Below are 57,671 nucleotides of genomic sequence, written 5' to 3' on the forward strand. Positions count from 1 at the left end.
AAAAGTTAACCGAAACAAAATCTCATTCGCTTTGCTTCGTTGCTGCAGGCCTTGCCTGAAGCGAGATGCGTATTCTACGCAACTCAGTTTCGATGTCAACGTTTTATTTAATTTAATTTGAAGTTCTTTTCGAAGATTCAAACCTTATCTATAAAACATTAAGTTAACTACTTTACTCTAAAGTGATGTAGATAACTTATCAAAACAGCCCTTTCGTGGTTCGTTTTAACTGGACCCCTTGGAACTGGAGCGCATTCTAGACATTTCTCGCTGGGCGTCAACCTTTTTTTGTCATAACTTTGAAATAAACACTTTTTCGATTATTTATTGAACTATTCAGTTAATATATAGGCTAGCTTCGATAAGGCTATTGATACGATGTGCTATTATTGACTCATTATCGTTATATTGACCCGCGAGTAATATTCTATTTTCAATACCAGCACGCTCAGCCGCCTGCATATCTGAAATTTTATCACCAATAAAAACACTCTTTGCTAAATCCAGGTTATGTTCTTTTGCTGCAGATAGGATCATACCGGGTTCAGGCTTTCGACAGTCACACACTTTTAAATATGCTCCTAGCCCTTTTTCAGGATGATGCGGACAATGATAGACTGACGAAATGGTAATACCTTTCGCCTTAAATTCATCAACCATCCACATGGATAACTGCTCAAATTGCTCAACGGTATATTTACCTCGACCTATACCCGACTGATTAGTAATAACAAAGATTTCATAACCTTTATTTTGTGCATCTAGGCTAACTGCAAAAATATCTTTAACAAACTCAAACGCTTCTTTATTATAAACGTAACCATGGTCAACATTAATAATGCCATCACGATCTAAAAATAGTGCTTTATTCATAATCAGTTTCTTGTATGTAACTTTTGTAAATAGGTTATTTATTATATTAATTGAAAAAGGCGAACATATGTTCGCCTTTACTAACGCTTATTCCGAAAACATCATAAGCATTTAAAGCTTACATGCAAAGACCGCCATCAATTTCTACGACTCGACCTGTAAAAAATTCATTCTCAAAAATGTACTTAACGGTATGTGCTATTTCATCCGGCTCACCTAGACGACCAACAGGCTTCATACTTTCTAAACGATCGCGCATTTCTGGTTTCATTGCATCGGTCATCGCGGTGCGAATAACACCTGGAGCAATAGCACCAACTCGAATTCCATGACGTCCAAGTTCTCTTGCCCACGTAACAGTCATCGCGACAACGCCAGCTTTAGATGCGGCATAGTTGGTTTGCCCCATGTTACCGCCTCTTGCAATAGATGACATATTAATGATCACACCTTTTCGCTTACCTTCAATCATATGAACGGCGGCTTCGCGACCACATAAGAAGACACCTGTTAAATTAACATCTATCACTGATTGAAATTGATCTAATGACATCTTTTTAGCAACTACACCGTCTTTAGCTTTAACAAACATGCCGTCACGTAATATACCAGCGTTGTTAATTAAGCCATCAATACCTGAAAAATCACTATTAATTTGACTAAATATCGCTTCTACTTCACTTTCATTGGTTACATTCGCTAAATAATATTTTGCAGATGAACCGGCCGCTTCAATAAGCTTTACAGTTTCTTGCAATAGTTCTTCGTTCAAGTCTATCAAGGCTAATTTTGCGCCATTATTTGCTAAACTGATGGCCATTGAACGACCTAGGCCTTGCCCGCCACCTGTAATTACGATCGTTTTATTTGTTAAATTCATTTTTTTCCTCAGTGCTTATGCTTATATATTTTTAATGTGCTTATTTTATAGAAAGTGGTACAAAGAACCACTCTATTATTTTATGATCAATATCGTTAATGTTTTTATAACGCCACTGTGGGTTTCTGTCTTTATCAACAAGTAAAGCCCTAACACCTTCTGAAAATTCTTTTTGCTGACAACAGCGTAAAGACAAGTTTAATTCGCTTTTAAAACATTGTGCTAATGTATAATTTTCACTCTGTTTTAGTTGTTGATAAATAAGGGCACAACTTAATGGGCTGCCATTTTGTATTTTCTTTTGTGCTTGCTCAAGCCATTGACTGTCGAGTAGCTCTTTATTATCACCACTCAAATCAAAATCGATAATATTTTGGTATATTTCAAAAACATTATCAGCTTTTGTCAACTCAGCTATTATAACTCGATGTTTTACTATAAGTGATTCGGGTTGATTTTTCTCTGCAATGGCTAAAGGAGATAATATATTATTTAGCAGCTTATGGTTTTGACTATCCCTGTTCCAGTTAGTTTTAAGTAACTGCTCTACAATATCATCCATTGTATTACTATTAATAAGATAATCTGCAAGTCCTAAATATTGAGCATCTACACCATTAAACATTGCCCCCGTTAACCCTAAAAACAAACCGATATTATCTGGCATTTTATTTAGGAACCAACTTGCACCAACATCAGGATATAAACCAATAGTAACTTCTGGCATTGCCATTAAAGTTTTTTCAGTCGTTACTCGATGACTAGCCCCAGCCATTAAACCAACGCCTCCTCCCATAACATAACCATCGGCCCATGCTAAAATAGGTTTTTTATAGTCGTGTATAAGTTGGTCAAGCTGATATTCTTGTTGAAAAAAATCAACAGCCTCTGAAGAAACAATTTTTTCATCATTAATAGGAAAGCTTTGATTTTTAAAATGATGATAAAGACTTACTACATCTCCACCCGCACAAAAAGCTTTATCACCTGCACCTTTTAACAAAACCACAGCAACATTCTCATTACATTGCCAGTGATTCAATTGCTCAGTAAGTAAAAGTATCATCGGTAAACTTAATGCATTTAATGATTTTGTTGCATTGAGCTCTGCAATAGCAATGACTTTACCATTTACGGCTAACTTTTCTGAAAAAATAACGGGAGATTGCTGCATATATATCACTTTATATCGTTAACGATAGCCAAAATAAAAAAGTTATAAGCTTCCATCAATTTCTACAACCGTTCTACCGGTTACAGTTCCATCAACATAAGCGTCAAACGCATTAGGTAACTCGGAAAAAGGAATAGTTGTGGGTGCAATTAGCGCTAATTTTGATGGTTTAAGATCGGTCGCTAAACGCTTCCACCCCTGAGTGCGCACTGATATTGGCATTTCAACAGAGTTGATCCCAAGTAAACTTACACCGCGTAAGATGAATGGCATTACCGTGGTATCTAATTTATAACCACCCGCTAAACCAATGGAAGCAATATTCCCCCACACATTGGTAGTGCGTGTTAGCCAAGCTAACGTGTCACCACCAACACTATCAACTGCCCCGCCCCACTGTGCATTTTCAAGTGGTTTGCTGCCCATTTCAACATCATGGCGACTAATCAGCTTACTTGCGCCAAGCGCTTTTAAATAATCTTCTTGTTCTGTCTTACCGGTAAAAGCAATTACTTCATAACCAATATTTGACAACATGTTAATCGCAAAACTACCAACACCACCAGTAGCACCAGTGACGACAATCGGCCCACGTTCAGGAATTTGGCCATTATCTTCCATACGCTGAATGGCAAGTGCTGCCGTATATCCTGCAGTACCCAATGCCATCACATCACGTAAACTCATCCCTGTTGGTAATGCAACGACTGAATCAGCTTTTACTCGCGCATACTCGGTGTAACCGCCATCGTAAAGTTCAGATAATTGAGCCCCACATACCAGCACTTTATCGCCCGCTTTAAATCGTTCATCAATAGAGGTGATCACAACACCAGACAAATCAATACCACCAACTAAAGGGTATGTGCGTAAAATTCGTCCTTTACCGGTAGCTGCAAGGGCATCTTTATAATTAATATCTGAATAAGCAACTTTAATCACCACTTCGCCTGCGGTTAAGTCATCAATACTAATCTGTTCAAAGCCACTGGTGATTTTTTTCTTATCTCCATCTTGTGTCTGATGGATACGAAAGGCAGTAAATTTTTTGGGTAACTCAGCTGATATAGTCGACATAATTATTCCAATTCCAATTTTAAAAAAAAGTGTACAAAGAAATAAGATCAAAGCATAAGTCATGCACTAGCACTATTATACTTTAATCTAATAAGGCGCTTATTTACGATTAATTACATGTTGCGACGATACTGTCCACCCGCTTCAAATAATGAATTAACTATTTGCCCTAATGAACAAACCTTACAAGCATCCATCATTAATTCGAAAATATTCTCGTGGTTAATAGCGGCTGTTTGTAAACGCTTAAGTAAGACTTCTACTTCTGCTTCGTTAGCTTTATTTAAACTTGCTAACATATCAATTTGATAAGTTTTTTCTTCTTCTGTTGCGCGAATAACTTCTTCAGGAACAACGGTTGGCGACCCCGTTGAACTAAGGAATGTATTTACACCAATAATGGGGTATTCACCTGAATGCTTTAGGTGTTCATAATACATACTTTCTTCTTGTATTTTACCACGTTGATACATGGTTTCCATTGCGCCAAGTACACCACCGCGTTCGTTAATACGGTCAAACTCAGTTAATACCGCCTCTTCCACTAAGTCGGTTAACTCTTCAATAATAAAAGCCCCTTGAATAGGGTTTTCATTTTTAGAAAGGCCTAATTCACGATTGATAATTAATTGAATCGCCATCGCGCGTCGAACACTGTCTTCGGTTGGTGTAGTAATCGCTTCATCATAAGCGTTGGTATGCAAAGAGTTACAGTTATCGTTTATCGCGTAAAGCGCTTGTAACGTAGTACGAATATCATTGAAATCAATTTCTTGAGCATGCAATGAACGACCTGATGTTTGAATATGGTATTTCAACATTTGTGCACGGGCATTCGCGCCATATTTGTTTTTCATCGCTTTCGACCAAATACGACGAGCCACTCGGCCAATTACCGCATATTCTGGGTCGATACCGTTTGAGAAGAAAAACGATAAGTTAGGACCAAATTCATTAATGTCCATACCACGACTCAAATAATATTCTACAAAAGTAAAGCCGTTGGCTAGGGTTAACGCCAACTGAGTAATTGGGTTCGCGCCAGCTTCGGCGATATGGTAACCAGAAATAGACACTGAATAGAAATTACGCACACCTTTTTCAATAAAGTATTCTTGTACATCGCCCATTAAACGCAGCGCAAATTCAGTGGAGAATATACACGTATTCTGCGCTTGATCTTCTTTTAATATATCAGCTTGAACTGTACCGCGAACTAGCGTTAACGTTTTAGCCTTTATCGCTTGATAGACTTCAGGAGGTAAAACTTGATCGCCTGTTACACCAATTAACATCAAGCCTAAACCGTCGTTGCCTTCAGGCAATTCACCTTGGTAACTTGGACGTTCACAGCCTTTGTCTTTATAAATTTTAGCGATTGTGGCAGCAACTTCTTTTTCTAAACCATTTTCAGTAATGAAACGCTCACATTGTTGGTCAATAGCCGTATTCAAGAAGAAACCTAATAACATCGGCGCAGGACCATTAATGGTCATTGAAACTGAGGTCATTGTATGGGCTAAATCAAAACCAGAATACAATTTCTTTGCATCATCTAGACAACAAATAGACACACCCGCATTACCTATTTTCCCATAAATATCAGGACGAATAGCCGGATCGTTACCGTATAAAGTTACTGAGTCGAAGGCTGTTGACAAACGTTTCGCCGGCATACCTTTTGACACATAATGAAAACGACGGTTAGTTCGTTCCGGGCCACCTTCACCTGCGAACATACGTGTAGGGTCTTCACCTTCACGTTTGAATGGGAATAAACCGGCAGTGTACGGAAATTCACCCGGTACGTTCTCTTGTAAATTCCACTTTAGAATATCGCCCCAACCTTGGTATTTAGGCATGCTAATTTTTGGAATATCACTGCCCGACAATGATTTAGAATGGGTTTGTATTGATAACTCTTTATCACGAACTTTAAATTTAAATTCAGGGTCTTTATAACACTGAACTTTAGTCGCCCATTGCTCAAGCAATACTTTGTTTTTAGGATCTAAATCTAACTCAACATGTGAATATAACGCTTCAAGTTGCGTCACTAAATCAGCAGAAACCTCTGTATCTGTTTCTTTCGCCGTTTCAATTGCTTGATGAATACCGTAAAGTTTTTGTGCAACCGTTGTTTGCTTATCAACCCAGGCGTCATATCCACGGTTATTTTCAGCTATCTCAGATAAATAACGAATACGACTCCCTGGAATTACACTACTCTTATTCGCTAATGTGCCCTCTGTAGACAAAATATCGCCAACGACTAGACCCACTTTAGAGTTTAACGCTGTAATAACCGCATTGTATAATTCGGTCATGCCACGGTCGTTAAATTGTGAAGCAATAGTGCCGTATACCGGTACTTCATCATCACCCGCTTCAAACATGCCACGGTTACGTTTATATTGTTTTTTCACATCACGAAGCGCATCTAAAGCACCACGTTTGTCAAATTTATTAAGTGCAATAATATCGGCAAAATCGAGCATATCGATTTTTTCTAATTGTGTTGCTGCGCCGTATTCCGGCGTCATAACGTATAAAGAAACATCTGAATGTTCTTCAATTTCTGTATCTGACTGACCAATACCCGAGGTTTCTAGGATAATTAAATCAAAATCTGTCGCTTTTAAAATTTCTAAAGTGTCATTAACATAAACAGATAAAGCTAAGTTTGACTGACGCGTAGCTAGCGAACGCATATAAACACGATCGTTATTGACTGCGTTCATACGAATTCTGTCGCCAAGTAGCGCACCACCGGTCTTACGTTTAGAAGGGTCAACCGAGACAATGGCAATTTTACTCTCTGCTGTTGCCATTAAAAAGCGGCGAATTAATTCATCAACCAATGAAGATTTACCGGCACCACCCGTGCCCGTAATGCCTAAGACAGGTGTTTTACTTGCTGAGGCAATTTTACGAATTTTATCTAATGCCACTTTATTTTCTTGTGGCGCATTTTCTGCTGCTGAAATTAAACGAGCAATGGCTTGTTTATCATTTTTCTTTAAATTTGCCACATCATCTTTTTTAACATTAACGCCCGTTTTGAAATCACAGCGCTCTAGCATGTCATCAATCATGCCTAATAAACCAAGTGCACGACCGTCATCAGGAGAATAAATACGTGTAATACCATAATCTTGTAGCATTTTAATTTCATCTGGCAATATAACACCACCGCCACCACCTACTATACGAATGTGCTCACAGCCACGTTCTTTAAGCAGATCGTACATATATTTAAAGTATTCATTATGTCCCCCTTGATAAGAGGTCATTGCTATAGCGTTAGCATCTTCTTGAATTGCAGTATTAACAACTTCTTCTACACTGCGGTCATGACCTAAATGAATAACTTCTGCACCACTTGATTGTAAAATTCGGCGCATTATATTAATAGCAGCGTCGTGGCCATCAAACAGAGAAGCGGCAGTAACAATTCTAATTTTATTTTTTAACTGGTAACGTTCAGTTGTCATAGCAAACTCACTTATAGTAGGGGTAATGCTGGCAGCAAAGTAATAAATACCGCAGCCAGTAAAGTATCTTTAGTGTTGTATTGTGATATATATTTTTAATAATTCTATTTGAACATACTGTATAGCTAGTTGAAATTGATTTTATTGTTAATTTGATGGATTATATTGCTACAATATAATTTATTTAAAAACAGTAGGTTTGAGAAGAAACATGGCTGATAACTTAACAAAAAAACAACCTGCAGAAATACATGACATACGTTTAATTATCCCTATATTTTTACTAAACAAATTGAAGAAGCACCCTTTAACACAAGGTTTATACCCATTATCTCTGGGTAAATCATCGCAAGACCTAACCTTTAATATGAAACAGAGTCAACCGGCTCACCATTGTTTAATTTACTGTCAATCAGGTAGTGGAATTCTAGACTATAAAAATAAAAAAAGAGAGGTCAGTGCGGGCGATCTTGTTATTTTAACGCCAAATCAGGATTTTACTTATCAAGTCAATAACAATAAAGCACACGCCGTTTTTTGGATTAACTTTCAAGGGACGTTAGCACTCGATTTTGCTCAACGTTTATTAATGAAAATGGACGATGGTTTAGCGCATGTTAGTGTGCTGAGCAACATTCTCTCAGACTTTAACCATTTATTGGCACTCGGGAGAAGAGGCTACACAGCAACCAACGTGATACATGCCGTCCATATTTTACAACAAGCTCTGAGCTTTTTAGCACTTCAGCTTAGATTGAGTGCCTTCAACAATAGTTCAGCTTTTGATATTGACGCTGTCGAACGTTTGATGAGAGATAATCTGCATCAAGAATTAAGTTTAGATACACTTGCACATTACAGTAAATTATCTAAATTTCATTTTTCAAAAAAATTTAAAGAACTCACTGATACTTCGCCGATCCAGCATTTCATTAATATGAAGATTCAACGCGCTTGTTTTGATCTCGATAAGACTCAGCATACCATTAAGCAAATCGGAGAAGGGTTAGGTTATAACGACCCATACTATTTCTCACGACTGTTTAAAAAATCAGTAGGCATGTCACCGAAGCAGTATAGAGATTCAGGGCATAAATAATGATGTTACTTTTCGTTTTTTTCAAAGACAGTTACTTAATTACCGTTTATGAAATAGGTAAACCCACCTAAATATCACTCTTTATTACCTATTGAAAAATTCTAGCTGATACCTAATAACGATAAGATGTAAATTGGTCAAGGCCCCACCTTTAGCTACAAAAAAGCCGCAAGTGCTTAAACACTTACGGCTTTTTTATATAAATAAGTAGTAGTTAAAACATTTCAACCGCAATAGCTGTTGCTTCACCACCACCAATACAAAGGGATGCGAGACCTTTAGAAAGGCCTCTGTTTTTCAATGCATGAATTAAAGTCACCATGATGCGAGCACCACTAGCACCTAAAGGATGACCCAGTGCACAGGCGCCACCGTTAACATTTACTTTTTCAACGTCTAAAGCTAATTCTTTAATCGCTAGCATGGTGACCATGGCGAAAGCTTCATTAATTTCCCATAAATCAACATCTGCTGCTGTCCAATTCGCTTTTGCTAATACTTTATTCATCGCGCCAACAGGTGCAACGGTAAACTCTTCTGGTTTTTGTGCATGCGTTGCATGAGCGACAATTTTACATAAAGGGGTTAAACCGCGTTTCTCTGCTTCCGACTGCTTCATCATTACTAATGCAGCGGCACCGTCTGAAATTGAGCTAGAGTTTGCAGCAGTAATTGTACCGTCTCTTTTAAAAGCAGCACGAAGTGAAGGTATTTTATCAGGACGAGCATTGCCTGGTTGTTCATCGATAGCGAATACCGAATCACCACGACGAGATTTAATGGTTACCGGTGAAATTTCATTTTCAAAAGCGCCAGCGGCAATTGCTGCATTGGCACGGGCTAATGAACGAATTGCGTATTCATCCATATCTTCACGGGTAAAACCAGCGTCATCAGCAGTTTCTTGTGCGAAACAACCCATAGCAATACCGTCATAAGCATTTTCTAAACCGTCAGTCATCATATGGTCAAGTATTTGGCCATGCCCCATTTTAATGCCACTTCGCCCTTTGGGTAAAAGGTGTGGGGCGTTAGTCATACTTTCCATACCGCCAGCAACAGCAACATCGATAGAACCTGCCATTAATGAATCATGTGCTTGCATTGCCGCTTTCATACCTGAACCACACACTTTATTAATCGTGGTACAAACTGTTGATAACGCTAAATCAGCTGCTAATGCTGCTTGACGAGCAGGCGCTTGCTTTAAGCCTGCAGGAAGCACACAACCCATGATCACTTCATCAACTTGATCGTTAGCTATATTTGCAGCAGCAAGTGCACCACGAATAGCTGTTGCACCTAAGTCCGGTGAAGTAACAGCAGATAGTCCGCCCATAAAACCACCCATAGGGGTTCTAGACGCTGAAACAATAACAATAGGATCTGTAGTAGACATGAAGCTCTCCAACATAAAAATAAAAAAGGATAAATTAATGCCCATTACCATAACTTATATTTGACGTTTACGCCAACGTAAACTTTAATTGAACATGCAATCATTTAGTAAGAGCAAATCAATTAACTGAGTTAAGGCTTAGGGGTCATTTGAATCGCGATAATGTCTTGGATATTTTTAATTAACGTGTAAATTATTGACTGCATATTCCATGTATCATCGATGAAAAAAGCCCTTGCTTTACGTTGACGTAAACTTCCTGTAAGGTGACTACATAACATAAATGTAGAGTTTTTCATGGCCGAACCCAAAGCACAGACTTTTTCAATCAGTGATCTTTCTAAAGAGTTTGATATAACAACTCGAAGTATTCGTTTTTACGAAGATCAAGGCTTGCTTGCTCCTACCCGTAAAGGACAAACTCGAATTTATAACCAAAGAGATAAAGTTCGACTAAAGTTAATTCTACGCGGAAAACGCTTAGGGTTTTCATTAGCAGAAACAGGACGTATCTTTGAGTTATACGATTTAGATAATACCAGTGCCAGCCAGTTAAAATTAATGATGGACATTATTGAACAGAAAAAATCAGATTTATATCAGCAACTTGATGACATCAAAGTCGTATTGATGGAATTAACAAATTTAGAAGAAAGCTGTTTAACGACATTATCAGCTATCGACAATAAAAACTTAACTAATAACCTATAAGTAGCTCACTAAGCTAAGGAAATAACATGATTTCTACCTTCTCATCTTTAAACTTTAATCTAGGCGAAACTGTCGAGATGATCCGCGATTCGGTTAACGCTTTTTCTCGTGACGAAATTGCGCCACGCGCAGCACAAATAGATATTGATAATGAATTTCCTAATGATTTATGGCGCAAATTTGGCGAGTTAGGCTTACTTGGCATGACCGTTGACGAAGAATATGGCGGTTCTGGTTTAGGTTATTTAGAGCACATGGTCGCGATGCAAGAAATTTCACGTGCTTCTGCGTCGGTAGGTTTAAGTTACGGCGCAATGTCTAACCTTTGTTTAAACCAACTAAACAAAAACGGTTCACATGAGCAAAAAGCTAAATATTTACCCAAACTTTGTAGCGGTGAGCATATTGGCGCATTGGCGATGAGTGAGCCTAACGCAGGTTCTGATGTAGTAAGCATGAAGCTGCGCGCTGATAAAAAAGGCGACAAGTACATTTTAAACGGCAACAAAATGTGGATCACCAATGGTCCTGATGCCAATGTTTATGTTATCTATGCAAAAACTGATACCGCAGCGGGCTCAAAGGGCATTACCGCTTTCATCGTTGAGCGTGACTTCCCTGGTTTTTCTCGTCACCAAAAATTAGACAAGCTAGGTATGCGTGGTTCAAACACGTGTGAATTAGTTTTTCAAGATTGTGAAGTACCTGCAGAAAACATTTTAGGTGAAGAAGGCAAAGGCGTTCGTGTCTTAATGTCTGGTCTTGATTACGAGCGTATTGTTTTAACAGGTGGCCCACTAGGGATTATGGATGCGTGTATGGACTTAGTTGTTCCTTATATTCATGACCGCAAGCAATTTGGTCAATCTATTGGTGAGTTCCAATTAATTCAAGGCAAAGTTGCTGATATGTACACCCAAATGAATGCAGCTAAATCGTATGCTTATTTATGTGCACAAGCGGCAGATCGTGGTGAAACTACGCGTAAAGATGCTGCGGGTGTTATTTTAGTTGCCGCAGAATTAGCGACAAAAATGGCCTTAGATGCAATTCAATTACTCGGTGGTAATGGTTATATCAATGAATTTCCAGCAGGTCGTTTGTTACGTGATGCTAAATTATATGAAATTGGCGCAGGTACTTCTGAAATTCGTCGCATGCTCATTGGTCGAGAGTTATTCGCTGAGTCTAAATAACGTAATAACCTGCAAACAATCTTTCTATTGAAAGAGAAATAGATGAGAGCCGCACTACTCTCATCTAAGCTTGCAGCATTAAACCTGATGTTCTTACTGATAAACCTCTATAATAAAGGCAAATATCGTGGCTAAAATAATTTCAAAAATAAATGTACGCAGCCCTGAATTCATTGAAAACGCTGCACATATGCAAGTTCAAGTCGATGATCTAAAAGTAAAGCTTGAACAAATAAAACTGGGTGGCGGGCAGCGCAGTCGGGAACGTCATTTATCACGTGGTAAATTATTACCGCGCGACCGTGTTAATGCCCTACTTGATGCAGGCTCACCATTTTTAGAATTATCTCAACTCGCCGCTTATGAAGTTTATGACGCAGATGTCCCTGCTGCAGGTATTATCACCGGTGTTGGCCGAGTCGGTGGACAAGAGTGCGTTATCGTTGCAAACGATGCCACCGTAAAAGGTGGAACCTATTTCCCACTTACCGTTAAAAAACATCTCCGCGCGCAAACGATTGCACAAGAAAATAACTTACCTTGTATTTATTTGGTCGACTCTGGTGGCGCTAACCTTCCCAACCAAGATGAAGTATTTCCTGATAAAGAACACTTTGGTCGTATTTTCTTTAATCAAGCGAATATGTCTGCACAAGCTATTCCACAAATTGCTGTTGTTATGGGCTCATGTACTGCAGGTGGTGCTTATGTACCAGCAATGGCAGACGAGTCGATAATCGTTAAAGAACAAGGTACCATATTTTTAGCGGGTCCTCCGCTGGTAAAAGCCGCAACGGGTGAAGTTGTTAGCGCTGAAGACTTAGGTGGCGCTGATATACATTGTCGCACCTCTGGGGTCGCCGACCATTATGCACAAAATGACCACCATGCTTTAGAAATTGCCCGCAATGTTGTGGGTAATTTAAATCGTGTTAAACCCGTCACAATGAATATTCAGCCTATTGTTGAACCGGCTTACGACGCACAAGAAATATATGGCGTTGTACCCAAAGATGCTCGCCAGCCATTCGATATTCGTGAAATTATCGCACGTGTTGTCGATGGCAGTAATTTTGATGAATTTAAAGCCCTTTATGGTACAACCTTAGTGTGTGGCTTTGCTCGTATTTTTGGCTACCCCGTTGGTATAATCGCGAATAACGGTATTCTTTTTGGCGAATCTGCACAAAAAGGCGCTCACTTTATTGAGTTATGTGCACAACGAAAAATCCCTTTAGTTTTCTTACAAAACATAACCGGATTTATGGTTGGAAAGCAATATGAAGCCGGTGGTATTGCTAAACATGGCGCAAAAATGGTGACTGCCGTTGCAACCGCACAAGTCCCAAAATTTACCGTATTAATTGGTGGTAGTTTTGGCGCGGGTAACTATGGTATGTGTGGCCGTGCTTACGATCCTCGTTTCTTATTTATGTGGCCCAATGCCCGTATTTCTGTGATGGGCGGCGAACAAGCAGCTGGCGTTTTGGCTCAAGTTAAGCGCGATCAAAAAGACAAATTAGGTGAGCAATGGAGCGAGCAAGAAGAAGCCGACTTCAAACAACCGATTATTGATACTTATGAGCACCAAGGTCACCCTTATTATGCCTCAGCCCGTTTATGGGATGATGGTATTATTGACCCTGCTGATACTCGCCAAATATTAGGTCTCGCCCTTTCCGCATCATTGAACAAACCTATTGAGGATACCAAGTTTGGTATCTTTAGAATGTAGGGCTGAGAACTATGACACCATTACCAGATATCAATTCGGGTCACGTATTACTTAACGTAGACCGTTATGGGGTAGCAACAGTTACTTTAAATAACCCTGATAAACACAATGCCTTTGATGACAAAATTATTGCCCAATTAACAGTGATTTTTATGAATATAGCCACACGTGACGATATTCATGTGATGATTTTGGCATCAACGGGCAAAAGCTTTTCTGCAGGCGCTGACCTAGGTTGGATGAAACGCATGGCTAGCTATTCTTATGAAGAAAACTTAAGCGATGCAAATGCACTTGCTCAGATGTTACGAGCGCTAAATTTTCTGCCACAAACAACCATTGCCCAAATTCAAGGTGCTGCTTTTGGCGGCGCGGTAGGTCTAGCGAGTTGTTGTGACATTGTTATTGCCAGCAACAAAGCCAGCTTTTGTCTTAGTGAAGTTAAATTGGGTTTAATTCCAGCAACGATTAGCCCTTATGTTGTTAATGCGATTGGCCAAAAAGCGAGTCGTCGATACTTTCAAACCGCAGAACGCTTTTTTGCTGACAAAGCGCAACAGTTAGGTTTAGTTGATGAAATAGTGAGTGTAGACGAATTAGAAAACACAGTAAACAATATGGTGACTACCGTATTAAGTAATGGCCCGCAAGCCGTTCGTCAAGCAAAGCAACTTGCCTTGGATGTGGCTTATCAAGACATTAATTTTGAATTACTTAGCATGACCAGTGAACGTATCGCGTCAATTCGCGTTTCAGATGAAGGCCAAGAAGGCTTAACTGCTTTTTTTGAAAAACGACCAGCAAGCTGGCTAAAAGAACCGACGAGTGAAGGATAAAAACATGTCTCCATTAACACCTAAAACAGCTAAAATGTTTACAAAAATTCTTATTGCCAACCGTGGTGAAATCGCCTGTCGTGTAATCAAAACAGCCCGCAGAATGGGTATTTTAACCGTTGCTGTATATTCTGACGCCGACGCCGACTCGCTTCATGTCAACATGGCTGATGAAGCTATTTATCTAGGCCCTTCGCCTTCTCGTGAAAGCTACTTATTATCTGAAAAAGTGATTGATGCAGCAAAGCGTACAGGCGCTCAAGCGATTCATCCAGGTTATGGTTTTCTCTCAGAAAATGCTGATTTTTGTCGCCGTTGTAGTGATGAAAACATTGTTTTTATTGGTCCTCCTGTTGCTGCCATTGAAGCGATGGGGTCAAAATCAGCCGCTAAAAACATCATGGAAAAAGCCAATGTGCCTTTAGTACCTGGCTATCATGGCGACGACCAATCGGAAGCTGTTATTAAAAAAGCGGCCGACGATATGGGATATCCTGTTTTATTAAAAGCGACCGCCGGTGGTGGTGGTAAAGGCATGCGTCAAGTGTGGAGCGAAGCTGAATTTAGTGAAGGATTTTCTGCCGCTAAGCGAGAAGCAATGTCGTCCTTTGGTGATGACAGAATGCTGGTTGAAAAGTATCTAACACAGCCTCGCCATGTTGAAATCCAAGTTTTTTGTGATAACCATGAACATGCTGTTTATTTATTTGAACGTGATTGTTCAGTGCAACGCCGTCATCAAAAAGTTATTGAAGAAGCGCCAGCTTTCAAAATGAGTGAAGCATTGCGCAAAGCCATGGGTGAATCAGCGATAAAGTCTGCCCAAGCTATCGGTTATCAAGGCGCGGGCACGGTCGAATTTTTACTCGACGTTGACGGTTCATTCTACTTTATGGAAATGAATACCCGCTTACAAGTTGAACATCCGGTGACTGAAATGATCACCGGCCAAGACTTAGTAGAATGGCAGCTCAGAGTTGCTGCTGGTGAAGTTTTGCCAAAAACTCAAGAGCAGTTAGTGATTAATGGTCATTCTTTTGAAGCGCGTATTTACGCTGAAGACCCAAATAATGATTTCTTACCGGCTACGGGTACACTAGACTTTTTACAACCACCAGCAGAAAGCGCGCATGTTCGTGTTGATACGGGGGTTCGTCAAGGAGATGAAGTAAGTGTCTTTTACGATCCGATGATCGCCAAACTGATTGTCTGGGATGAGAATCGTGAAAAAGCATTACAACGTTTAACAAAAGCTTTATCGGAATACCGTATTAAAGGTGTAACGACCAATATTGATTTTCTTTATAACTTAGCGACGTCAAAACCGTTTATAAATGAAGAAATAGATACCAGTTTCATTGAAAAATATGACAGTGAAATATTTCACGATAACGAGCAATCCTTAGCTGACGAATTACCCATGGCAGCGCTTTATTTAGTACTTTCATTGGCTGAACAAGCGAAAATAAAAGCGGCGACAACCACGGATCCTTTTTCTCCTTGGAATAATACCTCGGCATGGCGCTCTAACGAAGCACATAATCACCAAGTAGTACTTGCCCATAACGACATTGAATACCCTGTTACCGTTGAACAAAAGCGTCAAGGTGATCGAAGTTATTATTTAATTTCTGTCAGTGGTCGCACCGTTGATTGCCAAGGTAGAATTGAAGGCGATACATTGCATGTAAGTATTGATGGCTATCGCAGCCAAGCCACCATCGCCCATAATATCTCGAGCTCAGGTGACCAAATAAGTTTATATCGTCAAAACGGTGTTTTTAACTTTATTAACATTAAGCCTGATTGCGGCGACAATAATGCTGATGATAATCATGGCGGCCTATTAGCACCCATGAACGGTACTATGGTCAGCGTGTTAGTGAACGCCGGTGATAAAGTCGCTAAAGACCAACCATTGATGATCATGGAAGCGATGAAAATGGAGCACACCATTAGAGCCCCTGAAGACGGTACCATTGATACCTTATTTTACGCCGAAGGTGACATGGTTGATGGCGGCAGTGAGTTACTTGCTTTTACGCCAGAGGAAGTATAATGAGTTCTTTTGCTAATAATGAATTACCTAAACAAGTAAAAATCGTTGAAGTTGGCCCACGTGACGGCTTACAAAATGAAAAACAACAGATTAGCGCAGAAGATAAAATAGCCTTGATAAATTTGCTCAGCGAAGCCGGAGTCAATTACATTGAAAGTGGCAGCTTTGTTTCACCGAAATGGGTGCCACAAATGGCAACATCGAGTGATGTTTTCAATGGTATAGCGCGAAAAAAAGGTGTCACTTACGCAGCTCTCACTCCTAATATGAAAGGCTTTGAAGCTGCTGTTGCGGTAAATGCTAATGAAGTTGCCATATTTGGTGCCGCTTCTGAAGCCTTTAGCCAGAAAAATATTAACTGTTCTATTGCCGAAAGTCTCGAACGGTTTGAACCGATAATGACCGCAGCAAAACAAGCGAATATACCAGTACGTGGCTATGTGTCTTGTGTGGTTGGCTGTCCCTATGAAGGTGAAGTTGATCCACAGAAAGTCGCTGAAGTTGCTGAAAAACTTTACAAGATGGGCTGTTACGAAATATCGCTTGGCGATACTGTTGGTGTCGGTACTCCGATGAGCGTACAGAAGATGCTGCAAGCGGTAAGTGCCCGTGTACCAAAAGCTAAGCTAGCTGTTCATTTTCATGATACTTATGGTCAGGCGTTAACTAACATTTACACTGCTTTACAAAATGGCATTGCTGTTATTGACAGTGCCATTGCGGGTTCAGGTGGTTGCCCTTATGCTAAAGGCGCTTCTGGTAATGTTGCTACTGAAGATGTTGTTTATTTATTGAATGGTTTGAATATTGATACGGGTATCAATTTAGATAAATTAGTACGTGCTGGTTGGTTTATCAGTGATAAATTAGGTAAAACACCTTCATCTAAAGTGTCTAATGCGTACCGCGCACAAGCATAAATATAATAAAAAATAGCAGTGTATTATAAATACACCGCAGATATCAATTTAATGAGGATTGAATAATGGCCGGATTTGACAAAGTAGTATCAAGCTACGAAGAAGCGATGGCAGGACTTGAAGACGGTATGACTGTTATTTCAGGTGGCTTTGGTTTATGTGGTATTCCAGAGAACCTAATTAGTGAAATAAAACGTAAAGGTACTAAAGCGTTAACACTTGTTTCAAATAATTGTGGTGTTGACGATTTTGGTTTAGGTGTATTACTACAAGACCGTCAAATCAAAAAAATCGTTGCTTCTTATGTGGGTGAAAACGCTGAGTTTGAACGCCAAATGATGAATGGAGAATTAGAAGTAGAACTGACACCACAAGGCACACTCGCTGAAAAAATGCGAGCCGGTGGTGCTGGTATACCCGCTTTCTTTACAGCAACAGGTTACGGAACGCCCGTAGCAGAAGGTAAAGAAGAGCGTGAAATTGAGGGAAGAATGTATATCCTTGAACCTGCCATTAAAGGCGACTTTGCTATTATTAAAGCATGGAAAGCTGACCGTTACGGTAACTTGGTTTATAGAAAAACAGCACGAAACTTTAATCCCATGGCAGCAACAGCAGGTAAAATTACCGTTGTTGAAGTTGAAGAAATTGTTGAACCTGGTGAGTTAGACCCCGACCAAATTCATACCCCAGGTATTTACGTTGATCGCCTTATTCTAGGGTCATTTGAGAAACGCATTGAACAACGCACTGTTCGTATTGCTCAGTCATAAAATAATTTTGGAGGTTTAATCATGGCTTTATCAAGAGAACAACTAGCACAACGCGTAGCACAAGAATTACAAGACGGATATTACGTTAATTTAGGTATCGGCATTCCAACACTCGTTGCTAACTTCATTCCAGCAGGAATAGAAGTTATGTTGCAGTCTGAAAATGGCTTACTCGGCATGGGACAATTTCCCACTGAAGATGAGATTGACGCCGACTTAATTAATGCAGGTAAACAAACAGTCACTATGGCAAAAGGCGCTTCTGTCTTTGATAGCGCAGAGTCTTTTGCAATGATCCGTGGTGGTCATGTCGACTTGACCGTACTTGGCGCTTTTGAAGTTGATGTAAACGGTAACATCGCTTCGTATATGATCCCCGGTAAACTCATAAAAGGCATGGGCGGCGCAATGGATTTAGTTGCTGGTGCTGATAACATTATTGTTACCATGACCCATGCATCAAAGCATGGCGTGTCAAAATTACTCTCTAACTGTACTTTGCCATTAACCGGTAAAGGTTGCATTAAAAGAGTACTGACTGATTTAGCTTTTATTGAAATTAAAGACGGTAAATTCCATTTATTAGAGCGCGCGCCAGGTGTAAGTGTTGAAGAAATTATAAAACTCACTGAAGGTGAATTAATTGTACCCAATAATGTCCCTGAAATGAAATTTTAACAATTAAACACCACCTGTTTACCAGAAAAAAACAAAGAAGAGAGATGACTCTCTTTTTTGTTACAAATTTTCACCTCTGCTAAAAATCGCCATAATTTATAAACAATAGATACTTTTTAATTAAGTTCTTGTTTTACTTGTGAAATATAACCATAGAAAACAATTAATTTTAAATAAGTAGTCGCTCACCTTTACAATTTTGCACATTTGTCTTGCATTTAATTACTCAATTAGCAATACTAAAAGAGACAAAGAAAAGGCAAAACACGTGAAATCGTGTTACGCAAAACCACCGGTCTAAGGGATTTATGTTTTTATAATGTAGATCCTATGACAGCGGAGTCACCTCGTTATACAAGGTACATCCCGTGGTTTTTTCCTTTACTAACTAAATTTATTAAAAGGTTACTAAAATGAAAAAATTATTACTAGCTTCTACCATCACTATTTTAACACTGACGTCTGTTGTATCGGCGCCGAAAGCACAAGCATCTAACATTGCACAAAGTATTTGTCAGTATGTTGCTGCGGACGACAAAAAACGCATGCGTACATTTTTAAAAACGAATAGATTAAAAATTCGTAGTATCTTTAAAGGTATTGAGTGTAATGGACAGAATCTGTTGGCGTTTGCATCGTCTCAGGGTTCAGTTAAAACAGGTTCTTTGATGATTTCAAAATTACCAAAGAAAGTTGTCTCAGCTAACTTAACTATTTTGCAAGCCGGATCGCAACCATTGATAGACGCAGCTAACGAACGTGTTAGCAGCTAAACTTATTCTTTAGTAGACGTTATTTGTTAAACCAAGTGTACAGTTTTACTAGATAATAATTCTATGTCATTTAAAAAACCTGCTTCTGCAGGTTTTTTTTTCACCTATTTTCTTCCAAACCTATTTTTCACTCACTAAGCCCTAGCACAGCGCTATGAAACTGATTAAACTATACTCATATTAATAAAATTGCGATTTACATGTTAACCAAGAGAAATTATAAAGACAGTAAGAATGCTTTAATACTTACTGGTGGTGGGGCCCGAGCGGCTTATCAAGTAGGCGTACTTTCTGCAATATCCAAATTTGTTCCAAGAAATCATGGTATCCCCTTTCCTATTATATGTGGTACTTCTGCTGGTGCCATCAATACCACAGCATTGGCATGTTACTCGTCATGCTTTCATCTTGGGGTAAAGAAGCTTGAATGGGTCTGGAAAAACATTAATACCAGTAGAGTTTATCATAGCGACGGTATCAGAGTTTTTTCTCATTTAGCTAAAGGTATGCTCGCTAGTTTCCAAGCTGATTATGCGAATAAAAGTGCGCGTAGTTTACTAAACAATGCGCCACTTCGTGACATGCTAAATATGGTTGTTGACTTTAAGCGCATCGACGCCAATATTATACGCGGTTACTTATCAGCGGTTTCTATTACTGCATCAAGCTATAGTAATGGGGATTCAATCAGTTTTTATCAATCAGAAGAGTCTATTTCGCCATGGTTTAGGGCTAAACGTCGTGGTGAGCCTTGTCAAATTAACAGTGAGCACTTAATGGCCTCTGCTGCTATCCCATTGGTATTTCCTTCGATAAAAATTCGCCAAGAGCATTATGGTGATGGCTCTATACATCAGCTTTCCCCCTTAAGTCCAGCCATACATTTAGGTGGAGAAAACCTATTTATTATTGGTGTTGATCAACCTAAAGCCCCACTTCATAGTAAAGTAAACAACCCTCATCCACCAACAACATCGACTGTGGCTGGTCATTTACTTGATACTATTTTTTCAGATACGTTGCACAGTGACATAGAACGCTTAGAGCGAATTAACGAAACAATAAAGCTTATACCGCCAGAAGTGAGAAAAGAAAAAGATGGCTTAAAACCTATATCGTCTTTTCTGATTAATCCAAGTCATGACTTTAACGCTATCGCCGTAGATTATTTTTCAGACTTACCACTGTCTATACGTTTATTATTACGCAGCGTAGGCATTTCTAATGACTCAGAGTCGAGTATTGTGAGTTATTTATTATTTGAAAAAAACTATTGCCGCCAATTAATTAAGTTAGGTTTTGAAGATGCTATGGAGCAAGAAACGGCGATTCGAAAATTTTTGTCACTATAAAGAGTGCTCGTTATATTTGCTTAAAAGTCACCTTAGCCACCTTCTTGCACAAATCGTTCAACTCGCTCAACTCGTCTAGGCTTGCCACGAACGATCAATGTATCTTGTGCCTGAAGGATAGTCGCTCCATCTGGTTGTTCTGTTTCAACATCATTGCGGCGAAGCGCCACCACCGTAACCCTTTTTGTTGATAAGTTCAGTGATGCTATTGAGTGACCAATAGCAAAAGAATTTTCGGTCAGTATTATTGCATTTGCAAATTCAATGCGGTCCATTGCTTCAGGGCTCATGTCTGTATGCTCCCCTTGAAAAAAGCCATGTAAATGGCTGTAGTGGTCTTTACGTTCTTTTTGTACTCGGCGTATGATACGAGAGAAAGGAACGCCTGTTAACGATAACACTTGTGATACAAGCATAAGACTACCCTCTAAGCTCTCTGGAACAACTTGGTTAGCCCCCGCTTCCTGTAATGCTTGAAGTTGGTCGTCATTTCGAGTGCGTACGAGAATTGGCACATCAGGTGAGAGTGATCTAACTTTTTGAATAACCTCAAGCGACTGTTTATCTTCACCAAAAGCGATCACGACCAGTTTAGCTTGTGATAAATGAGCCGCTTGTAGCAATTCAGTTTGTCTTGATGAACCAAAGAGTACATTCTCGCCAGCGTCCCTCGCTTTAGATGTGCGTAAGGGATCTATATCTATAGCAACAAATTTGATAGATTCTTGTTTTAAAAAGCGACTCACAGTTTGACCAATACGGCCAAAACCACAAATAATCACATGATCACTTAATTCTGTTTGCTCGGGCAGTTCAGTTAAATGGTCGGTCTCTATCGGTTTTTCATTACTGAGCAGCAACGACCAACGACGGGCATTGTTAATCATATAAGGTGTTATCGCCATACTCAAAACCCCGGCACCTAATAAAATAGAAGCGGTTTCAACGGGTAGTAATTTAACCTGATTAGCTAAAGCAATAAGCACAAAACCAAACTCCCCCATCTGCGCCAGCATAAAACCTGCTGCCCACGCATCTTTAGACGCTTCTCCAGCTCGTTGTGCTAGAAAGGCAATAATGAGTATTTTCACGACCATAAAACTCACCATAACGCCGAGAATGGTAAAAGGTGAAGCGTAGACAATACCAATATCGAGCTTCATACCGACGGTAACAAAAAACAGCCCAAGTAAAATATCTCGATAGGGACGAATATCAGCTTCAAGCTGATGTTTATATTGGCTTTCCCCAAGCATCATCCCGGCAAGAAAAGCCCCTAAAGCCATTGATAAACCAAACCATTGTGTTAATGACGAAGCGACTAAGGTTACCAGCAAAGTCGTTAAAACAAACAACTCATCTGTCCTTACTTGTGCAACTAAATTAAATAAGCGTGGTAAAAGCCACTTACCCGCAAACATTAATAAAGTGACAACAAATACACCTTTTACTAAAGCAATCATAAGCTCTACAGCCATTGAGGTATCTGATTCTTGAGCAAACATAGGAATAATAATTAATAAGGGAACAACGGCAACATCCTGAAAAAGCAAAATAGCCACAGACAACTGCCCCGACTTTCGTTTCATTGCCCCCGTTTCGCTCAATTGTCGAATAACAATGGCTGTAGAAGAAAGCGCGATTATTCCGCCTATCACCAAGGAACTCGCAAATGTCTGGCCAAAAAATAAAGCAATGCCCATAAAAAAAACTAACGATATACCCACTTGTAAACTGCCGACCGCTAATACTAAGTGACGCATTGCAATTAATTTAGGTAATGAGAATTCTAAACCTAGGGTGAAAAGTAAAAAGACAATACCCAACTCAGCGAAGTGATCGTAGTCAACTTGGTCCTGCACCAACGATAAGCCATGATCTCCAACCAGCATACCTGCCACTAAGTAGGCTAAAATGGCTGGTAAATGTAAACGGCGGAATAGCCAAACGATAAGTACAGCACTTGATAGAATAGCTAAGAGTTCAAAATGACCTGTCACAAAAAATCCTTATTTTATAATGCACATCGGTAATAAGTTTATAAGAAATATATCGTTCATCTTTGAGTCTAAAACAATTATCGGTAGTTTGACAGCGGCAACTCATTGCCAGTAATCATTTGTCAAAAATTCGACAAAGTTTTTCTTAATATAAATTCATTTAATATCAATACACTAAAAAACAATAAATAAAATAAATTTTAGGTATGAAAATTGCTTAACCCTAATTGATAAAATAATCAGGTGACGATATGCAGACATTAAATTTAGTAGATAATCAGGGATTTCAATTTAACGCTTTTAAAGTGTTCGATAGTCCTGACCATGATAATTCTAATAGAAAGCTAGCGTTGATGGAACAACTCCAAACCTCATTAGAGCTTGACCGCTTACTCAATATTTTTGCGATGGAAGCAGCTAAGTATGTCGACTTTTCAGGATTATATTTTAAAAAAGGTGACATTAGCGCATCAATAAGAGGAAGTAGGCAAGGTAAAAATGAGCGTGTATTTGAATTGAAATTGAACAAAAAATTTATTGGCACGTTAACTTATGCGATTAATTCGCCGATCAGCATTACCAATTTTAAAATACTTAATGAACTACATCAGTATTTAATTCATCCGTTAAATAATGCCTTACGCTATCAAGAGGCACTGCAGTTAGCTATGCAAGATGGGTTAACTTCGTTAAATAACCGTCGGTGTTTTGATGAACAGTTAAAACGTGCCATGCACCATGCAAACCGCCAACGCAGTAAAGTGGGTTTAATTGTCTGTGATCTCGATAAATTTAAATTGATTAACGACACTTATGGACACAATATTGGTGACGAAGTCTTAATACAATTTTCTTTAGCGCTTAAAGAAAGTGTTCGTGACTCAGATAGTTTATTTCGTTTTGGTGGCGATGAATTTTCAATTATTGTTGAAGATGCCACGCTTGATTCGTTGATGGTTATTGAACAGCGGATATATAGAGCAATGACACGGGATTCTTTATTATCAAACTATCAGGTGAGCTGTAGTTTAGGGCACACATTTATGAACACAATGGATACACAAACAAGCTTCTTTAAACGTGCTGACAAAGCCCTTTACCAAAGAAAGATATTTAAAGACCGTAAACTCAGTTTAGTTTAGAAGCAATAAGTTAAAAGAAAAATTAGCCCAACTTCTCATCTTCTTTAAAATAGCGTAACGCCAGCTTCTGTTGTTCTGGCGTTCTACCAATAAGTAAGCGGCAAAACTTTACCGCCTTGCTAAATTTATGCATACCGACAACTGAGAGTGCGGCTTTAAAAATTTCTGCCGATAAATCATAGGTCTCAATAAAGTGTTCAATAGCAATATCAACACTTGGATAAGTGACACCGTCAAAGATAAACTCAGTGCCAATGTAATCGACATTTAATTCAACCCCTTCAAGTGACAATATCCACCCTTGGTAATTCAAGCGTTGTTTGGCAATTTCATACATCATCCAAGCACTTTTTTGAAAACCAACAAAGTTGCCCGTTTCAAACTCACTATCGGCTAGCTCTTCTTTAGTCCAGTTGCTGCCAATCGCTAAATCTTTTTGATAAGTTTGCGCTAAAAAGCGTTTCACATTATTACCAACAGCCCAAATAGAATGTTGCTTTGCCTTTCTTGCAAAAGAAGTGCATTCACGACAGCTAGGTACTGATAAAGGAGGATGAGAGCAGTCAAAGACGAGAAAATATTGATGTGGAAAGCCAAAAATTAATTCTGATGGCTCACCACAAAACCAGCACTCATGGCGTTGCTCGAAAGGTATGTCAACTAAAGTATGTGCCATAAGTACTACTTAAAAAGTGAATTATCTACGTTTGCCCGTAGGTGCTGGTTTGGCTTTTTTCGCCACTTTTGCACGTCGTATAGATGAAGGTTTACTTTCCTCTTTTTTACGCGCAATTAATTGGTTTTTCTCTTGAGTCGCTTTATAGCGGCTTTTCTTTAATGGCTTATCTTCTTTCTCAGCATATTGAGCAGGTAATGGGCGTTCTAGCTCATAACCTGGAACAATAGTACGCTCAAAAGTACGACCAATTAACGCTTCGATGTTTTCTAAAAATTGCTCATCTTTAGGACTAACTAATGAAATTGCTGTCCCTGACTTCCCTGCTCGGCCCGTACGACCAATACGATGTACGTAATCTTCTGCAAGGTAAGGTAGATGAAAGTTAACAACGTACGGTAAGTCTGGAATATCTAAACCACGTGCAGCAACATCTGTAGCAACTAAAACACGTACTTTTCCTTCCGTAAACTGTTCTAAGGCTTTGTTTCTTGCGCCTTGAGTTTTATCACCATGACACAATGCTGATTTGATACCATCAAGCTTTAGTTCTTTAGCGAGTATATTGGCACTTTCTTTAGTACCAGCAAAAACAAGCACTTGCTTCCAGTTATTCACACCAATCAATTCAGAGAGTAATTCGCATTTACGCGTTTCTGAAACCCAATAAACAGATTGTTTAACTTTACCTGACGTTGAGTTTTGGCGAGATACTTCCAACGTTTTTGGTGTATGTAAAACTTGTTTAGCCAGTGTTTTAACTTTATTTGAAAAAGTGGCTGAAAACATTAGCGTTTGATGTTTTTGCTTAATAACACTAATGAGTTGCTGAATATCATTTAAAAAGCCCATATCTAACATACGGTCAGCTTCATCTAAAACAAGAAATTTAACTTGTGATAAATCAACATTTCTCGCCACTAAGTGTTCAAGTAAACGACCGGGTGTAGCAACAAGTACATCAACACCTTGCTTTAACATTTTAGTTTGTGGAGGCATATTTACACCACCATAAACGGCACCGCAGCTTAGCGGTAAAAATTCGCTGTAGCTTTCGATATTACGAGCGACTTGCTGAGCAAGCTCTCGCGTTGGTGTTAAAATAAGTGCACGAATGGTTTTTGATGAATTATTATCACTCGGGATCTTAGCTAAAGCTTCTAGTATAGGTAAGCTAAAAGCCGCGGTTTTACCGGTACCTGTTTGCGCACTCGCTAACAGGTCAACACCCGAACGAATAAGCGGTATAGCTTGCTGCTGAACAGGCGTCAACGTTTTATAACCACAGGCTTTAACTGCCTTTAATAGTTCAGCCGACAACCCTATTGCATCAACACTCATATATCACCACTTATCAAAAAAAACGAAACCAAAAATTAAGGCGCGCATTCTAGCATAGATTAAAGATTATTCATCAGACTATTTTTGCCAAATACCTTTCGTTAAATTAAATCGACTATGCTCACTTTCACTTGGCTTATAACTTGGCAATTTTCCTTGGTTATGTTGCTGGTGATAGTCTTGAGTAATACTCACCACAACTTTAGACAAGAGTAATAAAGCCGTGACATTTACAACTGTCATAAGCCCTGTTGATAAATCTGCTAAAGCAATAACTTGCGGTAAACTCGCTACCGAACCAAAAATTAACATCGCCAAAAATCCACAGCGTAAAAACCAATGCCCAAGTGGATTATCCATATTTAAATACTTCAAATTATTTTCAGCATAAGCAAAGTTGGCAACAATTGAGGTGAAGCCAAACAGTAAAATGGCGATAGTAATAAAATCGCTACCCCATGCGCCCACTTGATAAGCTAACGCTTGCTGAGTTAATTGTATCCCTTGTGCATCGCTACCCGTTTCTTTAAATAATAAAATAAGGAAAGCGGTACAAGAACAAATAACAATGGTGTCAAAAAACACAGCAAGCATTTGTATATAACCTTGTGAAACAGGATGTGGCGGATAGGGAACGGCAGCTGCAGCAGCATTAGGAGAACTCCCCATCCCCGCTTCATTAGAATAGAGCCCGCGTTTTATCCCCTGCACAATTGCTGCGCCCACCAAGCCACTTCCTGCTTCTTTTAAGCCAAAAGCAGAAGCGATTATGTCACTAATAATGCCAGGAATTTTTTCAATATTTAAAAATATAACCGCTAGACACACCAATAAATAGGCAAGCCCCATAAAAGGTACGGTTATTTCCGCAAAACGTGCGATATTTTTCAAACCACCAAAAACAATAAAAGCAGTCGCTATCGTAATAGCAATACCGGTAAATAACGGATTAATACCAAATGAACCATCAAAAGCACTGGTAATTGAGTGTGCTTGCACTGAGCTAAAAACAAATCCATAACCAAAAAATAAACACAGAGAGAAAGTCACGGCAAGCTTTTTGCTTTTTAGCCCTTTACTCATGTAATAAGCAGGACCACCACGGAAATTTCCGTTGCTATCTTTTTCTTTATAAAGCTGCCCGAGGGCACTTTCTGCAAAAGCAGTTGCCATGCCAACTAAAGCAATAAGCCACATCCAAAAAACAGCACCAGCGCCACCTAAGGTTATAGCAACCGCAACCCCCATTAAGTTTCCTGTACCCACACGAGCAGCAAGCGATGTACATAGGGCTTGAAAAGAAGAGATACCATGGCTGTCAGTTTTTCGACTAAGCCTAAGTAACGTGAACATATGTGTAAAATGAGTTATTTGTAGGCATTTTAATCGCCAAGTAAACCAAATACCGCAACCAGTCAGTAAATAGATAAGGATACTTCCCCATAAATAACCGTTGATTGTTCCTAACCATTGTTCTATCAAAGTATCTTTCTCATCGTTTAATATTGTTGTTAATTATCATAACAAACAAAGTAATAGTAGCGTTAGACTCTATTAGTGCTAAGCAAAAAAATAGTGCTAAGCAAAAAAAACCAGTGAAAGATCACTGGTTTTTGTTACTCAATCTAAAGTTAATTACAGCGCTTTAAATATTTTTTCAACAGAGTCTTTTGCATCACCAAATAACATCTGAGTATTTTCTTTAAAGAATAATGGGTTTTGAACCCCAGCATAACCGGTACTCATTGAACGTTTAAAGACAATCACTTGTTTGGCATTCCATACTTCTAGCACCGGCATACCAGCAATAGGGCTGGTTGGATCTTCTGCAGCCGCTGGATTTACCGTGTCATTTGCGCCAATCACTAAAACCACATCAGTTGTAGGGAAGTCATCGTTAATTTCATCCATGCTAAAAACAATATCATAGGGGACTTTTGCTTCTGCTAATAAAACATTCATATGCCCAGGCAAGCGCCCTGCAACAGGATGAATAGCAAAACGCACATCTATCCCTTTCGCTTTTAACGCTTGAGTCATTTCATAAACAGGATATTGCGCTTGCGCTACAGCCATACCATAACCTGGCGTAATAATAACGGATTTAGCTCCGCATAACATATCAGCCACAGCCTCGGCATTTATTTCAATGTGATCGCCATAATCAGTATCGTTATCGATAACAACATCGGTACCAAAACCTCCCGCAATGACACTAATAAAAGAACGATTCATCGCCTTACACATAATGTATGACAGTATTGCCCCTGATGACCCCACCAAAGCGCCGGTTACAATTAACAAATCGTTGTTAAGCATAAAACCTGCGGCTGCGGCTGCCCAGCCAGAATAAGAATTGAGCATAGAGACAACAACAGGCATATCAGCACCGCCAATTGAAGCAACTAAATGCCAACCAAAGACAAGTGCAATAAAGGTCATCATGTACAATGGATTAATAGCGCCATCACTTTGAACAAAGCTAATAAGTAAAACTAAAGTAACAATACCTGCTATTAAGTTTAACTTATGACGATGTGGCAACATCAGTGCTGAAGAGCTAATAACACCGCGTAATTTAGCAAAAGCAACAATTGACCCCGTAAAGGTTACCGCGCCAATAAAAACACCTAAGAATACTTCAACTAAATGAATGTTGGTCGCCATTTGTTGGGTGTCGGTTAGGTTAAACGCTAATGAATGATCCATTTCAAAATAACTGTTATAGCCAACTAAAACAGCAGCTAAACCAACAAAGCTATGTAAAATAGCAACCAGCTCTGGCATTTGTGTCATTTCAACTTTTTTAGCTAAATGTAAACCGATAAATGCGCCCACTGACATGGCAATAAATATCACTAAAACATTATCGACACGTGGATCAGCTATAGTTGCAATTAACGCCACCGCCATACCGGTGATACCATACCAATTGCCTGTTTCAGCCGTTTCTTGCTTACTTAACCCCGACAAACTAAAAATAAATAATAATGCGGCAACAATATAAGCTGCGCTAATTAACCCTTGAGAAAATTCCATCAATGCGCCCCTTATCTTCTAAACATTTTTAACATACGTTTGGTCACCACGAAGCCACCAACAATATTTATTGTGGCAATGAGCACCGCAATCCCCGCCAGTATCTGTATCAATGTATTGTCTTGCCCTATTTGTAACAAAGCGCCAACAATAATAATGCCAGAAATAGCATTGGTTACACTCATTAAAGGCGTATGCAGCGAATGACTGACATTCCATACCACGTTGTAACCAATAACACAGGCAAGTACAAAAACAGTAAAATGAGAGAGGAAATCAGCAGGGGCAACACTGGCCACCCAGGCAAATAATATAGCGCCCAAGCCCATAAAAAGATGCTTCTTAGTTTGTGAGGCTGGTTGAACTTCCTCAACAACGGCTTCGATTTTTATTGGTGCAGGCTTAACAGGTGCAGCACTGACTTGTATTGGTGGAGGTGGAAAGGTAATTTCATCATTTTTGACTACGGTCATATTGCGAACAACTTGATCATCAAAATCAACCGTAATGGTGCCGTCTTTATTTGGACAAACTAATTTAGTTAAGTTAACCAAATTGTTTGAATAAAGCTGTGATGATTGATTCGGTAAACGTGACACTAAATCAGTATAACCAACAATCTTAACACCATTAACATTAGCGACTTTACCCGGCACCGTTAACGCACAATTACCACCGCCCGCTGCCGCTAGATCGACAATAATTGAGCCAGGTTTCATTGAATGCACCATAGCTTCTGTAATTAATTTGGGTGCAGGTTTTCCTGGGATCATCGCAGTAGTAATAATAATATCAACATCTTTGGCTTGTTCAGCAAAAAGTGCCATTTCAGCATCGATAAATGCTTTACTCATTTCTTTTGCGTAACCATCGCCAGAGCCAGTATCTTCGGGTTCCTCGTAATCTAATTCAAGAAACTCTGCCCCCATACTTTCAATTTGTTCTTTTACTTCTGGGCGAGTATCAAAAGCGCGAACCACAGCGCCTAAACTTCCAGCAGTGCCAATAGCCGCAAGACCAGCAACCCCCGCACCAATAATCATCACTTTGGCAGGAGGCATTTTACCCGCAGCCGTAATTTGCCCGGTAAGAAAACGACCAAAAAGATGAGTGGCTTCTATAACAGCACGGTAACCAGCAATATTAGCCATTGAGCTAAGGGCGTCCATTGACTGAGAACGCGTCATACGTGGCACCATTTCCATAGCAAAAGTGGTGATTGATTTTTCCCGCAAAGCTTCAAGTAATTCAGGACTTTGCGCAGGGGCAATAAAGCTGACTAAATGTGCGCCATCTTTCATTTGCGCAACTTCGTCAAGTGATGGAGCATTCACTTTAAAAATAATATCTGACTGCCAACATATTTTTTTCGTGACTAAAGAAGCTTCTGCATCGGCAAATTCTTCATCGGTAAAACTTGCTTTTGTCCCCGCTCCTTTTTGTACCTGGACAGTAAAACCAAGTTTGAGTAGAGCAACTACCGAGCTTGGCGATGCTGCTACTCGGTTTTCCCCCGTTAACGTTTCCTTAGGTATTCCAATATTCATAAGCCACCTTTTTTAAAAGATCACAACTTCAACGTAAATTACGGTAAAGCTGCAACATATTATTTTTCTTATGGATTTTATAATATATTTATTATGACTAATGTTTTACCATCAATTGAATGAATTTCATACACCTAAAAAGAATAATGGTTATTTTCATAATAAATATAGAGCCCCTCACTGCGCGATGACTTTCATCTGTGATGAGGCTCTATAGATTGAATGGAATAGACCTAAACCTAATAATAAACTAGTTTAGCATTGCCAATTTTTGCTTTGCTCCTTGTTCTTTTTCTACATACTTAAACCACTGTTTAGCAGTTTTAGCCGAGCTTTTAACTTTTGTTGCTTGCTCAAAGGCAGATAAAGATTGTTCAAATTGTTGTAAGTTAAATGCTGCCATCCCTTTGACTAAGTACATATTACCTAAGTTAGTCTCTGAATCTAATCCGCCACGGTTAAGTGCTTTATCCGCTGATTTTATAGCAAGTTGCCATTTTTCTAAATTCAAATAAGCCTGGGCTAAATGGGCATCGAATTTACCAGTGTCGGAAATTTTAGCAGCGTTTATTAACACTGGAATAGATTTCTCATCATCTTTTGCAGCAATATATGCCTTGGCAAGCATATCTAAATACTTTTCCTCAGCAATCACTTTACCACTGTCTATTGCTTCAGCGAGTAAGTTAGCCGCTTTAATGGGAACCTGATGATAACGATAAAGCTGTACGAGGGTAATAATGTCGGTTGGTTGAGTCACATAACCAGCTTGCCACGCACTTTCCATCACCGCAAGTTGCTTACCTTCCTCACCTATTTCACCGTACATGGCTGAAAGCTGTAACCAATATTTAGGCTTGTTGTAATAACGAACCAAGTTTTCAATAACACGTGTAACTTCAATCGGTTGCTTTAATTCAAAGTAATTCGCACGTTGCAAGACTAACCAGTTCTCTTTGGGTATTTCATTGGCCGCGATGCTTTGTGCAACCGCTTTTGAAACATAGTTGAGCGACTCCTGATATTGTTTGTTTTGGTAATAAACCTGCGCAAATAATACCTGTTGAGTATCGGTCATTTCTTTCGGGTTACTTGCTTGCCATAATCCTAAAAATATTAAAGACTGTGGAAAGTTTTGCATTTGCATTGATAATTGCGCTAACGAGTAAAGTGTTGATAGTCTTAATGATTCAGGGATCGCTTGTTCTTTGATAACTTTTTCAAAACTGTCTATAGCTGAAGCCACATCGTCATTACCGTAATACATAAAGCCATAGAAATTCCACAGCATTGCACGCTCATAACTGTTTAAACTTTCAATACGGTCTTGTACTTCGTCAAGTACATCAAATCCTTCGAGACCATTACCTTCATCAGCCAGTTTTTGCGCTCGAGCAAGTTGTGTGTAAACACGATTACGCATTGCGGGTACTTTCACTGAGGTGGATTTTTTAGCTGACTCGCCTTGTGCTTTAACTTGATCTTGGGCTTGAGCACTATTACCACCGATATTTTCGCTAAGTACTACCGGGGCACTAAAGAGTAATGCTATTGAAAGGCACGATAACGCTTTTCTTTTTAAAGTTGTCATTTTAGTCATTACAGACTCCTTAACCTTCTATTTGGAAAGAAATTTTGTTCTGTACGCCAGCAACTTCCATGGCGACACCATCAACTACACGTGGTTTATACTTAAATTTTAATGCGGCAGCCATTGCTGCTTGGTTAAAAATATTTTCTGGTTTAGCTTCTATCACCACAGCGTCGCGTACAGAGCCATTCTTGGTCACTATAAATTCGACAATAACATAACCTTCAATACCACGAGATTGCGCGCGACGTGGATATATAGGGGCGACTTTTACAATGGGTAAATAGTCGCCATCACCGCCACTTAAACTCAAACCGCCCGCTAAACTAAGATCCGTTTGAATGTCAGCACCAAACCCAGAGCTCGTACTTAAGGCATTAGGGTTGGCTTGTTGCATTTGTGGTTGTTGCATTTGCGGTGGTGGTTCTTTAGGCGCAGGTGGTTTTTGTGGTTTTCTTTCCTTTGTCGTTAATTGCTGCTCTTTTTTTAGACGAATAAAGTCAAGCACATTACCGCGAGGTGCTTCTGTTAAGGCGTTATTCCCCCCCGAAATCAGTGCTTGCATACCCCATAACAACAAAAAGGTCATTACAACAGCAAGCAATAAACCTATGCTATAACGGGCTGGCGTGTTCATCACGGTTGCCATGACCTATCCCTCTTGTGCAGCAATTGAAACGTCATAAACGCCCGCAGAACGAGCAGCGTCCATTACTTTGATTAACGTGTCAGTTGTCGACTTTTGATCCGCTTGAATAACCACAGTACCCTGTGGGTTTTCGGCCTTTAATCTTTCTATATTCGCCTGAACTGCTCGAATATCAATGCGGCGCTTGTTGATCCAAATCTCACCTTTTTCACTAATCGCCACTAAAATATTGGCACGCTCTTTTTTTACTGCCGTAGCCGCTTCAGGGCGATTAACTTCAATACCGGCTTCTTTAACAAACGAGGCGGTAACGATAAAGAATATCAATAAGATGAAAACAACATCTAACATCGGTGTCATGTTAATTTCTTCGGCTTCTTCTTGTTCTTGTAAAATATTTGATAATTGAGAACGCATAGCGCTTCTCCTTATTTAAGTGCTAATTATTGGTGAGCCATGGGAAGGCTATCTTGCATTTGCTCAGTTCTACGTTTTGTTTTACGCTGCAACCAAGTCACCATAAATACCCCAGATAATGAACCAACCATACCTGCCATTGTTGGGATAGTAGCGCGTGAAACACCTGAAGCCATTGAACGCGCATTACCACTACCTGAAATAGCCATAACGTCGAACACTTCAATCATGCCTGTTACTGTCCCCATTAAACCAAGCAGCGGGCACAGTACAACTAAACATTGAATTAACGTTACATTCGTTTTCAGCATTTCGGTGGCTCTTGAAACATGCGCAATTCTTATGTGCTCAGCATTCCATGAATGTCTTTCTGTACGTTTAAACCAACTTTCAATGATATTTTTTTTCACTGCTTTGTAACTGTGTAAATAGAAAAATAATCGTTCAAAAATAAGTAACCACATTAAACAGATAACAGCTGCAATAACACTTAGCACAAGCCCCCCCGTATCCAAGAACGCTTGGATACGATTCATCATTTCGATGAAGAGGATCATTATTTATGCTCCTTGCTCTGGTGTTGCTGTTTTAGCTGAGCCTTCTGAGCGTTCAGCTAAAATCCCAGCGCTTTGCTGTTGTAAAATATTAATAATGCCGCGGCTTCGCGTATTAAGTAATGTTGAAATAAAGACCATGGGTATCGCAACAACCAAACCAAGTACTGTGGTAACTAAAGCTTGAGAAATACCACCCGCCATTAATTTAGGGTCACCAGTACCAAAGAGCGTAATCGCTTGGAAGGTATTAATCATGCCGGTAACCGTACCTAATAAACCAATTAAAGGCGCCACAACTGAAATTATTTTGATAAAAGTAAGCCTTGTCGTTAATACCGGTACTTCTTTTAGAATGCTTTCAGAGAGCTTTAACTCTAACGTTTCAACATTGTCATTCGGGTTTTTATCTTGAACTAACATCACACGACCTAGCGGATTATCATTTGATGCGGTATTCGTTTTTAATTGACGGCTAACTTTACCGCCAATGAAAAAGAGTGTGATAAAACGTTCAATTGCGATCAGTAAACCAATAAGGCCAATCGCTAATATAACGTAGCCAACGGCTCCACCTTGCTCAACACGTTCTTGTATATCAGGTGCCTGGACTAATAATCCTAAAATTGAACCACCCGTTGGGTCTAAAGCAAAAGGAACAACGTCGCCAGTGCTTGACGTTAGTTCATCAGCACTTGATAAGTAACGGCTTGATGGTTGTCTCTTTAATTGAGCAACAGCACCTGTTTCATCAATGTACTCAAGGTACTGTCCTTGTGAAACCAAGTTAAAACCACCGACTCTAACGACATCAGCTTGGCTTTTTTGACCATTCGCTAAAACAATTTCGCGGCTAAATTTATGTACCTTGCCGCTTTGCGTCATCTCTCGTTGTAATTCAAACCACAAACGTTCAATTTCTTCGATAGAAGCTAACTTAGAAGAAGAGCCCATACTTTGTGCAAATTCATCTAAAAACTCACCACGTCCAGCAATTTGAGCTGAAACAACCGACGTTTGAAATTTACTGCGTGTGTCGCCGGCAACTTGTTGTAAAACACCAAACAACTCTTTTAATTCACCCATACGCTTATTGAGTGCATCAGTATTGTCACCAAGCTTTACATCATTGTCTTGAAAGCTTTTCTCGAGCTGAGTACTTAAATTAATGGCTTGATCACGCTGCTGATTGGCTTGATTCAACAATTGAATTTGTTGGCTCTTCTTTGCATTAAATTCAGCTTCACGACTTTGATTCTGCTTACTTTGCGCGATTTTACCTTGCGCTAATTGTGACAATAAATCATCTAAGTTTGTTGCTTGTTGAGCGATAACTTGGCTACTGAATACAGAGACCACTGACAACGTAATTGCCGAGAGTAATGTTGTTAATTTTTTCATAGCGATATTCCTTATTCAGCCGAGTTTTGTACAACAGGTACAATAATTAAGTCTGGGGCAAGTTGTTTACGAGCGATGCGTAAACCTTTATTAATATCTAAACGGTATTGAGCTGAAAGGGGTTTCCATGACTTTGATGCGTTATCCCATAAGCCTAGTTTTTTTCCATCACGTGTTTGATACACTAAACTCACCCGACCAATTCTGAGGAAATCAACATTTTGTTCACTACCCTCTATATCAATTAACCCCGTGTATGCTTCAATAGTTCGTCCGTAATCAACTTCAACTTGATAAGCTTCTAGTACCCGGCGAAACTTCTCTGAAATAGCAACGTCGGCACGTTCCATCATGCTTTTTAAATCGGTGATACGTTGATTACGCTCAGTCGTTAAAAACTGCACATCTAAAGCAACAAAGTTTTCTAGTGTTTCAATCATACGGGCCATTAACGGTGAAATTTGGCGCTCTATAATGCTAACTTGTTCCATCGATACCGCAATTTGGTCAAGCTCTTTTAATTGGTTTGCCACTTGCGTATTCATTTGTTGGTTATAAACAGTTAAGCCATCAATTTCCTTGTTAATGGTTTTAAATTGTTGCAACTTTGTTTGTATTTGCTCGCTAATGGTATTAACACGCTGTTGAGATTGACTTGCTGATTGGTTGATTTGTGTTCCCGCATCAACAACTTGATTCAGTTGTTTGTCGTTACTTTCTGCAGAGGGGGTTGCATGGCTAATTAAGCTGGTTGTGCTTAGACTGAGTATTAAACAAGCTTGTGCAATTTTCGAAAGTTTCATAGTAAAACCTTTTACCTTTGTTTGAGTTAATCAGTTCTTATTTGATTACCCCTAAAATTAATGTCGATTATGTTAATGGCTAAATGTGACGATTAAGTTTCAGTAATATTGCCGATTTATTAAATGAAGAGTGTTATTGAAAATAAAAATGGATAAAAATGAAATTAAAGAATTAGCGACTACACTTATTAGAAGTAAAGAAAATTAGTGAATGACAAATTTTGAGGAGTAAATGAATGATGAGATATAACGTAGCAGGTATCACCTCAATAATAATATTACTCTTAGTAACACAATCATACTCACCTAAGGCAATGGCCTATAATGTTGCTCAAAACATTTGTGAATTTGTTGCCGCTGACGACAAGAGGCGATTCCGCTCTTTATTAAAAACACAACGTATTAAAATACGCTCTATTTTTGATGACATAACCTGCAACGGTAAAAATATATTATTTTTTGCTGCAGCAAGCAACGCTAATAATGTTGGTGAAATGATTATTAAAAAACTGCCAAAAAAAGTATTAGGTGAATTAGTTGATGAATTAATACTCGCCTCGCCAACCTTAGGCGCCTTAGCTAAAGAAAGATCAGGCTAAATAACACTCACTATAAGCCATAAAAAACCACTAAAACTCATGTACCTTAAAACCCTAAGTTAGCATTAGCGACTTAGGGTCAATTATTGTTAGCCCCTAATAGTCGCATGCAATCAGACAAAGTAGCCATAGACGACACATTCCCCCAAATTTGCCATAAACAAGGCAAAAACACCCAAAACTCTCACTGTAAAAGAGAGGTTTTGGGTGTAAATTAAAGCAAGAAAAATCCAAGTAATGTTGATGTAAAGGTAAACACGGCAAGGGCATTGTGCATCAATTGGCCCATGCCGCATGCTTATTTAAAAACGATAAGTTACGTTAACACTACCTTGAGTAGGAGCGCCGTAAAAGCCAATATTCTTTAAACTAGTGATATATTTTTCATCAGTAATATTATTAATATTTGCTTGTATTGCGAGATTATTTGATACGTCCCAACGAGCAAAAGCATTAACAAGTAAGTATGAGTCTTGTTTCACTGTTGCTGCAGCATTCTCAGTTTTGGATTGCCATTTACCACCTAAGCCCATCATTAACTCAGGTAATTGTGTGAAGCTATAATCTACAGAAAACTTAATCAGATTTTCTGGCTCCCACGCACTCGTACTTTTACCTAATTCATCTTCTATTTTTAAGTTTGTGTAAGCAAAAGTAGCATTAAGGTTATCCGTTAAGCGCCCAATAATTTCCAACTCAAAACCGTTTGAGTCTATTATCGTGCCTTTATAATAATAGTTTCCTAGGTCGTTGATCCCTGCGAAAACCGCTATATTGTCTTGTTCAGCACGAAATACAGCAAAGGTCGCGAGTAATTTATCATCAAACCATTGTGTTTTTACGCCTATCTCATAGTTAACCCCTTTACTTGGATCTAAGAAGTGGCCATCGTAATCATATTGTTCTTGTGGTTGGTATATATCTGAATAACTAACGTAAGCATTAATATCATCAGTAATCGAATAGGTTGCGGCTAGGTAAGGGCTAATTTCGTTTTCATCATTATCGACAGCCCCACCAGAGTTATAACCTTCTCGGCTGTAATCAATAGCATTAAAGCCAGCTATGATAAATAAATCATTGCTTATATTTAACTTTGTTGAGCCAAATAGGCGTGTTAGCGTTACATCAAGATCAGAATAGCGTATTTTATCAGCCCACACTGGCTCAGGAATAGCATTTTGCGCATACGGAAAAGCAGGAGTTAAGCCATAAGCTGGTGTGGTTGCTTGGTCATAACTGCTGGTAAAGGAAATATCAGTACTTTTAGAGGTACTTACACCAAACGTTAATTCATGGTCTTGACCAAATAAACCGTATTTACCTTTTGCGGTTAAATCAAATAAATCAGCGTCAAATTCCGAGTCATATCTTCCTGGCTGGCTTGCTAAACCTAGCTTGGTTTCACTGTCATAGAGACCAAAACCGTCAAATACATAGAGTAATTTACTTTGGTCTTCAGAATCTTGTTTATTATAAGTTGCTTTTATTTCCCAATCATTATCAAAGGTATAAGCATACTCAATAAAAGCATTGATATTGAGAGTGTCCCACATAGTCCAGTCTTGAGTTGGACTAGTACTAACATCAAAGTCTGCCTGCGTGCCATCGGAATAAGCTAGTGGTAAGCCACCCCACATAACACCATCACTATTTGCATCTTGGTATGAAGCGCCAAAGGCTAGTGTTGAGTGGTCTGTAAGCTGTCCATCAACTACGCCCGAGAAATAGATACGATCATCTTCTAAGCCATCAAGATATGAGCCTGACTCTTGTGCAACAGCAATAATACGTGCCGCCCAACTGCCACTTTCTGTTATAAAAAATGAAGCATCTGTTTGTAAACGTTGAAGATCATCTGAGCCAAATACTAAAGCTACTTCCGCTTCGTTTTCATTCGTTGGACGTTTTCGCACATAATTAATAGTACCCGCAGCATTACCCACTCCAGTTAATTGACCATTAGCCCCACGAATAACTTCTATTTCTTCATAGCCGTAACTTTCCATAGCACCAGTAACGAGACCCCAGCCGTTAGGTAGACCAATACCATCAATTTGCGTACTTTTAATATCAAAACCACGAGAGGTATACCTAGTGCGGTTAGTTTCACTGCGCTCTATGGAAATTCCGGTCGCCAGTTGCAGCACATCATCAATGTTATTAACCGCGAAGTTCTTAATTTGCTCAGAGTCGATAACACTAATTGATTGTGGCGTTTCATTAAGCTCCATGGTTAAACCCGTGGCACCTTTACTTACTCGATCGGTACGAACACCAAAAATTTGTATTTTTTCAATTTTTTTATTGGTATTTTCAACCGTTTCTTTAGCCTTCACCTCTTCGGCATAAGCAGGAAAGCCCATAGCTAAAACTAATGAAGATAGCGCAAAAGCGTGTTTAATTTTCATATTTACCCTTAATGTATCAATATTTTATGTGTATTGGATTTTTTACATTATTGTACATTTCCTTACACCAATGTAAATAGAAATTATTATCATTCGTATTTAGTGGCTTTTTTAGCTTGAACGTTATTGAACGAATGCACAGTAAAATGGACAACACACTACAATAGATAGTATTTATATTTCCCATGAATGCTATTGATAATCATTCTCATAAGCATTAACATACTTAATAATCCTTACACATATTAAATAAGATAAAACATGGCAAAACTTAGTAATCGTTTCTGGTTTCAACTTCACGGTTGGTTCTCATTACCCATATGGATAATTTTTTGTTTTGTTTGCCTTACAGGAACTATTGCCGTAGTAAGTCATGAACTAACGTGGCTTGCTAACCCTGATGCTCGTGCGAGTAATCCCAATAACCTTGAAAAAAAATCATCAGCTGAACTTATTTCAATTGTTCAAAATGCACACCCAACCGCTAAAATAACAACACTAATGACTTTTGAGCCGTACCTCGTTCATGCAGTTAGTTTTACTGATAAAGATAAGCCACAGGCAATTGCTTATATCAATCAATACACCGGTGATATACAGGCGATTAATCAAGGTATTACCTTTACTGGTTTTATGCGTGGCTTGCACAGTTGGTTGCTATTTCCATGGGAGAGTAATTACAGTATTGGTTATTATATTGTCTGTGCTATGGCAATAGTGATGTTAGGTGCATTAATTACAGGTTTAGTTATCTATAAAAATTTCTGGCGAGCTTTTACCCAACCTAAACTTCGTTTGAAACAAGGTAAAAAAACACTCTTAGCTGATTTACATCGTTTAGCGGGTGTTTGGTCAATTTGGTTTTTATTACTGATGAGCGTTACGGGTTTGTGGTATTTATGCCAAGCAATATTGTGGCATGCGAATGTTGATATTGAACCTCATTCTCACCTGATATCAGAACAGCACCTGCCATTAAGTGCGATGGATATTCCAACGCCAAACTTTAGCTTAGCGCATGCTTTTTCTGTTGCAGAACAAAAATTCCCTGACTTTAAAGGTAGCTATATTATGTTACCTGAACATAAGCGAGATACTTATAAACTATTTGGAAGCGGCGACTTTATTTTTTATGACCAATATTCTTATGGTGTTATTGTAAATCCGTGGACTGGCGTTTTAGAAAGTGTAAGACAACCAACTGATATGACCGTATTACAAACCTTATCTCATATTGCTGATCCATTGCATTACGGTACGATAGGGGGCGTTTGGACTAAAATAATTTGGTTTCTATTTGGTACTTTATTAACAGGCATGTCAATTACTGGATTTTTAATGTGGGGTGGTCGAACAGTAAGAGCAGCTAAGGCTGTTCAAGTAGAAACACCAATAAATAAAGTAAACGCTTCGGATACGCCACAACTAACTACACAGGAAGTTAACTAATGGTTAATTTTAAAAATAGCTTATGGCAACGTTACAAATATAAATTAAATGGTTTACTGTTAATTTTACCTTTTTATTTTCTCTATCAATCGTTATCACCTGAATTTCCTGATGCTTGGGAAACCCAAAAAATAGGTTCCTTTGAAGTGACTCCGATGCCTTATAACCTTGACCCTCCCTACCTTCATGATGGGAGCTACACCAAAGATTTTTTCTTTACGGTTAACCAGGGAGATATTCAGGAAATTCGTCAAGCTTACGTAAATATAGGTAAACAAGCATTGCCATTAAACATATTAGCGGGAGGTAATGAAGGTATATTGCACGGTAGTCAACATGGTCAAGAGGCTCATGCTATTAGCCCTAAGATATTAAAGGCAGAAGATAAGGTTTGGTTGACGATTGAAGATTGGACAGGAAAACAGAGTGTTACGAGTTGGAATATCCCTACAATACTCTTATAATAAGTGAAGTCGATAAGCCGTGTAATATGTAGATTGCGTTATTGGTTTGTAGTTTGACCTTTTGACCACTGTCATTGAGCGTAACTTTAATTTAAACAACGAAAATCCCAAGGCCAAGCTTCTTTTCTCAAAAAATAGGTATTAACATCAATGTTAATACCTATTTTTTTCGTTATAAACTTAGCCAGAACAATTCAATGAAGTGCTCATCTTTTATTATCAGGTCACTATGACCAAAGAGCCTTTATTTATAGACATTATCTTTACGATACGAAAAAGTATGCGTGTATTCGGGAACAAGGGTTCCGCTTTTATTACGTGGTGTTGTAAAGAAATCAACCTTGAGTTGGTCAGTGTTATTGTCGATGTTAACGTGCGCGAATCCCCAGACAAAACTTTTTGACCATATCAGTTCATATTCTGGATAGTATTTTTCCTGATGATCTGCAAAAGGCGAATGCTTACCACGCATTTTAGACGCAGCGCCACTGATAATTAATGGCAGAGGATCTTCACGTTTAGCCGCTGGATAAAGTGAACAATCATCGGTTAATAATTCTAAATCATGCTCATGACCTGCAATATAAGCATCCGCATATTGACAAAGTGTTGGCATAATGAGTTTACGCAAAACATGACCTTCACTATATTTTGAACCACCAATTGACCATAAAATATGATGCCCATAAACCATTTTCCATTTAGCCGTTGAGTTAGCTAAACCGTTTTTCAGCCATTGAATTTGCGCTTTATCTTCGCCATTTTTGGGGCCTTCATGTTCTTCATGTGCTTCAAGTTTTGCAGTGCCATTCGCCAATGCCACTTTAAGTTCGCCTTCGCTTCCATCTGGATTCAGTGGTATTTCATAAAAGGTTTGTCCAGCCAGTAGCATGTTAGTATCTAAAACGAAGAATTCAACTTCATTTCCCGGCTCTCCTTGGGTATAGCTGTAGTAACCTTGCTTATCCATATGAAAATTCTTTTTCTTACCCATCCATTGGGTTTGCAGTGCCACACCTTGTCGAGACGTTTTCCAGTCATGATTCCCTAGTGCCGAATAAACAATGAATGCGGACTCTTCTTCAAACAAGGGTAATAATGGACCTAGAATTAAATCGTCCATACGTTTTTGGTCATCTTTACCGTCATTAGCATCAGCGCCGTCTGGATAAATATTATCACCCAACTGAATACCAAACTCACAATTACGTTGCTTACATAATGTGGCCATTGCTTTGCCTACGGGAATAGCTCCACTTGCTTCAGTGGCAATTTCAGTATCGGCATAGACATGAATAGGTGCATGATCAAATTCGTCGATTGGACGATAATCTTCTAACCAATCTTCTTTTTCTTTTTCAATAAATTGAGTTTTGTTACGTGGGTTTTCTATGTGCTTTTTCTTGGGGTAGTCAACGCTATAGCCACCATCACCAAACGCTAAGAAGCTAATGGGTTGAGCTATATTAGTAGGTTTTTCTGAAGTTTTTACATCATAAGCTTGCTGGCAAGCTACGGTAAAAAGTAGCGTCGCGGTTAATAATGAAGAGTTAAGTATTTTCATATTGTCTGTCGATTAACACAAGGTGCGCCTAAGCTAACACCTTGTGTTATATGCGCCTGTATTAAAGTGAGTTAATAGTAAAACCAAGTTCAAATGAAGCACCGTACTCTTCATATTGATAGTTGTACGCGTCGCTACCGTGGTAGATATACATTGGCTCATCCGTTAAATTTACCGCGTTGAAGTAAACTTGCAGGGTATCACTGATGTAATACTTAGCCGTGAAGTCGACCTGTGTATGGTTGTCTTCATAAACTGAAGTCTGGTTATCTATAAATTGAAAGCTTTTGCTTTTATAAGAGGTACTAAGTCGAGCACTAAATTTATTATTTTCATAACCTAACATGATGTTCCCTAAGGTATCTGCTTGGTTTGGTAATGCTTCATCAGTATCAACAAATGTCCCGTTAGCACTGATAAAAAGACCTGAAGTAAAATTTTTCGTCCATGCTAGCTCTAAGCCAGTTAAAGATGCTGAACCTCCATTAATGGGTTGCAATACTTCTTTATAACCATCCCATTCACCGTTATCCTGCACTTCAGTCGATAAAATGTAGTTGTCGATATCTTTATAGAACAAGCCCGCAGACAATACACCGATGTCGCCTGGATAATATTCAATGGAGAAGTCTAGGTTAGTAGATTCGTAAGGGTTAAGTTCTGGGTTACCCACTTCTGCTTTGCGCTCTGTTTTAATTTCGCCCTCATCTTCAGTCACTTCACTCTCAACAAGTTGGAATGCTGCTGAGTCGCCAAATGTTGGGCGAGCGATGGTTTGTGTAAAGGCAAAACGAGCGACTATTTTATCTGAAGGGGTATATTTTATGTTTAGACTTGGCAGTAAGTGGTCATAATCTTTTGTTGCTTTCCACGGTGAAATATCGACTCTTTCGTCATCATTTACTTCGTCAGCGATCAGTTCAACGCGGTTACCTAAAGTGTCAAAGCTTGTATTTTCATAACGAAACCCTGTTACTATTTGCCAGTTATCAATATCGAGTGTCATCATTGCGTAGGCAGCAGTAATGTTCTCTTCACTTTCAAAAGATCCCCCTGCACTTTCTATAGAAGAGTCCAACGGGTTAATTTCAAAGCTATTACGATTTGATAATACATAACTTTTCAATGAACTTTCATCCAGACCTGGACCAAAGTCACCTAAGTTAAAGTCGGGTGATGATGTACCGAACTGGGTTGCAGTAATATCATCAAAACCACCATCAAAAATTACCGCATCAAGCCGCGTAAACTTCTCACGTGCTTGGTGCTTAACACCAAATTTGAACTGACCATTATTATTTTTCCAAACAAAATCGCGCGTTAAATCGACTTTAACGCTTAGCGCCTCATCTTCAGATAAGTTATTTTCGTAGGCAATTTCATTCATTTCGAAGTTATTTAAATCATGCGCTGCTTCAGATTGTGTTAACTGTGGCACATTACCTGTTGACAGATAACCTATAGCTAAATCTTTACCTTTAAAGGCAACATCTACTCGGTTTGGCTCTTTTTCAGAAGACTTTGAGTAACCCAGATTGTATTCAACTAACCAGCCGTTTAACTGATTTTCGCCGCCAAGTACTAATGAAAGGATTTCTTGCTCTTCAAAACGGTCTTTAGTATCCCGTTCCATATCAGCGTCAATAAATTGAGCAGAATTGTCGTTGTAACGGGTTAGGTCAATATTGCCTTTATCGAACTTATATTGATTACGTAAGCGAAACTCATCATCTGAGAATCGGCTGTATAAGGTTCTAAAGTAATATTTATCGGTCGTTGAGGTGTGCAAGTCTAAATTTAATGCTGCACCTAGACGTTCACGGGTAATCTCATAATGGCGTTGTTCAATTTCTTCTGCTGAAAATACTTCTACATTGTCACCGGTTGCATTGTCTTTATATTCAAATTCATCCCAACCGCCATCTGTTTCAACATTATGGGAACCAAATTTGCGTTCAAACCATGAAAAAGCAGTTGCGACACCTAATTGGCTATTTGAAGATAAGTCAAAAACATCAGTGAAACTACCTGATAATTTTGGGCTGGTATCTTCCATTAATGCATTATACGAACCTTGAGCGGTTGCATTATAGCTTCGGCCTTGTCTATCAAAGGCACTTAAGCTTTTTATTTCAATTGAACCACCGATAGCACTTGCATCCATATCAGGGGTAACAGACTTACTCACTTCCAAACTTTGAATAAGCTCTGAGGGAATAACATCCATAGCAACACTACGAACACCTGACTCTGGCGAAGGTACATTCAAGCCGTTAATAGTGACATTATTTAAGTTCGGATCGATACCACGAATAGTGACAAAGCGCCCTTCTCCTTGATCTCGTTGAATAGACATACCGGGTAAACGCTGTAATGCTTCTGCAGCGTTTTGATCGGGTGATTGACCTATAGTATCAGCACTGACAATTGACATTAATTTGTCAGCATTCTTTTGGCGATTAATAGCGCCAGCCTGCCCTGCACGTTGGCCATAGACAATAATGTTATCTAATGCTTCTGTACGCTCACCAATAACAAAGGTTTGTGCTGGGTCACTATCAGCGCTAATGGTAATTTTTCTTTCTACTGTCGGTGCGCCGATATAGGTGATTTCTAAACTATATTCGCCTTCAGGTAAGGCAGGAAAACGAAATGAACCATCTCGAGCAGAAATAACGCTGATACCAAGCTCTTTAATTGTGACTTTTGCGCCTTCAAAATATACCGTGTTTGACGAATCGGTAACACGACCATTAAATGACACGTCTTCAGCTAAAACAGTGCCACTAAATAATACCGCTCCGCAAGAAATAGCAATTGCAGTGCGCTTAAATTTCTGCAAAGAATTCATTTTTATCATTGTTTATACTCAATTTTTTAAGTGTTTAGCTACTGAACAACCTAATTATTTAACGCTATAATCTAGTGATTTAGTTCAGTGACACGGGTAGTTAAAATGCATTGACGAAGACAGTAGCGAAAAAATATGACAAAAATATTTCAATTGTTTTTCACAACGATAAACCCGTACTATTTATCTCGATTTTACCACTAGCATTTATCCCTTTGAGCTAATTAGACCTTGCAAAAAAACAAAGTAATAACGCCTCCCTCCGATGAAAAAAGCACTTTAAAATAAAGTTCGCTCAACAAGAGTAAAAAAACTGTCACTTACGTGAGCTAATATGACCCTTTCGCTAGTGTTAATTGATTCATATGCTGGTGCTCTTAGCTAAAAACTTAATGTTGAAACGATGAATTACACTTTTTTACGCCTGCATAAGGCCTTATTTTTTTATCTTATTGTCACTATCACATTCATTGTCAGTGGTGCATTTAGCATTGGCACACTAAAACGGGAGTTCGAATTCGACTGGTTTGATGCCATGGGTGAAGGAGGAATAACCTTGATGACCCTTATATGGATATTTTTTACATTAGTCAGTCGCCCAGCAGGCCGAGTAACGAACTTATTATTTATTGGCTTAACGCTGACTCACGTTTCAATGCTTTTAGATTTTCTGGATGAATTTGTACGATATCCTCAAGATTGGGCATGGTTGACCACAATAGAATCATTACCAGCCCCGGTAGGCATGGTGATCATGACATTTGCTTTATATCATTGGCATCAAGAGCAAAATTCAATTAATAACCAATTACGAAGAACTGAAAGGTTTTATCGAGAGCACAGCTTAACCGATTTTATTACCGGGCTTTATAGCGCTGATTATATGAAAAACCAGATAACGCTAGAGATTAACCATAATAAGGCACAGAATTCTTCGTTTGCTTTAGTGATGCTAGATATTCGCAAATTTTCTCAATTTAATGAACATTATGGCTATAAAAATGGTGATAATTTACTCAGAGAAGTCGCGCTACTTATTACGATGAATATCAGAGATAGTGATTTAGCCTGTCGTTATGCAAGCGACCGATTTATCGTATTGATGCCTAATACCCATCAAAGTACGGCTGACGAAATTGCACAGCAAATCAAACAATCAATAGAGCACCTTGCTTATAAATTAGACAGCACAAGCCAAGCAATATATTCACAGGTAAACACTTGCAGTCACCAATATCGTGGCTGGGATAATTTTGAAGAAATCCTTGCTGATATTAATCAACATTTATTATTAGCAAAATCAGTTAGCCGTCAAAGTGATAGTAAAAGACTTAGCGCGTGAAGCATTATTTTGAGCAACAAGATAAAGTAATTAAAGATTTAACTTTGGTTATTTTACTTGTCGATATTGCCAAACAGCGAGGTATTCACCCCGATAAACTCTTAAAGGGAACAAAGTTATTTCAGCATGATCTATCCAACCCTAATGTGGCGATATCTCAGCAACAGTTCTCGCAATTAATTTACAACACGATTAAATTTATCAATACACCTGAAATTCCTTTTTTGCTGGGCAGTCGATTATTTCCGACACAACTTGGTCAAATCGGTTTAGCGTTAAGTAACGCTCGTAACTTACAAGACATGTTACGGATAATAAAATGCCATCAAAGCAATATATTTCCGTTTATGTTCTTGGTAGAAAAGCGCCACCAAGGTAACCGCTATTTAATTTTCAACCACGCCATCACTATTGAAAGTGATGACTATCATATTTTTATGTGTGAATTACTGGCTAGCCTTGTTATTAGTGCCCTAAAGTGGCGAATGAAAGGCTTACCCGAGTTACATATTCGTTTCCCGTATCAGCGACCTGACTATATTGAACAATACCAAGCTTACTTTGCCCAAACGTTCCGATTTATTCCTAAGATCGAATCATTATTTAATCGCTCAAAAGTGACAGGTTATTTAGGCTTACAAATATCATTTACCGAAAGCCTAATGATGAAATTATTTGAGGAAAGTAGCCAGATTATAAAAAATTACCATCTTAATCAACTAGAGCGGAAGCGTTTTCCTGTTGGAATAATTCAATCTATTTTACAAGGTTTTGAAACCTGTTATGAGCAGCATAATGAGGTAACACTAGAGAAAGTTGCTGCAAGCCTTGCTGTTAGCCCTGCAACATTGAAAAGAAAATTAGCTTTACATCACACTAGTTATCAGCATTTATTGGACCTTTATCGCCAACAACAAGCCATTTTTCAGTTAACCGAACAAGGTCATAGTAATGAGAAGGTTGCCAATGCTTTACACTTCTCTGACATAACTAATTTTCGCCGTTCATTCAAACGCTGGACAGGCTTAACACCGAATGCACTTAAGCAAGCATTTGAAGGTTCTTCATAAACTTATGATTTTAAACAAATAGAATAAACCATAATTTACCTTTGTTAAAATAATTAACCCTTAATGTTTTTCTAATAACGATAAATAAAGGCCTGAATTTAAATTAGTATAAACGTCCTACTGTAAATTATTGTTAGCGCTTAATAGTCGCCAAGCGCTACTACAAAGTACGCTATAAACAACACATTCCCCAATACGTTGTAACAGGCCACGAATCTCTAGCATCGCTTCATCGAGCATCAAAACAAATAAAATTTGCCATAAACAAGACAAAACCACCCAAAAAACTCGCTGTAAAACAGAGATTTTTGGTGTGAATGAAAGCAAGAACAATCCAAGTGATGTTGATATGAAGGTAACCACGGCAAGGGCATTGTGCATCAATTGACTCATACCTCCATCAACAGGGCAGCCAAAATCGCATGGAGAAAATGCTGAGCCCATGTAAGCAATAGGCTCGGCAATAAGTAGCCAGTATCCTATGCGACTGATGCCGCGAACAGGTGCTTTATCAGCTGTAACAAAAAGTAAAAGGCTTGCTAGAACACCAAATAAAAAGAAGCCAAACCAACTGACTATTCCTGCGTAAGGAGTACCTGTTGCATTAAGTTCACTAATAAATTGGCTAATGTGAGAATAGTCAGGTTTGAGTGCAGCACCGCCAAATAACATCATTAAATAACTGATAATAACAGCGATAACAAGCCAACGTTTATTGATAGTTTTTCTCCATACTGCAGTAAAATAGCTATGTGCCATTAAGGACGCAAATAATAAACGCTCAATTTTTATTTAGATATAAAGTAAAAATGTAAACGGTTCTCTATAGCGTTATTTTTCAGACAAGAACTTTCTCAAATGATAAGCAAAATATATAAACCACAAATATATCATGAAATCCAAGCTACGCTGAACACTACCAACAAAAGCTAATTTAGGATCTAAATTCAAAAATGCGTAGATACATAAACAACCAATACCGTAGCTGAAAATTTTAAACGTTTTAGATTTAGCCCAAAATGATGAACCTGATGAAATAACAAACATGGATACTATTCCAGATAAATAACCCGGGAACGCAGATAGCATATGAATATTATGTGACAGTGATGGTGTTGTAGGGCGGCATTCAAAATCGCAAGGGAAAAAAGAAGCAACACTGAGCGTAACGCCATAAAGTCCAATAAAGCACAATCCGCTAAAATTGACCTTTGTCTTAGGAATAACAGAAAAGCATATCAATACAAAAGCAAGCATGAACAACTCTGTTGGCATGAACCCTATATAATTAACATAATTTCCGTGCGGCGAGCCTGTTGCGCCTAGTTCACTAATAAACTGCGAGGTATGGCTATAGCCAGGATAAAACAGACCACCTATAACGATCGTTGCTGTAAACCATAAAAGACTCAATATCGGTAAAGTTAACAGTAAATTTTTCTTATTAACGCCATACATTATTTATAACATCCTTATTTTAAAATAATTGTTTTATGAGAGCACAAAGCAAGCCATAAAAATACCAGTTTTAAATCAATAAATTAAAGAAGGTGGTAAATATTATAGTGATGAAAAAATCAAGTTTTGGCTAAAATCACGCTAACCATTTGAAATTTACTGGTGTTTTCTAAAAAAAGCGATAACGGCCTGATTAAATAATGCTGGTTGTTCCCACTGCACAGCATGCCCCGCTTCTGCAACCACCAGAGTCTGGCTGTTAGGTATTTCGCGTGCTGCAGCCCTCATCATTGAAGGGGGTTGATATAAGTCAGCTCCACCTGCAATAAAAAAAGTAGGAATATTACCCGCTCTCATTTTCTCCCACGTAATATTACTTTTAGCTTTTTGACCATGCCTTTCGCCATTCCCCCTCGACTTTTCTTCCATATCAATCCACTGACGAACACCTTCAGGGTTTGCCCAACGATATGAAGCACCCAGTTCTTTAAATTCAGGCGGTAAACCAGCAAAGCTCTTAGGGAGAATAAAATCCAAACGTTCGTCAATATTTTTGTCCCATAAGCCAAAAAGGCTACAAACGATAACCATGCTAAGCAGTTTTTCAGGATATGACACCGCATAATCCGAAACAGCAAAACCGCCTGCGGCGAGACCAAGAATATGAAATTTGTCGATATTTAGATGAGTAATTAACGCATTAAGGTCATCAGCATAGTTACCTGTATCAGCGGCTGAACCGGCTGGGGAACCATAATAACCACGTCGAGAGTATGCAATAACTCTAAAGCCCGCAGCAGAAAGAACAGGTTGCTGATAAGGCCACGTTAACGCACTTCCTCTACCGGGATGAGACAACACTACTGCAGGGCCTTCCCCGCCAGTGTCCCAATAGTAAAGTCCTGCGCCACCAGATAAGGGCAATACACCTTCAGTAGCTTGAGCTTGTTTAGGGCTTGGTAAGTAACTTAAATCTTTGGTATCTGAACGTTCACAACTCTCTTGTACGCTTGCTTGAACACGATTGCTAACCATAGTGCTTGATACCGCTAAAGTAGCAATCGCTGTCGCTTTTTTCAGAAGTCTTCTTCTACCCGTACTGATTCGCTCTACAACTTTTTTCAATTTATCTTCCTTAATTAAAAAGCCTGATTAATAACTGGCGAGTGATTCTCGATAAACCATTGATGAGCTAATCATATACGGTGGGGACTTACCTGTAATGACTATATTGTAAGCATATATTATTTCATGCTCACATTGTTAATATAAATAATATCAATATTTTACATTGTGATTTCAGTAATAATTAAGGAGACGATCAGATATTTACACAATCAAAAAAATTATTGTCTAACAATAAAAATGGCTATCAAATTACTTTGATAGCCATTTTTTATTCATTAGCAACGGATATTAACTAATCAAAATCCCATTTAAATGAAACATCAAAAGCAATGCCTTTCGTTTCACTACGAAATAAAGTGTCAGAAAACTCTATTTCTTTACTTTCATCCAGTAGGTTTTGTACTTTGAATTTTAACGTTGTTGAATAGGTAGGATAGTAGGTATATACCATGTCAAGTGAATGAAAAGGTTGTTCATACTTGTCGTCTTGCCCTTCTATACCTGGAATAATAATACGTTCACCAAAGACATTATAGGCCACTGTCACTGAATGATTACCGTTGGGTGCATCGTAACCTAAGTTTACGTTTACCACATATTCAGAATGACCTGTCATTCTACGTGTGGGGTTAGTAATGGCTGCAGAAACCCCAGTTTGTTCAACAACCCGTTGCGTGTTGATATTTATTTCAGAGTCACTTAAGGTCACGTTACCCGACAAGAAAAAATCGTTGCCGTTCATGCCAGCAAAATCACCCAAAAAGGCAAAATCTTTCATGAACTCTACTTCAACACCATAAACTTCACCATCATCAGCATTTGCAATAACAATAAGAGGTGGACCATCTTGGCCTGGTGATTGAACTGATTCTATAGGATTTATCATATCTTTGTAGAACAAACCAACGGATAAGTTTTCCCCCGTATTTAAGTACCACTCCCAACGTAGATCGTAGTTTTTAATATCGGTTGTTTCTATCCCCGCAGTCCCTCGAATAGGATACCCGGTTAACGGGTCAAGGTAGGTTGATGGAGCAACTTCGCGAATATCTGGGCGTATTGTGGTTTCACCATAAGAGAAGCGAAACTGAACCTCATCACTCATCATGTAAGTAAGCGCTAACGCCGAATATATATCATCTTCTTTAAAAGAGAGTTTCTTTAAATCAGCTTCTGTTGGCTCAGACGGTAAATCAAAGCGTCCCGTTGCAGGGTCTAAAGGAGCAACAACCTGACGGTAATCTTCCCAGCGAAAACCACCACTGATACGCCAAGTATTGTCAATAAACCAATCAGCCTCAAAGTAATAAGCATCAGTCATTTGTGCTGAATAATAGTCATCGCCCATTACAGAGGTGTCTCGAATAATCGTTTCACTGCCTTGTAATGGATGATTAAGAATAATATCGTCAGTTAAAATATCATTCATTTTATTACCACTAAGACTAAGTTCCTTAAAGGCTAAGGTATTTACATCGATACGTCTCGAAAAAGCGTCGCGGGTTTTCTCAATAAAGTCGCCACCGAATTTAAGCTCTAATTCTGATTGCGAAAATGTCACGGGCAAAGACAGGTTAAAACCGCTGTTTGCTACTTTATCTTCCAAGTCCTGAAAGGAATAACGAGTAGCAGTTGAAGCCTTACGTAAACTACTTTCGTTAGCAAGATCAAACACACCGTCTTCGTTTTCGTCACTCAATATGTAGCGCGTAGAAACATTACCAGGCGCGTAGCGACTTGAACGAGCGTCTGAGTATTTCCAATCAAAACCTATGTTCCACAGCCATGGCAGGTTGTGCGTGCCACGAAACTGGTTAGCGATCATCTCACGCTCTTCGTAGCTAACATCACTGTCTCGAATGCGAAGGCCGTCGCTAAGTAACACGTTATTGGTATTACCGAGTTTGTCTTTTATCTCGTCGGCAGTATCACGTAGCACAATTAAACTATAATCAAGGCGATGATCTCGGTCGTATTCTACGCCTAAGTTCAACAGACCTGACCATTTCACCGAATGTTCAGTTGAGGTAACTTGGTCAAACCCCCTAACTAAACTCCATGAATCGTCAGTGTTATTGCGAAAATCTTGACCTTCGTATAATTCACTTACTTGCCATTCATTGTCATATGATAAAGAAGTTAAGTAGCCCCAGCGATATTTACCCTGTTCAAATTTATCACCAAGCACGATATCAAGCCCAAAATCTGGGGCAATATTTTCTTTAACGGGATCGTAATCACGATTAAGCTGCGACGCTATTGCACGATTTTCATCTTGACTAAGATTTTTTAATGGGCTGTGGCTATTCCATAATTCTTGTAATTTTTTTGGTGCCGCGCGAGTGCCGTCATCTTGGCCACGCCAATCATCACTACCGCCATTGTAAGTGAAACCATCATCGAAATTTTCGGTATTGCCCCCGACATTACCCGACATATTAAAAAGAAAATCTGTTGGAATACTTTTTAATCGGATATCAACATTGCCGCCACCAAAATGTGCCGGCATTGAAGGTGAATAAGATTTTTGTACCGATAAAGATTCGATAATCGACGCTGGAAATAAATCAAGTGGTATAACACTTCTTGTAGGATCTGGGCTAGGTACAGCGGCACCATTTAATTGTGTGCTGGAATAGCGTTCACCTAAACCACGTACGTAGATAAATTTGCCATCGACTAATGTTACACCAGTAACACGTCGTAACGCGGCTGCAGCATCACTGTCACCGGTGCGTGAAATTTGCTCTGCGCCTAAAATATCAGCAATAAAGGCTTGATTGCGGCGCTCTGCAATAATAGCGCTAGCGGTGCCTTTTAACCGACTTACTTTAACAACAACTTCTTCAATAGCCTCATCTTCTGCTGATGTTTGCTCTGCTACTGCTGATGTCGCTGAAAAGCTTGTTAATATTGCTAGCGCTAAACAGTTTAAACTAAAACGATTATTATTTTTTTTTACTTTTAGTTTGTTGGCGCTATGCCTTAATTCTTTGTTCATCGTTAACCTCGATAGAGTCTCTGTGCTTGCTTTTGATGAGCTTTTTCTGCTTTGATAATCGCTTGCATCAGGTAGGTTGATTGAGTGTTGATTAGTTATGCTGGTATAAAAATGCGAACACTGATTATTGGAATAAACAGTGCTCGCCTTGCAACGTCTAATTATTCTTCAAGACCTACTGTCCATCCTGCTGTCCAGTTTTTCGCTTTCGTTACCGCACCTACATGGTCAGCATTTTCAAAAAAGCTGTTACCGGTAAAGTCTTTAGGTGTTGTGGTATCGATAGTGAAAATGCCCTCTAGTACCACACTTGTATTTGCAGCCGTACTGTTTTCAGTATTATCGTTAATGAACCAGCTCATTAAGTCAAAAGCAGTATCGCTAGAGTCTTTTGTGCCTTTAAACGCTTCATCACAAGCTATAACAGAATTGCTCATTACCGTACCACCAGATTTTGCTTGGTCTACAGTTAAACCTGCTTCAAGTTCTAGACATTCGCCCATGCCCGCAGGACCTGTAACAACAAAGTTATGCAGTTGCGCTTTCGTGCCTTCTCGAAGATAAACACCTTCAGAGTCTTTATCGGCTGTGTCAAATGTATTGCCTATAATGGTCATGTTGGCAATGCTTGGGTTTGATTGTGGTAGCTTGTTCGGTGTTGAACCGTCGTTATCACCTTCGATACCACGGTTTGCTTCACCATTTTGTGGGTCGTGCTTAACTAATACGTATTGTAAATTGCCACGAAAACCATTATCCCAATCAACGCTGTCATCTTTGTTAGACGTTAATACCACGTACTTAAGGTTAACGGTGCCACCAAAAAACTCGATACCATCATCAGCATTTTCATGTACTTGAATATATTCTACTTTCGTACCAGAACCAACACCACCAAACGTGATACCGTTCAATTCGTTGTCTGGTGCTATTTCATAACCTGCATGCTTAACAACGACATAACGTAATGTACCTGAGCTGTCGGCATCGTCTGTGCCGCCAAAGACTGCACCATCTTGAGCACCTTCAATTTGAAGTGCACAATCACTGCCATCCGTTGGACATTTATTTGATGTCGCATTACCCAAAAGTACAATACCACCCCATTGTCCCGCACCTGTTTCAGCGCCCGTCAAATCTTGACTTGACGTAAAAGTGATTGGTTTTGATGCGGTACCATTCGCCTGGATTTCTGAGTCACGACTCACCACTAAGTAATCGCTACCTGAACGGCCATAAATGGTTGTACCCGCTTCAATGGTTAACGTTGCTGAGTTGATTTTATCGCCACCAACAAAAACAGCGCCGTTTAGGGCATAAACATTATTAGCGGTTAACGTTAAATTGTTAGCAATAACACCGCTTAATTGACAAGTAATGTTTGAGCCATTTACTGAAGAAATTGCCGATGTGCCAGTAGGACAACCTTGTGTTTCTGCCTGAGCCGTTACTACACCACCACCGTAACCAAAAGCCCAACCTTCACGCCAATCGTTACCCGCGTTATTAGCACTGTCAAACGCGCCAATGTAGTCAACGGAGTCAAAAAAGGCATTTTGTGTATTAGCGACATCTTGTCCGGCATTCTCAGCAACGAGTGGCGAGTTAGCATCAGGAATACCGTTTTCATTAATTAAAATAGAACTACTGATACTATTAGATGTTTCTGCACTGAACCATGCTTCGAGGTCAAGCAAGACACTACCGTCTTCCGCTTTAGCATTTTTGAAGTTTTCACTGTTATTACAGGCCATAACACTGTTTTGCATAACAATTTTTCCACTATTAGCATTATCAACCGTTACAGAGCTTGTTGAACCACCTTCAATTTCTAAACATTCACCCATTTCACTGGTGCCTGTTACAACCGTGTTAAATATTTTTGCTGCGGTTCCTTCGCGTAAATAAATACCTTCTGAGTCTTTATCTGCACTGTCAAAGTTATTACCGACAATGGTTAAATTAGCAATAATTGGCGCTGACTGTGGCTCTTTATCAGGAGTAGAACCATCGTTATCACCTTCAATACCACGGTTTGCTTCGCCGGCATTTTTAGCATGTTCTACATAAATATGTTGCAGCATACCTTTATAACCATTGTCCCAATCGATACTGTCATCTTTGTTTGCTGTTAACACTAAATGCTTAACATTGACCGCACCGCCAAAAAATTCTACGCCGTCATCGGCATTTGAATGTACTTGAATATAATCAACCGTTGTTCCTGAGCCAACACCACCAAAGGTAATTCCATTTAGTTCGTTGTCGGGCGCAATTTCAAACCCGGCATATTTAACAACAAGGTATTTTAAAATACCTGAATTGTCTTCCCAGTTTGTGCCACCAAAGACAGCCCCTTCTTCTGCGCCTTCAATTTGAAGAGAACATGCACTGCCATCAGTAGGACATTTGTTTGAAGGTGCATTACCTAGAATAACGACACCACCCCATTGACCTGCTGTTGTTTCTTCGCCTTTAACATCTTGCAATGAAGTTAAAATAATAGGTTTAGTTTTTATGCCTTCTGCCATTATCTTCGCATCGCGATGTACAACAACATAATCACCGCCTGATTGCCCAAACATAACAACGCCAGGCTCTACAGTGAGTGTTGCCCCTGCCATTACTTCTAATGCACCACTAATGGCATAAAATACCGGCTTGCTGTCGGCACTGGCAACTAACGTCATATCACTGCTAATTTGTCCATCAAGTACTTGTACAGCAACATCAAAACCTAAAGCACTTGAAACATCTTGTCCCAAAACAGAACTAGACTTACCCGGTAATTCAGTCACTACGGGATCGGTAGGCGTTGGGTTAGTAATAGTCGTATCACCCACTGAATTATTCACTTCAGATGAGAGTTTAATATCGCCACCACCACAACCGGCTAAAGTAATAGCACAAGCTAGCGTACTTATTTTAAAGAGTGAATTCATTTGCATGTTAGTCTGCTCCGCAGAAATTATTAGAATAAAGTTGCGGCTATCCTACTGGGGTTAAATGACAGAAATGTTGAAGTAATATGTAGTTTTTATTTAAGAAAGATGACACAAGTGTTACAAGGTAAAAATGAGTAATGCGCGGGTAACCCGCAAAGATAAAATAGTAAATAGGAAGCCGTACTGTTTTTTCTAACGAATCATCCATTTCATACAACTGAAACATTTTCCCCATACGTTTACACGTTATAAGCGTATTTAATCGTAAAAAACTAAGGTTTAAAAAACTAACAGAATGAGATACGTTATTAAGTCATCTAGCACTAAGAAAAAATGCGGTTTTTACAGAATGTACTATGATGTAATTTAAAAAGATTAGGTGTATTTCAAAGTGATCATTTAGCGTCATCATATCGTATTATTCTCACTATTATCTAAGACCGTTCCGTACCGATTAACGAAAGGAAATTGAATATGAATGAAAAAAAAACAACAACAAGTGGAAAATGCCCAGTAATGCACGGCGGTGCCACACAAAGCAGTACGTCTAATATGGGCTGGTGGCCAAAGTCGCTTAATCTAGACATTCTTCATCAACATGATAATAAAACGAATCCGATGGGAGCCAATTTTGATTATAGAAAAACCGTAAAAGATCTTGATATCACGGCCCTTAAGAAAGATATGCACGCATTCATGACCGATAGCCAAGACTGGTGGCCTGCTGATTGGGGACATTATGGTGGACTAATGATCCGTATGTCTTGGCATGCAGCAGGGACATACCGTATATCAGATGGCAGAGGCGGCGCAGCTACAGGTAATCAGCGCTTTACCCCCATTAATTCTTGGCCAGACAACGCTAACTTAGATAAAGCGCGCCGTTTACTATGGCCGATTAAAAAGAAATACGGTAACAAACTGAGCTGGGCTGATTTAATTGCTTATGCAGGGACTGTTGCCTATGAATCTATGGGCTTAAAAACCTTTGGATTTGCTTTTGGTCGTGAAGATATTTGGCATCCAGAAAAAGATACCTACTGGGGTTCAGAAAAAGAATGGCTTGCTCCTAGTGGCAGTGAAGGAAGCCGTTATTCGGGTGAACGTGATTTAGAAAACCCGTTGGCAGCGGTAATGATGGGCCTTATTTATGTTAACCCGGAAGGTGTTGATGGTAAGCCAGATCCGCTTAAAACAGCT

Annotated in this window: 45 protein-coding genes and 1 riboswitch (1 of these 46 running past the window's edge); of the genes, 18 read left to right on the top strand and 27 right to left on the bottom strand. The window is 39.1% G+C overall.

The annotated features are described in order from the left end of the window. Positions 1-336 precede the first annotated feature (336 nt). From gmhB to H4J39_RS17230, 5 genes are all read right to left on the bottom strand, one after another. A complete protein-coding gene (gene gmhB / locus H4J39_RS17210) occupies positions 337-873 on the bottom strand; it encodes a D-glycero-beta-D-manno-heptose 1,7-bisphosphate 7-phosphatase (RefSeq protein WP_182229578.1) in 537 nt (178 codons plus the stop codon). A 118-nt stretch (positions 874-991) separates the two neighbouring features. Next, a complete protein-coding gene (locus H4J39_RS17215) occupies positions 992-1,753 on the bottom strand; it encodes an SDR family oxidoreductase (RefSeq protein WP_182229579.1) in 762 nt (253 codons plus the stop codon). Between the two features lie 40 nt (positions 1,754-1,793). Next, positions 1,794-2,927 carry an enoyl-CoA hydratase/isomerase family protein gene (locus tag H4J39_RS17220; RefSeq protein WP_182229580.1) on the bottom strand — a complete coding sequence of 378 codons (1,134 nt, stop codon included), beginning with the start codon at positions 2,925-2,927 and terminating at the stop codon, positions 1,794-1,796. A gap of 42 nt (positions 2,928-2,969) precedes the next feature. Continuing rightward, complete coding sequence (locus H4J39_RS17225) at positions 2,970-4,004, bottom strand: oxidoreductase (protein WP_182229581.1); 1,035 nt, start codon at positions 4,002-4,004, stop codon at positions 2,970-2,972. A 113-nt stretch (positions 4,005-4,117) separates the two neighbouring features. After that, complete coding sequence (locus H4J39_RS17230) at positions 4,118-7,498, bottom strand: methylmalonyl-CoA mutase family protein (protein ID WP_182229582.1); 3,381 nt, start codon at positions 7,496-7,498, stop codon at positions 4,118-4,120. A 211-nt stretch (positions 7,499-7,709) separates the two neighbouring features. On the opposite strand from H4J39_RS17230, the gene H4J39_RS17235 reads away from it, so the two are divergent. Next, positions 7,710-8,597, top strand: a complete 888-nt coding sequence (locus tag H4J39_RS17235; protein ID WP_182229583.1) for an AraC family transcriptional regulator — start codon at positions 7,710-7,712, stop codon at positions 8,595-8,597. Between the two features lie 214 nt (positions 8,598-8,811). On the opposite strand, the gene H4J39_RS17240 is transcribed toward H4J39_RS17235, so the two are convergent. Then, positions 8,812-9,996, bottom strand: coding sequence for an acetyl-CoA C-acyltransferase (locus H4J39_RS17240; RefSeq protein WP_182229584.1), 1,185 nt, complete (start codon positions 9,994-9,996; stop codon positions 8,812-8,814). A 131-nt stretch (positions 9,997-10,127) separates the two neighbouring features. After that, positions 10,128-10,295 (bottom strand): hypothetical protein, encoded by a 168-nt coding sequence (locus H4J39_RS17245; protein ID WP_182229585.1) that lies wholly within the window; start codon positions 10,293-10,295, stop codon positions 10,128-10,130. Between H4J39_RS17245 and H4J39_RS17250 the strand changes: the two genes are divergently transcribed. The 10 genes from H4J39_RS17250 to H4J39_RS17295 all read left to right on the top strand — a co-directional run bounded on the left by H4J39_RS17250 (position 10,294) and on the right by H4J39_RS17295 (position 21,029). Next, positions 10,294-10,707 (top strand): MerR family DNA-binding transcriptional regulator, encoded by a 414-nt coding sequence (locus H4J39_RS17250; RefSeq protein ID WP_182229586.1) that lies wholly within the window; start codon positions 10,294-10,296, stop codon positions 10,705-10,707. The genes H4J39_RS17245 and H4J39_RS17250 overlap by 2 nt on opposite strands. Before the next feature lie 26 nt (positions 10,708-10,733). Further along, positions 10,734-11,903, top strand: coding sequence for an isovaleryl-CoA dehydrogenase (locus tag H4J39_RS17255; RefSeq protein ID WP_182229587.1), 1,170 nt, complete (start codon positions 10,734-10,736; stop codon positions 11,901-11,903). A gap of 127 nt (positions 11,904-12,030) precedes the next feature. Beyond that, positions 12,031-13,638: a carboxyl transferase domain-containing protein gene (locus H4J39_RS17260; RefSeq protein ID WP_182229588.1), complete on the top strand. Its 1,608-nt coding sequence runs from the start codon at positions 12,031-12,033 to the stop codon at positions 13,636-13,638. 11 nt (positions 13,639-13,649) lie between these two features. After that, the gene (locus H4J39_RS17265; protein WP_182229589.1) at positions 13,650-14,474 is read left to right on the top strand and encodes an enoyl-CoA hydratase/isomerase family protein; all 825 of its coding nucleotides are present in this window, start codon (positions 13,650-13,652) and stop codon (positions 14,472-14,474) included. Positions 14,475-14,508: 34 nt separating this feature from the next. Next, positions 14,509-16,533: an acetyl/propionyl/methylcrotonyl-CoA carboxylase subunit alpha gene (locus tag H4J39_RS17270; protein WP_182229662.1), complete on the top strand. Its 2,025-nt coding sequence runs from the start codon at positions 14,509-14,511 to the stop codon at positions 16,531-16,533. After that, the gene (locus H4J39_RS17275; protein WP_182229590.1) at positions 16,533-17,453 is read left to right on the top strand and encodes a hydroxymethylglutaryl-CoA lyase; all 921 of its coding nucleotides are present in this window, start codon (positions 16,533-16,535) and stop codon (positions 17,451-17,453) included. The genes H4J39_RS17270 and H4J39_RS17275 overlap by 1 nt, the downstream gene beginning before the upstream one ends. 65 nt (positions 17,454-17,518) lie before the next feature. Beyond that, positions 17,519-18,226 (top strand): CoA transferase subunit A, encoded by a 708-nt coding sequence (locus H4J39_RS17280; RefSeq protein WP_182229591.1) that lies wholly within the window; start codon positions 17,519-17,521, stop codon positions 18,224-18,226. A 21-nt stretch (positions 18,227-18,247) separates the two neighbouring features. Beyond that, positions 18,248-18,904, top strand: coding sequence for a 3-oxoacid CoA-transferase subunit B (locus H4J39_RS17285; protein WP_182229592.1), 657 nt, complete (start codon positions 18,248-18,250; stop codon positions 18,902-18,904). Between the two features lie 248 nt (positions 18,905-19,152). Then, positions 19,153-19,254: riboswitch (cyclic di-GMP riboswitch) on the top strand. A gap of 63 nt (positions 19,255-19,317) precedes the next feature. After that, entirely contained in the window at positions 19,318-19,677 is a 360-nt protein-coding gene (locus tag H4J39_RS17290) for a DUF3718 domain-containing protein (RefSeq protein WP_220462247.1), read from the top strand. 200 nt (positions 19,678-19,877) lie between these two features. Further along, on the top strand, positions 19,878-21,029 hold the full coding sequence (locus H4J39_RS17295; protein WP_182229593.1) for a patatin-like phospholipase family protein: 1,152 nt from the start codon (positions 19,878-19,880) through the stop codon (positions 21,027-21,029). A gap of 32 nt (positions 21,030-21,061) precedes the next feature. Here the strand turns inward: H4J39_RS17295 and H4J39_RS17300 are convergent, their stop codons facing one another. Then, positions 21,062-23,029 (bottom strand): monovalent cation:proton antiporter family protein, encoded by a 1,968-nt coding sequence (locus H4J39_RS17300; RefSeq protein ID WP_182229594.1) that lies wholly within the window; start codon positions 23,027-23,029, stop codon positions 21,062-21,064. A gap of 251 nt (positions 23,030-23,280) precedes the next feature. Here H4J39_RS17300 and H4J39_RS17305 point away from each other — a divergent pair, with 251 nt between their 5' ends. Further along, a complete protein-coding gene (locus H4J39_RS17305; protein ID WP_182229595.1) occupies positions 23,281-24,171 on the top strand; it encodes a GGDEF domain-containing protein in 891 nt (296 codons plus the stop codon). A gap of 22 nt (positions 24,172-24,193) precedes the next feature. Here the strand turns inward: H4J39_RS17305 and H4J39_RS17310 are convergent, their stop codons facing one another. The 11 genes from H4J39_RS17310 to H4J39_RS17360 form a co-directional block, all read right to left on the bottom strand. Beyond that, entirely contained in the window at positions 24,194-24,847 is a 654-nt protein-coding gene (locus tag H4J39_RS17310; RefSeq protein WP_182229596.1) for a hypothetical protein, read from the bottom strand. A 21-nt stretch (positions 24,848-24,868) separates the two neighbouring features. After that, positions 24,869-26,188: a DEAD/DEAH box helicase gene (locus H4J39_RS17315; RefSeq protein WP_182178855.1), complete on the bottom strand. Its 1,320-nt coding sequence runs from the start codon at positions 26,186-26,188 to the stop codon at positions 24,869-24,871. Between the two features lie 78 nt (positions 26,189-26,266). Beyond that, a complete protein-coding gene (locus tag H4J39_RS17320) occupies positions 26,267-27,670 on the bottom strand; it encodes a sodium:alanine symporter family protein (RefSeq protein WP_220462248.1) in 1,404 nt (467 codons plus the stop codon). Positions 27,671-27,823: 153 nt separating this feature from the next. Continuing rightward, entirely contained in the window at positions 27,824-29,227 is a 1,404-nt protein-coding gene (pntB, locus tag H4J39_RS17325) for a Re/Si-specific NAD(P)(+) transhydrogenase subunit beta (protein WP_182229597.1), read from the bottom strand. Positions 29,228-29,238: 11 nt separating this feature from the next. Next, entirely contained in the window at positions 29,239-30,774 is a 1,536-nt protein-coding gene (locus H4J39_RS17330) for a Re/Si-specific NAD(P)(+) transhydrogenase subunit alpha (RefSeq protein WP_182229598.1), read from the bottom strand. Positions 30,775-31,024: 250 nt separating this feature from the next. Further along, positions 31,025-32,374: a lipopolysaccharide assembly protein LapB gene (locus H4J39_RS17335; RefSeq protein ID WP_182229599.1), complete on the bottom strand. Its 1,350-nt coding sequence runs from the start codon at positions 32,372-32,374 to the stop codon at positions 31,025-31,027. Between the two features lie 10 nt (positions 32,375-32,384). Further along, on the bottom strand, positions 32,385-33,014 hold the full coding sequence (locus tag H4J39_RS17340; RefSeq protein ID WP_259368878.1) for an energy transducer TonB: 630 nt from the start codon (positions 33,012-33,014) through the stop codon (positions 32,385-32,387). Between the two features lie 3 nt (positions 33,015-33,017). Continuing rightward, positions 33,018-33,431, bottom strand: coding sequence for a biopolymer transporter ExbD (locus H4J39_RS17345; RefSeq protein WP_182178845.1), 414 nt, complete (start codon positions 33,429-33,431; stop codon positions 33,018-33,020). 26 nt (positions 33,432-33,457) lie between these two features. Further along, complete coding sequence (locus H4J39_RS17350; RefSeq protein ID WP_182229600.1) at positions 33,458-33,988, bottom strand: MotA/TolQ/ExbB proton channel family protein; 531 nt, start codon at positions 33,986-33,988, stop codon at positions 33,458-33,460. Positions 33,989-33,991: 3 nt separating this feature from the next. After that, positions 33,992-35,386 carry a MotA/TolQ/ExbB proton channel family protein gene (locus tag H4J39_RS17355; RefSeq protein WP_182229601.1) on the bottom strand — a complete coding sequence of 465 codons (1,395 nt, stop codon included), beginning with the start codon at positions 35,384-35,386 and terminating at the stop codon, positions 33,992-33,994. An 11-nt stretch (positions 35,387-35,397) separates the two neighbouring features. Further along, positions 35,398-36,189 carry a DUF3450 domain-containing protein gene (locus H4J39_RS17360; protein ID WP_182229602.1) on the bottom strand — a complete coding sequence of 264 codons (792 nt, stop codon included), beginning with the start codon at positions 36,187-36,189 and terminating at the stop codon, positions 35,398-35,400. Between the two features lie 236 nt (positions 36,190-36,425). Between H4J39_RS17360 and H4J39_RS17365 the strand changes: the two genes are divergently transcribed. Further along, positions 36,426-36,788 (top strand): DUF3718 domain-containing protein, encoded by a 363-nt coding sequence (locus H4J39_RS17365; RefSeq protein WP_182229603.1) that lies wholly within the window; start codon positions 36,426-36,428, stop codon positions 36,786-36,788. A 302-nt stretch (positions 36,789-37,090) separates the two neighbouring features. Here the strand turns inward: H4J39_RS17365 and H4J39_RS17370 are convergent, their stop codons facing one another. Further along, complete coding sequence (locus H4J39_RS17370) at positions 37,091-39,199, bottom strand: TonB-dependent siderophore receptor (protein ID WP_182229604.1); 2,109 nt, start codon at positions 39,197-39,199, stop codon at positions 37,091-37,093. A gap of 261 nt (positions 39,200-39,460) precedes the next feature. Here H4J39_RS17370 and H4J39_RS17375 point away from each other — a divergent pair, with 261 nt between their 5' ends. Continuing rightward, positions 39,461-40,648: a PepSY domain-containing protein gene (locus H4J39_RS17375; RefSeq protein ID WP_182229605.1), complete on the top strand. Its 1,188-nt coding sequence runs from the start codon at positions 39,461-39,463 to the stop codon at positions 40,646-40,648. Beyond that, positions 40,648-41,112: a hypothetical protein gene (locus H4J39_RS17380; RefSeq protein WP_182229606.1), complete on the top strand. Its 465-nt coding sequence runs from the start codon at positions 40,648-40,650 to the stop codon at positions 41,110-41,112. Before H4J39_RS17375 ends, H4J39_RS17380 begins: the two co-directional genes overlap by 1 nt. Before the next feature lie 244 nt (positions 41,113-41,356). Here the strand turns inward: H4J39_RS17380 and H4J39_RS17385 are convergent, their stop codons facing one another. Together H4J39_RS17385 and H4J39_RS17390 are read right to left on the bottom strand one after the other, a co-directional pair. Further along, positions 41,357-42,676: a metallophosphoesterase gene (locus tag H4J39_RS17385; RefSeq protein WP_182229607.1), complete on the bottom strand. Its 1,320-nt coding sequence runs from the start codon at positions 42,674-42,676 to the stop codon at positions 41,357-41,359. Positions 42,677-42,737: 61 nt separating this feature from the next. Then, positions 42,738-45,536 (bottom strand): TonB-dependent receptor, encoded by a 2,799-nt coding sequence (locus tag H4J39_RS17390; RefSeq protein WP_404842698.1) that lies wholly within the window; start codon positions 45,534-45,536, stop codon positions 42,738-42,740. A gap of 394 nt (positions 45,537-45,930) precedes the next feature. On the opposite strand from H4J39_RS17390, the gene H4J39_RS17395 reads away from it, so the two are divergent. Both H4J39_RS17395 and H4J39_RS17400 read left to right on the top strand, forming a co-directional pair. Beyond that, entirely contained in the window at positions 45,931-46,869 is a 939-nt protein-coding gene (locus tag H4J39_RS17395) for a diguanylate cyclase domain-containing protein (RefSeq protein ID WP_182229608.1), read from the top strand. After that, positions 46,866-47,939, top strand: a complete 1,074-nt coding sequence (locus H4J39_RS17400; RefSeq protein ID WP_182229609.1) for an AraC family transcriptional regulator — start codon at positions 46,866-46,868, stop codon at positions 47,937-47,939. The genes H4J39_RS17395 and H4J39_RS17400 overlap by 4 nt, the downstream gene beginning before the upstream one ends. A gap of 117 nt (positions 47,940-48,056) precedes the next feature. On the opposite strand, the gene H4J39_RS17405 is transcribed toward H4J39_RS17400, so the two are convergent. The 5 genes from H4J39_RS17405 to H4J39_RS17425 all read right to left on the bottom strand — a co-directional run bounded on the left by H4J39_RS17405 (position 48,057) and on the right by H4J39_RS17425 (position 56,474). Beyond that, on the bottom strand, positions 48,057-48,698 hold the full coding sequence (locus H4J39_RS17405; RefSeq protein WP_182229610.1) for a DUF998 domain-containing protein: 642 nt from the start codon (positions 48,696-48,698) through the stop codon (positions 48,057-48,059). 72 nt (positions 48,699-48,770) lie between these two features. Next, on the bottom strand, positions 48,771-49,397 hold the full coding sequence (locus H4J39_RS17410; protein WP_182229611.1) for a DUF998 domain-containing protein: 627 nt from the start codon (positions 49,395-49,397) through the stop codon (positions 48,771-48,773). A 156-nt stretch (positions 49,398-49,553) separates the two neighbouring features. Next, a complete protein-coding gene (locus H4J39_RS17415; protein ID WP_220462249.1) occupies positions 49,554-50,522 on the bottom strand; it encodes an alpha/beta fold hydrolase in 969 nt (322 codons plus the stop codon). Positions 50,523-50,817: 295 nt separating this feature from the next. After that, positions 50,818-53,526, bottom strand: a complete 2,709-nt coding sequence (locus tag H4J39_RS17420) for a TonB-dependent receptor domain-containing protein (RefSeq protein ID WP_182229612.1) — start codon at positions 53,524-53,526, stop codon at positions 50,818-50,820. Between the two features lie 161 nt (positions 53,527-53,687). Next, the gene (locus H4J39_RS17425) at positions 53,688-56,474 is read right to left on the bottom strand and encodes a hypothetical protein (RefSeq protein WP_182229613.1); all 2,787 of its coding nucleotides are present in this window, start codon (positions 56,472-56,474) and stop codon (positions 53,688-53,690) included. 471 nt (positions 56,475-56,945) lie between these two features. On the opposite strand from H4J39_RS17425, the gene katG reads away from it, so the two are divergent. Further along, positions 56,946-57,671, top strand: partial view of a catalase/peroxidase HPI gene (katG, locus tag H4J39_RS17430; RefSeq protein ID WP_182229614.1) — the beginning only. It continues 1,449 nt past the right edge of the window; the window shows 726 of its 2,175 coding nt (coding positions 1-726); its start codon is at positions 56,946-56,948; the stop codon falls past the right edge of the window.

The organism is Colwellia sp. Bg11-12 (assembly GCF_014076955.1).
Lineage (GTDB): Bacteria > Pseudomonadota > Gammaproteobacteria > Enterobacterales > Alteromonadaceae > Colwellia_A.

Coding starts and splice junctions, on each gene's coding strand:
- gmhB (WP_182229578.1), bottom strand. CDS start 873: ATGAATAAAGCACTATTTTTAGATCGTGATGGCATTATTAATGTTGAC.
- H4J39_RS17215 (WP_182229579.1), bottom strand. CDS start 1,753: ATGAATTTAACAAATAAAACGATCGTAATTACAGGTGGCGGGCAAGGC.
- H4J39_RS17220 (WP_182229580.1), bottom strand. CDS start 2,927: ATGCAGCAATCTCCCGTTATTTTTTCAGAAAAGTTAGCCGTAAATGGT.
- H4J39_RS17225 (WP_182229581.1), bottom strand. CDS start 4,004: ATGTCGACTATATCAGCTGAGTTACCCAAAAAATTTACTGCCTTTCGT.
- H4J39_RS17230 (WP_182229582.1), bottom strand. CDS start 7,498: ATGACAACTGAACGTTACCAGTTAAAAAATAAAATTAGAATTGTTACT.
- H4J39_RS17235 (WP_182229583.1), top strand. CDS start 7,710: ATGGCTGATAACTTAACAAAAAAACAACCTGCAGAAATACATGACATA.
- H4J39_RS17240 (WP_182229584.1), bottom strand. CDS start 9,996: ATGTCTACTACAGATCCTATTGTTATTGTTTCAGCGTCTAGAACCCCT.
- H4J39_RS17250 (WP_182229586.1), top strand. CDS start 10,294: ATGGCCGAACCCAAAGCACAGACTTTTTCAATCAGTGATCTTTCTAAA.
- H4J39_RS17245 (WP_182229585.1), bottom strand. CDS start 10,295: ATGAAAAACTCTACATTTATGTTATGTAGTCACCTTACAGGAAGTTTA.
- H4J39_RS17255 (WP_182229587.1), top strand. CDS start 10,734: ATGATTTCTACCTTCTCATCTTTAAACTTTAATCTAGGCGAAACTGTC.
- H4J39_RS17265 (WP_182229589.1), top strand. CDS start 13,650: ATGACACCATTACCAGATATCAATTCGGGTCACGTATTACTTAACGTA.
- H4J39_RS17270 (WP_182229662.1), top strand. CDS start 14,509: ATGTTTACAAAAATTCTTATTGCCAACCGTGGTGAAATCGCCTGTCGT.
- H4J39_RS17275 (WP_182229590.1), top strand. CDS start 16,533: ATGAGTTCTTTTGCTAATAATGAATTACCTAAACAAGTAAAAATCGTT.
- H4J39_RS17280 (WP_182229591.1), top strand. CDS start 17,519: ATGGCCGGATTTGACAAAGTAGTATCAAGCTACGAAGAAGCGATGGCA.
- H4J39_RS17285 (WP_182229592.1), top strand. CDS start 18,248: ATGGCTTTATCAAGAGAACAACTAGCACAACGCGTAGCACAAGAATTA.
- H4J39_RS17290 (WP_220462247.1), top strand. CDS start 19,318: ATGAAAAAATTATTACTAGCTTCTACCATCACTATTTTAACACTGACG.
- H4J39_RS17295 (WP_182229593.1), top strand. CDS start 19,878: ATGTTAACCAAGAGAAATTATAAAGACAGTAAGAATGCTTTAATACTT.
- H4J39_RS17305 (WP_182229595.1), top strand. CDS start 23,281: ATGCAGACATTAAATTTAGTAGATAATCAGGGATTTCAATTTAACGCT.
- H4J39_RS17310 (WP_182229596.1), bottom strand. CDS start 24,847: ATGGCACATACTTTAGTTGACATACCTTTCGAGCAACGCCATGAGTGC.
- H4J39_RS17315 (WP_182178855.1), bottom strand. CDS start 26,188: ATGAGTGTTGATGCAATAGGGTTGTCGGCTGAACTATTAAAGGCAGTT.
- pntB (WP_182229597.1), bottom strand. CDS start 29,227: ATGGAATTTTCTCAAGGGTTAATTAGCGCAGCTTATATTGTTGCCGCA.
- H4J39_RS17330 (WP_182229598.1), bottom strand. CDS start 30,774: ATGAATATTGGAATACCTAAGGAAACGTTAACGGGGGAAAACCGAGTA.
- H4J39_RS17335 (WP_182229599.1), bottom strand. CDS start 32,374: ATGACTAAAATGACAACTTTAAAAAGAAAAGCGTTATCGTGCCTTTCA.
- H4J39_RS17340 (WP_259368878.1), bottom strand. CDS start 33,014: ATGGCAACCGTGATGAACACGCCAGCCCGTTATAGCATAGGTTTATTG.
- H4J39_RS17345 (WP_182178845.1), bottom strand. CDS start 33,431: ATGCGTTCTCAATTATCAAATATTTTACAAGAACAAGAAGAAGCCGAA.
- H4J39_RS17350 (WP_182229600.1), bottom strand. CDS start 33,988: ATGATCCTCTTCATCGAAATGATGAATCGTATCCAAGCGTTCTTGGAT.
- H4J39_RS17355 (WP_182229601.1), bottom strand. CDS start 35,386: ATGAAAAAATTAACAACATTACTCTCGGCAATTACGTTGTCAGTGGTC.
- H4J39_RS17360 (WP_182229602.1), bottom strand. CDS start 36,189: ATGAAACTTTCGAAAATTGCACAAGCTTGTTTAATACTCAGTCTAAGC.
- H4J39_RS17365 (WP_182229603.1), top strand. CDS start 36,426: ATGATGAGATATAACGTAGCAGGTATCACCTCAATAATAATATTACTC.
- H4J39_RS17370 (WP_182229604.1), bottom strand. CDS start 39,199: ATGAAAATTAAACACGCTTTTGCGCTATCTTCATTAGTTTTAGCTATG.
- H4J39_RS17375 (WP_182229605.1), top strand. CDS start 39,461: ATGGCAAAACTTAGTAATCGTTTCTGGTTTCAACTTCACGGTTGGTTC.
- H4J39_RS17380 (WP_182229606.1), top strand. CDS start 40,648: ATGGTTAATTTTAAAAATAGCTTATGGCAACGTTACAAATATAAATTA.
- H4J39_RS17385 (WP_182229607.1), bottom strand. CDS start 42,676: ATGAAAATACTTAACTCTTCATTATTAACCGCGACGCTACTTTTTACC.
- H4J39_RS17390 (WP_404842698.1), bottom strand. CDS start 45,536: ATGATAAAAATGAATTCTTTGCAGAAATTTAAGCGCACTGCAATTGCT.
- H4J39_RS17395 (WP_182229608.1), top strand. CDS start 45,931: ATGAATTACACTTTTTTACGCCTGCATAAGGCCTTATTTTTTTATCTT.
- H4J39_RS17405 (WP_182229610.1), bottom strand. CDS start 48,698: ATGGCACATAGCTATTTTACTGCAGTATGGAGAAAAACTATCAATAAA.
- H4J39_RS17410 (WP_182229611.1), bottom strand. CDS start 49,397: ATGTATGGCGTTAATAAGAAAAATTTACTGTTAACTTTACCGATATTG.
- H4J39_RS17420 (WP_182229612.1), bottom strand. CDS start 53,526: ATGAACAAAGAATTAAGGCATAGCGCCAACAAACTAAAAGTAAAAAAA.
- H4J39_RS17425 (WP_182229613.1), bottom strand. CDS start 56,474: ATGCAAATGAATTCACTCTTTAAAATAAGTACGCTAGCTTGTGCTATT.